This window comes from Rhodanobacter sp. OR87, assembly GCF_000473345.1.
In the GTDB taxonomy this organism is placed as follows: Bacteria; Pseudomonadota; Gammaproteobacteria; order Xanthomonadales; family Rhodanobacteraceae; genus Rhodanobacter; species Rhodanobacter denitrificans.
The window spans coordinates 1-51,432 of sequence record NZ_AXBJ01000028.1 but is presented as its reverse complement, the minus strand read 5'-3'; the positions used below and the strand labels follow the sequence as shown (position 1 = coordinate 51,432).

Here is a 51,432-nt window from a genome sequence, read left to right as displayed (position 1 = left end):
TCAAACAGGTTGCGCTCCCGCACCCGACGGGTACTTCGGTCGTGGATCAGCCCGCAGGGCATCTGGCAACGACCACAGCGCGGGTCCACGTGAGGGTCCGCTTCCAGCCGAAGTAGCAGGTCGGTCTCCGACGAGGATTGAGTCTCGATCAAACGAAACCCTATCCAAAATTGGGCAGCGTCAATAGCATCATGCATGAAGGCGGCGGCGGTTGAGCCGCTGTGGGTGTGAGAGCTTTCAGCTTATCCGCCATCCGCCGCCTTCACCCAACCCTTCGTCTGTCAACACGATCTTTCCCGCTTACCCGCGAAGAACCAAAAAAAAACCATGCGGTGCGCCGGCATGGGGTTTGGTGTGACGCGAGGAAAGCGCTTGAAGCGGTGTTATTCCTGCCGCTCCCATACTTGGCTGCGGCCGTCCAAGATCTCGTCGCTGGTGACGGTGAAATTCTATCAATTTTGACGCAACCACATCTGGGTCCGGCCATTTAGGGAGAAGCCCGTGTAACCGTGGACCATCAGTTTGGTGCCGTCTTCGATGGTCCATAGCTTCACTTTGTAGGCTTTGCCATTGTGTGGATCGATGATGCTGCCGCCGTCCCACAGATCATGATCTTGGCGAACTCCCCACATGATTGTCATGCCTTCGACTAGCTGATTCATGCGTGGACCACTGCATTTGCTGCAAATCGGATGCGGACCGTCGTCTGACTGCAGTACCTTCAGCATTTTTGCCTGCAGTTCTCCATTGTTCTCGATGATCTGCATGATCGACACAAGCTTGCCGGTTTCATCGTCGACGGACTTCCAGGTGCCAACGGGTGAGTTGCGGTCAGCTCTTGTGCCATCGGCGGTGGATGGGGTGTTCGAGTACATGGGCTTGATTGTGAAGCTAACTTGATCTCCTTCTTTCATTGTTCGGGTGGCGCTGGTAGGGGCGAGCCAGTATCGTTTGCCTGGTTGTAGAATAACTTCGAGTGTGACATCTCCGCGAATGCGTCCTGTCTGGTCCCAATAATTGATCATTAGGACGTGCTTCCCAGGTGACAGTTTCAATACATTTTCTGGCTCAGACTGGCCGAGCTTTAAGCCAGTAGAAACCGGTGCGCCATCTACAGAGTCAATGACTGTTGATGCCAAGTACTCAATAAACGACGCTTCATTATTAGAAAGGTTTGCTGCGGTTGGAGTGACTAATTGTTTTGAGCAACTGCAAAGTAGGCAAAGGGAGAATATCAGAATAGATGCCTTCATATTATTTCCTTCGGCGACGTGAACGGATAGCGCATCAATTTTCTACCTTCGAGCAGTGCCTGACGTGTCTGAGTGCTCGTATTTTCGAGCCATCAATCTTATCCCGAAGTGCAAGATGGGGAAAGGTTTTTGACTGCCGTCGCAATGTTTTGAGTTGTACACAAAAAACGCGCGCCGGAGCGCGCTTGGAGATTATCGAAGAGTGACAGTTAGGGTTGCCGTTCCCATATTTGAGTTCTGCCGACCCAGGAGAAGCCGATATAGCCACGCACATTGAGCTTCTGCCCATCGTCCATCATCGTGAGCTTCACCTTGTAGATCTTGCCGTCCTTCGGATCGAGGATCTTGCCGCCGCTCCACTCGTCGCCGTCCTGGCTGACGCCCCACATGAAGGTCATGCCCACGATCGGCTGGTTCTTGCGTTCACCCTCGCACTGGGTACACAGCGGGTGCTCGCCGTCGCGGGCCACGTCTTCCGGCGTGCGGTTCAGCAACTCGACGATCCTGGCTCGGTACTCGCCGTTGTGTTCGGTAATTTCGACGATAGACTTCGGCTGGTGAGTCTTGTCGTCGATGGTCTTCCAGGTGCCGACTGGCGTGTTGTTGGCGGCCAGCGCCGCGCCGGCGGCCAGCAGCAGGCCGAGGGCGAAGGTGAGACGAACTGCTTGCTTCATGGGTGCTCCTCCCGTACGAAAGCGTATGGCGCGAGGCTGGCGGGCTGGCGCGAAGCCGTCAAGCTGCATTGCGCCAAGTCCGGCGCTGACCTGGATCAGCGGGGCCGCGGCGGCGCGCTGGCATAATGGCGGTTCCCGCAAACGCCCCGATACCGAACCATGACCCAGGCCAACGAAGCCCTGGTCCGCCAGATCCTTGGCGGACTCATCGACACCCATACCGGCGCACCGCTGGCCGAGGCGCTGCGCGCCGTCGGCGTGGACGGCGCGCAGGTCTCGGTGGACCTGCAACTGGGCTATCCGGCCGCCGGCGCCATCGACAGCCTCGCGGCGCGCGTGCGCCAGGCGCTGGAAGCCGATCCGGCGATCGACTCGGCCACGGTTTCGATCACCAGCCGCATCCACGTGCACAAGGTGCAGGGCACGCTGGGGCCGTTGCCGAACGTGAAGAACATCATCGTGGTGGCGTCCGGCAAGGGCGGCGTGGGCAAGTCCACGGTGGCGGCGAACCTGGCGCTGGCGTTGCAGGCCGAAGGCGCGAAGGTCGGCGTGATGGACGCGGACATCTACGGTCCGAGCCAGCCGACCATGCTCGGCGTACACGGCAAGCCGGCCTCGCCGGACGGCAAGAGCATCATCCCGATGCAGGCGCACGGCATGCCGGTGATGTCGATCGGCTTCCTGGTGGAGGAAGACACGCCTATGATCTGGCGCGGCCCGATGGTCACCCAGGCGATGATGCAGCTGCTCACCGACACGCGCTGGGAGCAGCTCGACTACCTGATCGTGGATCTGCCGCCGGGCACCGGCGACATCCAGCTCACGCTGTCGCAGAAGGTGCCGGTGGCCGGCGCGGTGATCGTCACCACGCCGCAGGACATCGCCCTACTGGATGCGCGCAAGGCGCTGAAGATGTTCGAGAAGGTCGAGGTGCCGGTGCTCGGCGTGGTGGAGAACATGGCCACCCACGTCTGCTCCAACTGCGGCCACGAGGAAAACATCTTCGGCGAAGGCGGCGGCGAGCGCATGGCGACGCAATACGGCGCGGCCTATCTCGGCTCGCTGCCGCTGGACATCCGCATCCGCGAGCAGGCCGACGGCGGCAATCCCACGGTGGCGGCGATCCCCGATTCCGAGCTCGCCATGCGTTACCGCGAGATCGCCCGCAATGTGGCCGGCCGGCTGTCGCGGCAGCCGCGCAACAAGTCGCTGGGCCTGGGCAAGATCGTGGTGCAGGGCGTGCCGGCCGCATGACGGCGGCGGTGCAGCGCGTGCTGTGCCTGTGCGGCAGCCTGCGCCGGGTGTCGTCGAACCGGGCGGCGCTGGAGGCCGCGCGGCAACTGGTGCCGGCAACGCTGGAGCTGGTGCTGTACGACGGGCTCGGCCGCCTGCCGCTGTTCAATCCGGACGACGAAGCCGCTGTCGTGCCCGCGCCGGTGCGGTCGCTGCGCGAAGCGGTGGGTCGCGCCGATGCCTTGTTGATCGCCTGCCCCGAATACGCCCACGGTGTGCCCGGCGCGTTCAAGAACCTGCTGGACTGGCTGGTCGGCAGCCTGGAGTTTCCGGGCAAGCCGGTGCTGCTGCTGAACACGGCCGCGCGCGGTTCGTACCATGCGCAGCAGGCGCTGGCGGAAATCCTGCGCACCATGTCGGCCGACCTGCTGGCCGCGCAGCCGGTGCCGGTGGCGCTGCCGGGCGCCGGCTGCAGTGCGGCGCAGGTACTGGCCAGCGTGGAGCGTTGCGCGGAATTGCGCGTGGCGCTGGACATCCTGACCGACCTTCCACCCCACCCGTAGGAGCTTGCTGGCGGGCGATGCTCTTCCGGAGTCCGCAACAAAAGCATCGCCCGCCAGCGGGTCCGTACGAGCGACGGCGACCCGTTCGGCTGGCGCGGCGGCACCCCGACCATGTATTTTTGCCGCTTTACGCCCGGCCTGACCGGGTGCTGCCGCTACCGACCGGAGACCGCGTGAGCATCAAATCCGACAAGTGGATCCGCCGCATGGCCGAGAGCCACGGCATGATCGAGCCGTTCGAGCCGGGCCAGGTCAAGCTGCGCGACGGCAACAAGCTGATCTCCTACGGCACTTCCAGCTACGGCTACGACGTGCGCTGCGCGCGCGAGTTCAAGATCTTCACCAATATCAACTCCACCATCGTGGATCCGAAGGCGTTCGATCCGTCGAGCTTCGTCGATGTCGAGGCGGACGTGTGCATCATCCCGCCGAACTCGTTCGCGCTGGCGCGCACGGTCGAGTACTTCCGCATACCGCGCAAGGTGCTCACCGTCTGCCTCGGCAAGAGCACCTACGCGCGCTGCGGCATCATCGTCAACGTGACGCCGCTGGAGCCGGAGTGGGAGGGCCACGTGACGCTGGAGTTCTCCAACACCACCCCGCTGCCCGCCAAGATCTACGCCAACGAAGGCGTGGCGCAGATGCTGTTCCTCGAATCCGACGAGGAATGCGAGACCAGCTACAAGGATCGCGGCGGCAAGTACCAGGGCCAGCAGGGCGTGACCTTGCCGCGCACCTGATCGCCACCCTGAACGGGCGGCGTCCGGCGCTGCCCACGATCGCGGCCGGGCGCTACACTCCGCCGATGAACCGACACGTTTTCCAGGAGACACCGATGATCCGTTTTTCGCCCCTGCTTGCCCGTGCCGCCGCGGCCGCCATGCTGGGCAGCCTGCTGGTGCTGGCCGGCTGCCATCGCGGCAGCACCAAGGATGAGGTCAGTGCCGCCCAGGCCCAGGGCCAGTTCGACACCGTCATCAACGCCTACAAGGGCGGCCAATTCCTGCTGGATGGCGCGGTGCTGTCGGCGCTGGATGTCGGTAGCCATTTCGCCTACCTGAAAGAGCAGGGCAAGCTGCCGAAGACCGTGCTGCTGGAGCGCAGCGACGACTCGAAGGTGCGCAAGCAGCACCTCGAATACATGGCGCGCATGCAGCTCGATTACGGCTTCACCGTGTACTACGACGACGGCGGCACGCTGAAGAAGATCAACCCGGTGGATACCAAGGCACGCCGGCTGGAGGACTACCACGCGCCGGTGCAGATGAACGACGAGATGAAGGGCAAGTCCGCTGCCGGCAGCAGCTACGATCCCTCGCAGCAGCACTGATCTGCGACGGTTGTTCTTCGCAAGCCCGCGGCCAGCGCCGCGGGCTTTTCATTGGCCGTTTTCGCCACTCAAGCGGTCAGCGCGTGCCGCAGCGCCGCGATCAGCACAGCGGCGCCTTCGTCGTCGCGGGCCACGCGGACGCCATGCCCCCACACCGGCCCCGGCCACGCCGGGTCGCCTTCGACCCGCGCGATCACGTGCACGTGCAACTGGCGCACGATGTTGCCGAGCGCGCCCAGGTTGAGCTTGTCGCAGGGCGTCACGGCGCGCAGCGCGGCGGCGGCGCGGTTCGCTTCCTGCCACAGCACGGCCTGTTCGTCGCCGTGCAGGTCGGCGATCTCGACCAGGCCGGCGCGGCGCGGCACCAGGATAAGCCACGGCCAGCGCGCGTCGTCCATCAGCAACAGCTCGCACAGCGGCAGCGAGGCGACCGCGCGGGTATCCGCCGCCAGCCGGGGATCGAGGGCGAAGCCGGCCCCGCTCATGCGCCGGCCAGGTGTTTTTCGAAGAACGCCAGCGTGCGCTCGAGCGCCAGTTTCGCGCTGGCCTCGTGGTAGGGCGTGCTGCCGTCGCGGTTGAAGGCGTGGTCGGCCGGGTAGGTGAAGACTTCCATCTGCGGCAGCGCCTCGCGGTGCCTGTCCACCATTTCTGGCGTGATGCTGCGGTCCTTCTCGCCGAAGTGGAACATCACCGGCGCCCGCGGCGTCTCGTGCAGGAACGGCAGGTTGCGCGCGCCGTAGTAGCTCACCGACGGCAGGCCCAGGCGCAACGCGGCGAGCAGGGCCACTGTGCCGCCCCAGCAGTAGCCGACGGTGCCGATTTTTCCGGCCGAGGCGATCGACTCGGCGGCGCTGGCGACGTCCTCCAGCGCCCGCTCCAGCCCCAGTTCCGCGATCAGCTGCTTGCCCTTGTTCGCGCCGACCTGGTCGTAGTCCAGCTCCACGCCGCTTTCCAGATGATCGAAGAACGCCGGTGCGATCGCGGTGTAGCCGTGCGCGGCGAAGCCGTCGGCGACGCGGCGGACGTGCGCAGTGACGCCGAAGATTTCCTGGATCACCACGATGCCGCCTTTCGGCTTGCCCTGCGGCTGGGCGAGGTAGCCGCCGATGCACTGGGTGCGGGTGGTGGGGATGTTGATGTGCTGGCCCATGGCTGGCTCCTTGGCGGGGATCGCGTGAAGTCTAGCCGCGCCGGTGGCCGCGCCGCACTGCCGTATAATTCCCGGTTACTCCGCATGTTCCCGGTGACGCCCCGCATGTCCCAGACCGCCCACAAGATCGGCTTCGTCAGCCTCGGCTGCCCCAAGGCGCTGGTCGATTCCGAGCGCATCCTCACCCAGCTCAAGGTCGAGGGCTACCAGATCGTGCCCAGCTACGGTGAGGCCGACGCGGTAGTGGTGAACACCTGCGGCTTCATCGACGCGGCGGTGCAGGAGTCGCTGGACTCGATCGGCACCGCGCTCAACGAGAACGGCAAGGTGATCGTCACCGGCTGCCTGGGCAAGCGCGAGGCGCTGATCCGCGAGGCGTACCCCGACGTGCTGTCGATCAGCGGCCCGCAGGATTACGCCAGCGTGATGAGCGCGGTGCACGAGGCGCTGCCGCCCACGCACGACAAGTTCCTCGACATCGTGCCGGACACCGGTGTGAAGCTGACGCCGAAGCACTACGCGTACCTCAAGATTTCCGAAGGCTGCAACCACCGCTGCAGCTTCTGCATCATCCCCTCGATGCGCGGCAACCTGGTCTCGCGTCCGGTCGACGAGGTGCTCATTGAGGCGGAGAAGCTGGTCAAGGGCGGCGTCAAGGAACTGCTGGTGATCTCGCAGGACACCAGCGCCTACGGCGTGGACCTCAAGTACGCCGAGCGAGATTGGCGCGGCAAGGCGTACCGCACGCGCATGACCGAGCTGTGCGAAGGCCTGTCGGAACTCGGCGCGTGGACGCGGCTGCACTACGTCTACCCGTACCCGCACGTGGACGAGCTGATGCCGCTGATGGCGGCGGGGGAAATCCTGCCCTACCTCGACATCCCGTTCCAGCACGCCAGCCCGCGCATCCTGAAATTGATGAAGCGCCCCGGCAACATCGACAAGACGCTGGAGCGCATCCACAACTGGCGCAAGCTGGTGCCCGAGCTCACCATCCGCAGCACTTTCATTGTCGGCTTCCCCGGCGAGACCGAGGCCGAGTTCGAGGAACTGCTGGACTTCCTGCGCGAGGCCGAACTGGACCGCGTGGGCGCGTTCGCCTACTCGCCGGTGGATGGCGCCAAGGCCAACGAGCTGCCCGGCGCCGTTTCCGAGGAGCTGAAGGAAGACCGTCTCGAACAGTTCATGGCGGTGCAGGCGGACATCTCCGCCGCCAAGCTGCAGCGCAAGATCGGCCGCACGCTCAGGGTGCTGGTGGACGAGGCGAACGCCGACGGCGCGGTGGCCCGTTCGGCTGCCGATGCGCCCGAGATCGACGGCAGCGTGCTGATCGCCGACGGCCAGTCGCTCAAGCCGGGCCAGTTCGTCGACGTGGTGGTCGAGGCGGCCAGCGAACACGACCTGCACGCGCGCCTGGCGCATCCGCGGCTCAAGGTGGTGTAGGCGTCCATGCGCTACGTCGCGCCGGCACGCGACGCGGTCGATCCGGCGGTGTTCGGGCGGCTGCCGCTGGCGGCGTGGCGCGAGCATGCCGGACTGATCGAGGGCCGCGACTGGCCGGCGATCGACGCGCTCAACGCCTGCCGTCCGGCGGGCATGCCCGAGCGCTTCGTGGCGCAGACGCACGAACTGCTCGCCGACGGCCTGCATTACGAGCAGCGCGTCGCCGAGCGCGGCGCCATCGCCACCCGCGAGCGCAACTGGCACGACCTGTTCAACGCGCTGGTCTGGCTGCGCCGTCCCGCGATCAAGCGTGCGCTCAATGCGCGGCAGGTGGGCGAGATCGCCCGCATGGGGCCGAAGCAGCGCTCGCGCGCGCAGTACGCGCTGACCCACTTCGACGAGGCTGGCGTGGTCGTTGCCGTGCGCGACCCCGCACTGCTGGCGCTGTGGGATGCGCACGACTGGCATGGGCTGTTCTGGCGCCGGCGGCAGGCCTGGCTGGACGGCACGATCCGGCTGGAGCTGTTCGGTCATGCGCTGCTGGAGCTGGCCTTGAGTCCGGGGCGCCTGTTGGTGGGCAAGGCGCTGGTGTTCCAGTCGGACAGCGATGCCGGCCTGCCTGCGCCGTGTGCCACGGCGATCGGTTCAGGGCGCCTGCTGCTCGACCCGCTGGAGCTGCGGCCGCTGCCGCTGTCGGGTATTCCGGGCTGGCATCCGGACAATGCCGACGAAGCCTTCCACCGCAATGCCGCCTGCTATCAGCTGCGGCGCGCCGGGCGCGCGTACCCGCCGGCATCGCCGATCCCCTGAGCAGACGGCCCGCACCTTGCTCCGACCGGCGATCACGTCTATATACGTGGCATCGGCGTGGGTGAAGGGGGACGGACGGTGAACATCGCAGGGCTTCGATCGCGCCAGGGGTACCGCCATCGCTGCCTGGCGACGATCGTCGCGGGCTTGTCGATCGCGTGGACGTGTGCCGGCAGCGCGGTGGCAGCGGAGCATGGCGCCGGCCAGCCGCCATCGATCCGCTTCGGCATCCTGCCGATCGGCAGCGCCGCCGAATCGCTGGAACAGTGGCGACCGCTGCTGGACGACCTGCGCAAGCGGCTGCAACTTCCGGTGACCACCGTATCGGTGGGCAGCTACGCCAGCCTGTCCGATGCGATCGGCGCACAGCGGGTGGACATCGCCTTCCTCTCCGGCAAGCTGGCGGTCGAGGCGGTGACGCGCCAGCACATGCAGGTATTCGCCCAGTTCGTGCGCAGCGACGGCGCCAAGGGCAACGTCGCCACGCTGGTGGTGCGCGCCGACAGCCCGATCCGCAACCTCGACGAGCTGCTCTCCACGCCGGGCAGCGGCTGGCGCTACGCGCGCAGCGAACACCTGTCGGTGACCGGCTATGTCGCGCCGGAGGCCTACGTGTTCGCGCCGCGCGGCCTCAACTCGGACACCTTCTTCGGCAGCGTGCGGGTAGGCGATCACCAAAGCAATCTGCTCGCGGTGGTCAATCGCGAAGTGGACGTGGCCAGCAGCAACAATCCGGACATGGACCTGTTCCGGCGCAATTTCCCGGGCGAGGCAGGGCAGCTGCGGGTGATCTGGCACTCGCCGCTGATTCCTTCCGGGGTGCTGGTGGTCCGCGACGGCATACCCCGGTCGCTGCGGCAGAAATTGACCGCATTCCTGCTCGGCTACGGCAAGGCCGCTGGCGAAGCCGGCGTGCGCGAGCGCGCGAACCTGGCCCGCATTCCCGACCTGGGTGGCTTCGCACCGGAGGACAACCGCGTGCTGGAGCCGTTCGTGGACATGCAGTACACGCTGCTGCGACAGCAGGCCGAGCACGGCCAGTGGGTCACCCCGCAGGCCCGACAGGCCCGTCTGGCGCAGATCGAGGCCGACCACCGCCGTGCCGTGCGGCAGCTGCAGCCGCGCTAGGTGCCGGTCGGCCCCGCCAGGGGCAAGGCCTATTCGTAATCCACCGCCAGCACGGCGAACCGGGCGACCCCGCCCGGCAGCTCGGCGCTGAATTCGTCGTCGACGCGCTTCTTCAATACTGCCCGCGCCAGCGGCGAGTCGATACTGATCCAGCCGCGCCTGGCGTCGGTCTCGTCCGGGCCGACGATGCGGTAGCGGTGGAGCTCGCCGGTGGCGACGTTTTCCAGTTCGATGCAGGCGCCGAAGAACACCGCCTGGCGATCGCCCGGTGCGCCTTCGGCCACCTTCAGCGCGGGGATGCGCTTGCTGAGGTAGCGCGCGCGGCGGTCGATCTCGCCGAGCTGCTTCTTGCGGTAGGTGTATTCGGCGTTTTCCGAACGGTCGCCCTCGGCGGCGGCCGCGGCGAGCGCCTTCACCACTTCCGGGCGCAGCACGTGCCACAGCTGGTCGAGCTCGGCCTTCAGCCGCTCGAAACCCGTGCGGGTGACGATCGCGGTGGAGCCGGGCGAGGGCGGGCGCCAGCGGCTCATGCCGGGCTGGCCAGCTGGCGCCGTTGCGCGTCGATCTCGCTGCGCAACGGATGATCCGGCCAGGCGGCGGCGAGCCGTTCCAGCAGCGCCGCCGCCTCGGCGCGCTGGTCGGCGTGGGCGGCGAGCTGGCGTGCGGCCAGCAGGCCGTAGTGCGGGGCGTGCGGATCGCGCGGCCAGTGCGCGAGATAGCCGCGGCACAGCTGGATGGCGAGCCGGTTCATGCCCAGCCGGGCGGCCAGTTCGGCCAGCTCGCCGCAGGTGCGCGGGTCGTCCGGCACGAACGCGGCGTCGATGCCGGTGCATTCCTGCAGCACGCCGAGTGCGCGGCGCGATTCCTTCTGGGCGATCAGCGCGGCGATCCAGATCTGCCCGTGCACCAGCAAGTCCTCGCGCAGGCCTTGCCGCCGCAGCAGCTCGCGGTAGAGCTGGTGCACCGACGCCGGCGCAGTGCGCTCCTGCAGGCGGGCGGCCAGTTGGCGCAGCGCCGCCAGCGGGTCGTCGGCGGCGAGCCGGCGCGCCTCGTCGAGCAGGCGGTCGTCGGCGTCCTGGTGGGAAGCGGCGACGAGTTTCTCGGCCTCCGGTTCGAGGCCGAAACGCTCGTGGCGCTGGTGGATCATCGCCCCCATCAGGTGGAAGGCCAGCACGATCAGGTAGGTGTAGGCGAAGGCGAACAACGGCAGCGCCAGCAGTCGCGGCAGCAGTGCGGTGGTGACCGAGGCCAGTACGATCAGCAGGCCGAGCAGCAGGTTGATCGCTACGGGAATCAGGTAGGCGATCCCGAAACCGCCGATGACACGGACCCAGTTCAACGGGTTGATCGCCAGTGCCAGGTTGCCGTCGAATGCCAGCGACATGTCGATCGCCGGCAACACCAGGGCGGACAGGATCAATACCGGCCACAGCAGGTGCGGGAAGAACACGATGGCGACCACGCACAGCGCGACCACCAGCAGGTGGATCGCGGTGAGGCCCCAGCCGCTCGTGCTGTTGCCGTCGAAGCCGACATCCGGCGGGTCGGCATAGCCGTTGGCGGTGTGCAGCAGGCAGTCGGCGGCGTAGCGCCAGGTGGCAGCCCAGACCAGCGCACCGGCCAGCGCGCCGGTCCAGGAAGGCAGCAGGCCGACGTAGTGGATCAGCGCCAGCACCACGCAGGTGGGCAGTGCGGCGCCGCGCAACGGGTAGCCGAAGCCGGCCGCGAGGCGCTCGCCGAACGGCGTATCGGCGGGAACCACTTCAACGCGCGGCATAGGCGGCGCCTCAGCGCTTGCCGCCGAAGATGCCGCCCAGCACGCCGCGCAGGATCTGCCGGCCGAGCTGGCTGCCCGCCGTGCGTACCATCTGCTTGCCCATCGTCTCGATCATGCCCTGGCGCCGCTTGGTGCCGAACAACGCGTCGTGTACGGCGCCGCCCCAACCTGCTTCCTCGGCCTTGCCCGGCGCGCCGGTCGCCGCGGCGTCGGCGCTCGCCTTGTCGTCGGCGCGTTTGGCCAGCATCTCGGCGGCCGACTCGCGGTTGAGCGGGTTGTCGTACTTGCCGCCCACCGGCGAGCGCTGGCGGATGGTGGCGCGCTCGGCCTCGCTGATCGCGCCGATGCGGCAGCATGGCGCCGTCACCAGCACCTGCTCCACCGGCGAGGGCACGCCGCCGTTGCCCAGGGTGGAGGCCAGCGCCTCGCCGACGGCAAGCCTGGTGATCGCCTCGCTGACGTCGAGCTTCGGGTTGGCGACGAAGGTCTCCGCCGCCGCCTTGACCGCCTTCTGGTCGCGCGGCGTGAACGCGCGCAGCGCATGCTGGATGCGGTTGCCGAGCTGGCCCAGGATCACGCCGGGCACGTCGTCGGGGTTTTGCGAACAGAAGTACACGCCCACGCCCTTGGAGCGGATCAGCCGCACCACCTGTTCCACGCGCTGCAGCAGCGCCGGCGAGGCGTCGTCGAACAGCAGGTGTGCTTCGTCGAAGAAGAACACCATCTTCGGCTGGTCGAGGTCGCCCACTTCGGGCAACTGCTCGAACAGCTCGGACAAGAGCCACAGCAGGAAGGTGGAGTACAGCCGCGGCTTGAGGATCAGCTGGTCGGCGGCGAGCACGTTGATGATGCCGCGGCCGCTCATGTCCTGGCGCATCAGGTCGGCCAGCTCCAGCGCCGGCTCACCGAAGAACTGGTCGGCGCCGTCGCTCTCCAGCTTCAGCAGCGCGCGCTGGATCGCCGCGATGCTGGTGGTGCTGATCAGCCCGTACTTCGCCGAGAGCGTCTTGGCGTTGTCGGCGGCATAGGTGAGCAGGGCGCGCAGGTCGGCCAGGTCGAGCAGCAGCAGGCCCTGCTCGTCGGCGGCCTTGAACACCACCTCCAGCACGCCTTCCTGGGTGTCGTTCAGTTCCAGCACGCGGCCGAGCAGGGTCGGTCCCATCTCGCTGACGGTCGCGCGCACCGGGTGGCCGAGCTTGCCGTAGATGTCCCAGAACACCACTGGGTTCGCCTGCGCCTTCCAGTCGGCGAGCTTGAGCTTGTCCAGCCGCGCCTTGAGCTTGTCGCCCGGCTCGCCGGCAGCCATCGCCAAGCCCGCCAGGTCGCCCTTGGCGTCGGCCAGGAAGCACGGCACGCCCAGCCGCGAGAAACCTTCGGCCAGCACCATCAGCGAAACGGATTTGCCGGTGCCGGTGGCGCCGGCGATCATGCCGTGGCGGTTGCCGTAGTGCGGGTCGAGGCTGACGCTGGTGCTGTCGTTGCGGCCGATCAGGATCTCAGTCATGGCGTTCCATCCATTGCAGGTCAAGCGATTGTAACCAAGCCGGCGACGCTGTCGCGGCGCGTTGAGTCGAAGCCTTGCGCCCGCTATGGTGGGCGTTTTCCGCAGGTAGAAGTTCGTGATGCCGTCGTGTTCCGTTGTGCGTACCCTGCGTCTGGCTCCGCTGGCCGTCGCGATCAGTCTGCTGGCCGCCTGTGTCAGCACCGGCGGCGCCAGGCCGGCCACCCCGCTCGACACGCTGTACGGCGAACTCGACCAGGCCAGCAAGGGCTACGAGACCGCCCTGCAGCAATCGCGCGAAGGCGACCTGCAGGCCTCGCGGCTGACCCTGACCCACTCGCTGGATCGCCTGAAGGAGGCGTCGGCACGTTGCGGCAATACTGCCGGCTGCGATCCGCAGCGGTTCTTCTCCGCGTTCGACCACCTGCTGCGCCTGAAGGACGGCGATTTCGGCAGCGGCCAGGATCTGGACAGCGACGTCGATCCAGCGCAGGCTGCGCTGGCCACCGGCAGCACCGGTGCCGCCAGCCTGCCGCAGGCGCAGCGCAGCGTGACCCTGCTGCACGGGCAGAAGCTGTCGCAGCTGATCGCGATGAACGGGCCGGTGAAGGCGGCGCTGGAGATGTGGCTGACCCAGTGGCGCCCGCAGTTGATGGATGCCTGGGTCAACTACCAGTACCTGCGTTACCAGATGTGGCCGCAGTACCAGAAGGCGGACCTGCCCGAGGCGCTGCTGTTCGGCATCATGGCCAAGGAATCCGGCGGCAAGGTGCACGCCGTGTCACGCTCGGGTGCGTCGGGGCCGCTGCAGTTCATGTACGCCACCGGCATGCGCTTCGGCCTGGGCAGCGACAGCGGCTTCGACCTGCGCTTCGATCCCGCCGCCTCGGCGCGGGCGAACGCGAAGTACATCAACGAGCAGTTGCGCGTCTTCAACGACAACCTCGAACTCGCGCTCGGCGCCTACAACGGCGGCGAAGGGCGCATGCGCCGCACGGTCGGCGACGATACCGCGGTGAGCTTCTACGACCCGCGCATCTACGACCAGCTGTCGCAGGAAACCCGCGACTACGTGCCGGCGGTGCTCGCCGCGGCGTGGCTGTTCCAGCATCCGGACAGCTACAACCTGCGCTTCCCGAAGGTCGACGGTGCGCCCGGTACGGTCACCCTGCAGCGGCCGGCCTCGTTGTCGGAGCTGACTGTCTGCCTGGGCTCGGCCGGCGGAATGAGGGATGGCTGGTTCCGCACCCTGCGCAACCTCAACCCGCGGCTGGACCCGCAGGTGACCCAGCCGGCCGGCACGCCGCTGCAGTTGCCGAAGCTGCTGGAGCGCGCCTACGCCACGCGCTGCGTCGATGGCCCATGGCCGATCCTCGCCGGCGACCTGCACCGCGCGGTGGTGCCGGTGGTGGCGGCCCCGGTGGCGCCGGTGCCGGTGCCGAGGGGCACCCGCCGCTACACCGTTCGCCGGGGCGACACGCTGGTCAGCATCGTGCGCAAGCTGCATTGCTCCAGCGTGCAGGAAGTCGCCGAATCGAACGGGCTGAAGCATCACCGCATCAGCATCGGGCAGACCTTGAAGCTGCCGGTCTGCCGCTGATCCGCCGCCGCGCCGTACGCCTTCAGGCGACGGCGCTTTCCTGCACCCAGCTGTTGCCGTTGTGGTTGCCGGCGGTGCCGGCGCCGTGAACTTCCTTCAGTTCGCGCAGCAGTTGCATCAGCTGGCGGTGTTGCGGCTGCAGGCTGGCGTGCGGGGAGTTCTTGGTTTCGTGATAGGCCACGGCCAGCCACAGCGCGATGCCGCGCAGCGCCACTTCGGCGTTGTTCGAACACGCGCGCTCGTAACCCGCCTCGGTGCCCTGACCCCAGGGCAGGTAGCGCGCTTCCGGCGCGGTGCCGTATAGGTGGGGGAAGTCGCTGCGCGAGGCTTGCCCGATCTCGCGCAGGGTGAGCGTGCCCAGGCGCTCGCGGCTGCGCTTGGGCAGGGCGCGCACGCTGCGTTCGATGTCGCGGAACTGCCGGCCCAACCGGCGCGCGCGCATCATCACGAGGAACGGAGTGAGTATTTGCATGGGATCCCCTTCGGCGCTGGAGTTTCGCGGCACGCAGTGCGGGCGGCGAAGCCAGGAGCGTAGCGAAGCGATCGCTGCAATAGCGCCTAGGACGTCACAAAATGACGCACGGCGTCAGTTTGGGGCGATGCTCAGCGGCGTTCCAGCCGTTGCCCCAGCCGTTGGCCCACCTGCACGGCCTGCTGCGGCTGCAGGGCGTCCAGCTCGGCCGCGCCCTCGGGCAGCAGCAGGATCACGGTGGAACCCATGTTGAAGCGCGCCATCTCGGCGAAGCGTTCCAGCGTGACGTGCTGGCCGGCGAACGACTTGCGCCGGATCGACGACGCGTACGGCGGGATCACCAGGCCGTCCCACACTGTGGCCACCGAGGAGACCAGGATCGCGCCCACCATCACCACCACGAACGGGCCGCGTTCGCCCTCGAAGTGGCAGACCAGCCGCTCGTTGCGCGCGAACAGCCGCGGGATCGCCGCGACCGCGAACGGCGCAACGCTGAAGATGCGCCCGGGCACGTGCACGGTTTCCTTCAGCGTGCCTTTCAGCGGCATGTGCACGCGGTGGTAGTCGCGCGGCGACAGGTAGACGGTGACGAAGCGGCCGTTGCGGTACGGCGCGGCGGCGGTCTCGTCGCCGCCGAGCAGTTCGGCGGCGGTGTATTCCTGCCCCTTCGCCTGGAAGATGCGCCCGTCGACGATCGTGCCGGCCTGGCTGATACGGCCGTCGGCCGGCGAGAGCAGGGCGGTCGGGTCGGCATCGGCCTGGCGTGCGCCGGGCTTGAGCTTGCGCGTGAAGAACGCATTGAAATGCTGGTAGGCCAGCGGGTCGGGCTGCGCCGCCTCGGCCATGTTCACGTCGTAGTTGCGCACGATGGTGGCGATCAGCCAGTTCTTCCACGGCGCGAAGGTCCAGCGCGTGGCCCAGTAGACCACTCGCGACAGCGCGCGGTGCGGCAGGATGTACTGCAGGAATACGTTGAAAGTCATCCGCCCAGTATACGGGGTGGACACCGCTGCAGGCCTTATAATGACCGGCCAATCCACCGCACCCTGGATCGCCGTGACCGCCGAGCTCGCCACCATCATCGACTTCATCCGCTACGGTGCCAGCCGCTTTTCGGCCGCCGGGCTCACCTTCGGCCACAGCCACGACAACCCGATCGACGAGGCCACCCATCTGGTGCTGGCCAGCTTGCACCTGCCGCCGGACATCCCGCCGGCGTACGGCGCCGGCCGGCTCACCGCGGCCGAGCGCGCGAACGTGCTGGCGCTGATCGAGCGCCGCGTCAGCGAGCGCCTGCCGGTGGCCTACCTGGTCGGCGAAACCTGGTTCGCCGGGCTGAAGTTCAAGAGCGACCGCCGCGCGCTGGTGCCGCGTTCGCCGATCGCCGAGCTGATCGAGTCGGGCTTCGCGCCGTGGCTGGACGAGCGCCACATCGAGCGCGCGCTGGACCTGTGCACCGGCTCGGGCTGCATCGGCATCGCGATGGCCGAGTACAACCCCGAGTGGCGGGTCGACATCGTCGACATCAGCGACGAGGCGCTGTCGCTGGCGCGCGAGAACATCGCCTTCCAGCACGTCGAGGGCCGCGTCGAGGCGATCCGCTCCGACCTGTTCGCCGACGTGGCCGGACGCAAGTACGACCTGATCGTTTCCAATCCGCCGTACGTCACCGAAGACGAATACGCCGCGCTGCCCGGCGAGTACGCGCACGAACCGAAGCTCGGCCTGACCTCCGGCGTGGACGGCCTGGACCTGTGCCTGCGCATGCTGGACGAGGCGGCCGCCCATCTCACCGACGATGGCCTGTTGATCGTCGAGGTGGGCGAGAGCGAGCACGCGCTGGCCGCGTTGCTTCCGGAAGTGCCGTTCGTGTGGATCGAGTTCAAGGTCGGCCCGATGGGCGTGTTCGCGCTGGAGCGGCGCGACCTGGTCGAGCACGCGGCGGCGATCCGCGCGGCGGCGGCCGCGCGTCGTCCGGGCTGAGCGATGGAGCTGGTCACGGCGCGATTGCGGATCGACGCGTTGCGTCCGGCCGATGCCGAGGCACTGTTCGCCTGTCGCGCCGATCCCGCGGTGGCCCGCTACCAGGGCTGGTGTCCGGCCGACGTCGCCGCCGCTCGCGGGTTCATCGTCACACAGCCGCTGCAGCCTGCACATGGCTGGTTCCAGCGCGCGATCCGCCTGCGTGAAAACGGCCGGCTGATCGGCGACCTCGGCGTGAACCTGCCGGAGGATGCCAGGGCATCGGTCGAGTTCGGCATCAGCATCGCGCCGGCCGGGCAGGGCCGCGGCTACGCCGGCGAGGCGGTGCGTGCGCTGTTCGAGCAGGCGTTCGGCGCGTGGGGCCGGCACCGCGTCCAGGCCTCGGCCGACCCGCGCAACCTGGCCTGCGTGGCGCTGCTGCGCGCGCTGGGCATGCGCCAGGAGGCCCATCACCGCGAGAGCCTGTGGTTGCGCGGCGAATGGGTCGACGACGTGGTGTTCGCCCTGTTGGCCCGCGAGTGGCTGGCGCCCCCACCGTAGGAGCCCGCTGGCGGGCGATGCTTTTGTTCTGAATCTCCACCAGGCATCAAGACAAGAGCATCGCCCGCCAGCGGGCTCCTACCGGAGGCCACTGCCGGTATGCTTCGATCTTTAGTCCCGGATGTCCCATGTCCAGCAATTCCTTCGGCAAACTGTTCACCGTCACCACCTTCGGCGAAAGCCATGGGCCGGCGATCGGCTGCGTGATCGACGGCTGCCCGCCGGGCCTGGCGATCAGTGCCGAGGAATTCCACAGCGATCTCGATCGTCGTGCCACCGGCCGCAGCCGCTACACCTCGCAGCGGCACGAGGCGGACGAGGTGGAGATCCTCTCCGGCGTATACGAAGGCAGGACCACCGGCACGCCGATCGCGCTGTTGATCCGCAACACCGACCAGCGCAGCAAGGACTACGGCGACATCGCGTCGAGCTTCCGTCCCGGCCACGCCGACTACACCTACTGGCAGAAGTACGGCATCCGCGATCCGCGCGGTGGCGGGCGTTCCTCGGCGCGCGAGACCACCATGCGCGTGGCTGCGGCCGTGCTCGCCAAGAAGTGGCTGGCCGAGCACCACGGTGTGCGCGTGCGCGGCTACCTGGCGCAGATCGGCGAGGTCGTGCCGGATGCGTTCGACTGGGACGCGGTGGAGCAGAACCCGTTCTTCTGGCCCGATGCGGACCAGGTGCCGGCGCTGGAGACCTACATCAACGCGCTGCGCAAGTCCGGCGACTCGGTCGGTGCGCGCGTCGACGTGGTCGCCGACGGCGTGCCGCCGGGTTGGGGCGAACCGATCTACGGCAAGCTGGACGGCGACCTGGCCAGTGCGCTGATGTCGATCAACGCGGTCAAGGGCGTGGAGATCGGCGACGGCTTCGCTGCGGTCGCGCAGCGCGGCAGCGAGCATCGCGACGAGATGGGCATGGACGGCTTCGCGTCCAATCATGCCGGCGGCATCCTCGGCGGCATCAGCAGCGGCCAGCCGGTGGTCGCCTCGATCGCGCTGAAGCCGACTTCCAGCATCCTGATCCCCGGCCGCAGCGTGAACCTGGCCGGGGAACCTGTGGAAGTGGTGACCAAGGGTCGCCACGATCCCTGCGTCGGCATCCGCGCCACCCCGATCGCCGAGGCGATGGTGGCGCTGGTGCTGATCGACCATGCGCTGCGCCACCGTGCCCAGTGCGGCGACGTGGGGGCGGTGGCGCCGCGCATTCCGTGATGAATCGACTATCGCAACCGGAACCGCGCCGATGACCGACAAGCCCCGCGTCTGGGTCTCGCGCCCCACCTTCCCGGGCATCGTCGCCCGGCTCGAACCGCACCTCGAGGTGACGGTCGAGCCGGAGGAACGCAAGTTCAGTCCCTCCGAGCTGGCGGCCGGGCTGGACGTGTTCGAAGGCGAGCCGGCGCTGCACCCGGGCCTGCTCGAACTGGACAACGTGGTGCTCAGCCCGCATATCGCCAGTGCCAGCACCGAAACGCGCCGTGCGATGACCGCCCTGGCCGTGGACAATGTGCTGGCGCTGTTCGGCCATGGTCCGCAGGCCGGGCGGCCACCCACGATCCTCAATCCCAACGTGCTGGCCTGACCGCCGGCACGGCCTCCCCACCCTGAGCGAAGAACACCACCCATGAGTCAGAAGAGCAGCTACAAGGTCGCCATGGTCGGCGCCACCGGCGCGGTCGGCGAGACCGTGCTGGCGATCCTCGCCGAGCGCGAGTTCCCGGTCAGCGAGCTGGTGCCGCTGGCGAGCGAGCGTTCGGCCGGTGGCAAGGTCAAGTTCGGCGGCAAGGACGTCACCGTGCAACTGCTGGACACCTACGACTTCGCCGGCGTCGACATCGCGTTCTTCTCGGCCGGCGGCTCGGTCAGCCGCGAGCACGCGCCGCGCGCAGCGGCGGCCGGTGCGGTGGTGATCGACAACACCTCGGAGTTCCGCTACCAGGACGACATCCCGCTGGTGATCAGCGAAGTCAATCCGCATGCGATCGCGCAGTACACCACGCGCGGCATCATCGCGAACCCGAACTGTTCGACCATGCAGATGCTGGTGGCGCTGGCGCCGATCCACCGCGCGGTGCAGATCGAGCGGATCAACGTGGCCACCTACCAGTCGGTTTCCGGCGCTGGCCGCAGCGGGATGGAGGAACTGGGCCGGGAGACTGCGGCGCTGCTGAACTTCCAAAGCGTGGAGCCGGGCAAGAAATTCCCGGCCCAGATCGCGTTCAATGTGATCCCGCAGATCGACGATTTCCAGCCGAACGGCTACACCAAGGAGGAAATGAAGCTGGTGTGGGAGACCCGCAAGATCCTGGAGGACGAGTCGATCCAGGTGAACCCGACCGCAGTGCGCGTGCCGGTGTTCTATGGCCATTCCGAGGCAGTGCACATCGAGACCAGCGACAAGATCACCGCCGAACAGGCCCGCGAACTGCTGCGGCAGGCGCCGGGCGTGGTGCTGGTGGACGAGCGCAAGCCGGGCGGCTATCCGACCCCGGTGGGCGAGGCGGCCGGCACCGATGCGGTGTACGTCGGGCGCATCCGCGAGGACATCTCGCACGAGCGCGGGCTGGATCTGTGGATCGTCTCGGACAATATCCGCAAGGGCGCGGCGCTGAATGCAGTGCAGATCGCCGAATTGCTGATCGAGGATTATCTCTGACATGCGTTGGATGCCACTCATGGCGGCCGTGGGGTTTGTCACCGTGTCGGCGGCCTGGGCCGGCGACCGGGCGACATCGTTGCCGACTGCGCCCGCACCGGCAAAGTCGCTGTCGACGGTCCAGCGGCATCTGGCCGGCAGCCAGGCCGAGGTGAAACGGCTGAAGCAGGATCTGGACCGGCAGGAGTTGGACAGCCGGCGGGCCAGCGAACGGCTGAAGCAGCAGGACCAGGCCATCGCCGAGCTGCAGCGACGGCTGCACGAGTTGCAGGCCGGACCGGCCCCGGGCTCGCGTTGAAAAAGGCCGCTTCGGTGAGAACATGCCGCAGCAATGCATTGCAAGTATTCGCTGCAGCTATTGTTGATTGGCCTGCATGTAACTAAAGTGGCACCTCATTTGGGGCGGGCCGCCATGGCGGCAACGCCATGAACGAATTAGAGAGTCGCGCCAGGATCGTTCGGGGGAACATGCAATGAATCGTTCGTTGAAGTTGTCGATGCTGATCGTGCTGGCGCTGGGCAGCAGCCAGGCCATGGCGGTAGATCTCGGCCAGATCCAGGTCAAATCGGCACTGGGACAGCCGCTGCTGGCCGAGATCCCGCTGCATCCCGACAGCCCGGCGGAACTGCAGGGGCTCACCGTCCAGCTGGCGTCCAGCGAGGAATTCGCCCGCGCCGGCATCGCCGGCGGGCGTACCGCGATTCCCTTGCACTTCAGTGTGGCGAACGCCGGCGCCGGCCACCCGGTGATCCGCATCACCAGCAGTGCGCCGGTGGACGACCCCTTCCTCGACTTGCTGATCGAGGTAAACGGCAAGGCCGGCAAGAGCGTGCGCGAGTACGCCATCCTGCTCGATCCGCCGGGTGCGTCGGCGGCCGCGGCCGCGCCGACCGCACCAGCCGCGCCAGCCACCCCGGCGCCGAGCCAGCCGGCACCGCACACCCGGGCGCCGGTCACCGCGCCGGTGGCTGCCCAGCCCAAGCCGGCGGCACCCGCGCCGGCACCCGCACCGATCCAGAAACCGAAACCGGCGGCACCGGCGCTCAACAACGGCCAGTACGGCCCGGTCGAGCACGGCCAGACGCTGTCCAGCATCGCGCGCAGCGTGGCGCCGGCCGGCGTGGACGCACAGCAGATGATGCTGGCCCTGCAACAGGCCAACCCCGATGCGTTCTACCGCAACAACATCAATGCGCTGAAGAGCGGTTCGGTGCTGCGCGTGCCGACCTCGGCCGAAGCGCAGGCCATGACGATCGCCGCTGCAGTCGCCGAGGTACGTCGGCAAAACAGCGACTGGCGTGCCGGCGTGCCGGGCAAGCCGACGGTGGTGGCCGATGCCGCCACCCGCGCCAGCAGCACCGCCACGCCCGCCCGCGCGCCGGATGCCGGCGACCGGCTGGCGCTGGTGCCGGCGAAGGAAGGCAGCAGCGCGGGAACCCGTGGCGGCGGCGCGGGCGACAAGTCCAGCACCGGCCTCCGCCAGGATCTCCTGCGCACCCAGGAAAGCCTGGCCAGCCTGCAGCAGCAGAGCGCCGACCTGAAAGGCCGCCTGAAGGATCTGGCGGACATCAACAGCAAGAACGAGCGTCTGCTGTCACTGAAGGACAACGAGATCGCCGAGCTGCAGGCCAAGCTGGCCGCCGCACGCAAGGCTGCCGGCATGCCGCCGGCCGCGACGCCGGTGGCCGCCGCCAGCAGCGCGAAGACTACGCCCGTCGCGGCCGCCGCGCCCACGGAAAAACTGGAAACCGCCACAGCCATGGCCAGCACCGCCGCCGGCGTGAGCGCGGCGCCAGTGGCGGCCGGTTCGACCGCGGCAAGCACGCCGGTGGCTGCCTCCAGCCTGGCCGGCGCACCAGCCCACGGCGCGTCCGTGGTGACCACGCCGATCGCGACACCGGCGCCGGCCAAGCCGGTTGAGAAGCCGGCAGCGATGCATCCGGCCAGCGTGCCGGCGACGCTCGAGCAACCGTGGTACATGCAGACCTGGGCCTGGGCGGCCGCGGCCGGCGCCGTCGTGCTGCTGATCCTGCTGGCCATGCTGGGACGTCGGCGCAAGCCGGCAGCCGACGCGCCGAAGGCCGCGTCGTCGTTGGCCGATCGCTTCGGTTCGGCGCCTGCCGCCGGTCAGGACTTGCCGGGCGACGACGTCGACCAGGACGAGCTGCTCGACCAGTTGGCCGAACACCCCGACGACATCGGCCTGCACCTGGAACTGGTCACCCTGTATTACTCGCGCCGCGACGTCGAGCATTTCGAAGCGGCGGCCGAGGCGATGCACGCCCACATCACCGATCCGCAGCAGGACGAGTGGCAGGACGTGCTGCACATGGGCGAGGACCTGGTGCCGGGCCACCCGCTGTTCGACCATCACGCCGAATCGGCAGTGCCTGACGACGCCGAGGCGCGCGGCGGGTTCAACATCGACGACTATGCCGACAAGGCCGACGCGCCAACGGTGGTTTCCTCGATGCCGCCGCCGCTGCCGCCGGGCGCGTCCAAGCCCGTCAGCGAGTACAACTTCAATTTCGATCTGACCCGGGCTGTCGTCGAACCGCCGGCCCGCCCGGCGCAGGCCGCGGACGACGCCACCGTGGCCGCCCCGCTGGCGGCGAGCCGGCCGTCGGCGCCCGCCGAGCCCGTGTCGAGCTGGCACTTCGACGAAGAAGACAGCACGCCGCTCGCGGCCGATGGCGGCCACGACCTGGGCGAGTTCAACGATGACCCGGTGGACACCAAGCTCGACCTGGCCCGTGCCTACATCGACATGGGCGACGCCGAAGGCGCCCGCGCCATGCTCGGCGAGGTGGTCAAGGAAGGCAGCCAGATGCAGAAGGACACCGCCAAGCGCCTGCTCGACAGCCTGCACTGAGTCACGGCGCGCTTCCCGCGGGACAAATCGGGCCGGCCCTTGCCGGCCCGATGCCGTTGCGGCCTGCTAATCTTTCTGCTTTCCGCGGACCCCTGCACGACTCCATGCGCATTGCCCTGGGCATCGAATACGACGGTACCGATTTCAGCGGCTGGCAGCGCCTGAAGGCTGACGTCAGCGTGCAGGGCGTGCTGGAGGAAGCGTTGTCGAAGGTGGCCGACCATCCGGTCGAGGTCAGCTGCGCGGGACGCACCGATGCCGGTGTGCATGGGCGCTGCCAGGTCGTGCACTTCGACACCGAGGCGCGCCGCGACATGCGCGGCTGGGTGCTGGGCAGCTGTTCCAACCTGCCGGCCAGCGTGGCGGTGCTGTGGGCGCAGCCGGTGCCGGACAGTTTCCACGCGCGCTACGCGGCGCGCAGCCGGCGCTACCGCTACCACATCCTCAACCGGCCGGTGCGCGCGGCGCTGGATGCGCGCTACGTCACCTGGGAGCGCCTGCCGCTGGATGCCGAGCGCATGCACGCCGCCGTCCAGGCGCTGCTCGGCGAGCACGACTTCAGCGCGTTCCGCGCCTTGTCCTGCCAGGCCGCGCATCCGCGCCGCAGCGTGCTCGCGGTGAGCGTGCGGCGCGAGGGTGAGCAGCTGTTCGTCGACATCGAGGCGAATGCATTCCTGCACCACATGGTGCGCAACATCGTCGGCTCGCTGCTGCCGATTGGCCGCGGCGAGCAACCGGTCGAATGGATGGCCGAACTGCTGGCCGGCTGCGACCGCCAGGTGGCCGGGCCGACCGCACCGTCTTCCGGGCTGACCTTCATCGGCCCGCGCTACGAGGCGCACTGGGGCCTGCCGCCAGACGTCTGCCTGCCGGGAGCCGGCCGGTGACCCGCATCAAGTGCTGCGGCATGACTCGGGTGGGCGACGCGCTGCTCGCCGCGCGGCTCGGCGCGGACGCGATCGGGCTGGTGTTCACCGCGCGCAGTCGGAGGCAGGTGACGCTGGCGCGGGCACGCGAGATCGTGGCGGCGCTGCCGCCGTTTGTGGCCAGCGTGGCCTTGTTCATGGACGACGAGCCCGGCCTGGTGCGGCAGGTGCTCGATGAAGTGCGACCCACGCTGCTGCAGTTCCACGGCAACGAGAGCGATGCCTGGTGCGCGCAATTTGGCCGTCCGTTCCTGAAGGCCATCGCAATGGGCGAGGGCGTGGCGGCGTTGCCGTGGCTGCGGGAGTACCCGCAGGCCGCAGGCGTGTTGCTGGACGGCCATGCGGCCAGCGAGGCCGGCGGCAGCGGCAGGACGTTCGACTGGTCGCTGCTGCCGCGCGATCCGGTGCAGCCGCTGGTCCTCGCCGGCGGCCTGCATGCCGGCAACGTGGGCGAGGCCGTGCGCACGGCGCGCCCATGGGCGGTGGACGTGGCCAGCGGGGTGGAGTCGGCACCGGGGATCAAGGACCCGGCCCGGCTGGCAGCCTTCATCCGCGCGGTGCGCGCGGCAGACGCGGCGTGAGCGGCGCGCCGGTTGCCATCGAGGAATGCCGCGATGGCGACGGTGCGCCCGCGCTTGCCGACCTGGTCGGCCATGCGCGCCCGCTGGTGATCCGCGGCCTGTGCCGCGACTGGCCGATGGTGGCCTGGGCGCGGCAGTCGGACGACGCATTCGCGCGGGAGCTGGCGCGGCGGGACAACGGCAGCGAGGTCGATGCGCTGCTGCTGCCTGCGGGCGAGGGCGGGGTGATCGGCTACAACGCGGCGTTCGACGGCTTCAACTACACGCATCACCGCGTCTCGATCGGCCAGGGCCTGCAACGGCTGGCGCAGTACAGCCGTCAGCCGGAGGCGCCGGGGCTGGCCATGCAGAGCGCGTTGATCGGCGCCTGCCTGCCGGGGTTGCTGGACGACCACGCGCTGCCGTTCCTTGATCCCAGCATCCAGCCGCGCATCTGGATCGGCAACCGGGTCACCACGCCGGCGCATTTCGACGAGTACCACAACGTCGCCTGCGTGGTGTGCGGCGTGCGGCGCTTCACCCTGTTCGCGCCGGAGCAGGCGCGCAACCTGTACGTGGGGCCGCTGGATTTCGCACCCACCGGCGCGGCGATCGGCATTGCCCGGCTCGACCGTCCCGACGACCCGCGCTATCCCGGCCTGAAGCTGGCGCTGGCTGCGGCGCAGGTGGCGGAGCTGCATCCCGGCGACGCGATCTACATTCCGCCGCTGTGGTGGCATCACGTGGAATCGCTGCAGCGGATCAACGCGCTGGTGAACTACTGGTGGAAGCCGGTGCTTGCCGATGGCCATGCGCCGGACACGGCGCTGGGCTGTCTGATGCACTGCATCCTCGCCTTCCGCTCGCTGCCGCCGGCGGAACGGGCGGCGTGGAGGGAGCTGCTGGGCTACTACGTGTTTGGCGACGAGGATCCCGCCGCACACTTGCCCGCCGGCCGGCGCGGCATCCTCGGCCCGCTCACGCCCGGCCAACTGGCCGAGTTCAGGGCCTCCATCCGCCGCTATCTGTGACCCCGTTCGGCCGGGCTTGCCGCTAAGATGGCTGCTTGCCGCAGTGCGGCATGCCCTTCCCCGAGTGACGAAATGAGCCAGATCGTGGACTACAACGCTTACCCCGACGCGCACGGCCGCTTCGGCAACTACGGCGGCAGCTACGTTGCCGAGACCCTGATGGCGCCGCTGGCCGAGCTGACCGAAGCCTACCTGCGCCTGCGCGAGGATCCGGCCTTCATCGCCGAGCTCGACCGCGACCTCAAGCACTACGTCGGCCGGCCCAGTCCGATCTACCACGCCGAGCGGCTGTCGCAGCACGTCGGCGGCGCGCGCATCCTGTTCAAGCGCGAGGACCTCAACCATACCGGCGCACACAAGATCAACAACACGGTCGGCCAGGCGCTGGTCGCGCGCAACATGGGCAAGACCCGCATCATCGCCGAGACCGGCGCCGGCCAGCACGGCGTGGCCAGCGCCACGGTGGCGGCGCGGCTGGGCCTGAAGTGCGTGGTCTACATGGGCGCGGTGGATATCGAGCGGCAGAAGATCAACGTCTATCGCATGAAGCTGCTCGGTGCCGAGGTGGTGCCGGTGACCTCCGGCTCGAAGACGCTGAAGGACGCGCTGAACGAGGCGATGCGCGACTGGGTCACCAACGTCGCCGACACCTTCTACATCATCGGCACCGTGGCCGGCCCGCACCCGTATCCGCTGATGGTGCGCGACTTCAACGCGATCGTGGGGCGCGAGGCGCGCGCGCAGATGCTCGAAGAGTACGGTCGCCTGCCGGACGTGCTGACCGCCTGCGTCGGCGGCGGCTCCAACGCGATCGGCCTGTTCCATGCCTTCCTCAACGACGCTGGCGTGCGCATCGTCGGCGCCGAGGCGGCGGGCGAGGGCATCACCACCGGCCATCACGCCGCGTCGCTGGCGGCCGGCCGGCCCGGCGTGCTGCACGGCAACCGCACCTATGTGCTGTGCGACGACAACGGCCAGATCACCGAGACGCACTCGATCTCGGCTGGCCTGGACTATCCCGGCGTCGGCCCCGAGCACGCGTTCCTGAAGGATACCGGTCGCGCCGAGTACGTCGGCATCACCGACGACGAGGCGCTGGCCGCGTTCCACCTGCTGGCGCGCACCGAAGGCATCCTGGCCGCGCTGGAATCCAGCCACGCGGTGGCGCAGGCGGTCAAGCTGGCGCGCGAGTTGCCGAAGGACGGCATCGTGCTGTGCAACCTGTCCGGCCGCGGCGACAAAGACGTGCACACCATCGCGGCGCGCGAAGGAGTCGAGGTATGAGCCGCATCGACCGCCGCTTCGCCGCACTGAAAGCCGCCAACCGCACCGGCCTGATTCCGTTCGTCACCGCGGGCGATCCGTCGCCTGAGCACATGGTGGCGCTGATGCATGCGCTGGTCGACGCCGGCGCCGACCTGATCGAGCTGGGCGTGCCATTCTCCGACCCGATGGCGGACGGCCCGGTGATCCAGCACGCCAGCGAGCGCGCGATCGCCAAGGGCATCGGCCTGGCCGACGTGCTGGGCTGGGTCGCCGCATTCCGCCAGCACGATGCGGACACGCCGATCGTGTTGATGGGTTACCTCAATCCCATCGAGACGCACGGCTACGCGCGCTTCGCCGGAGAGGCCGTGCAGGCCGGGGTCGACGGTGTGCTGCTGGTCGATTGCCCGCTGGAGGAGTCCGCCGTGCTGCAGCCGCTGCGCGACGCTGGGCTGCAACGGATCCTGCTTGCCGCACCGACCACCGAACCCTCGCGTATGGCGCAGCTGTGCGGTTCGGCCGAGGGTTTCCTGTACTATGTCTCGTTCGCAGGCATCACCGGTGCGGCACACTTGAGCACCGGTGACATCGCCGCCCGCGTGGCCGATGTCCGTGCCCGGGCGAAGGCGCCGGTGGCGGTCGGTTTCGGCATCCGCGATGCGGCGAGCGCGAAGGCGATCGCCGGTTTTGCCGATGCGGTGGTGATCGGCAGCGCACTGGTGGATCGGCTGGCCGGGGCGACGGACGCCGGGGAAATCACCCGGCGCACGCAGGCGTTCCTGGCACCGATCCGCGCCGCGCTGGATGCCCATTGAGGGCACGCACCGCCGGATGGTGGCGCACTCACGAATAGTCAGGGTGATGCAATGAATTGGCTGCAGAAAATCATGAACCCGCGCACCCGCCCGCACGCCACCAACGGCGGCAAGGGCTCGGTGCCCGAGGGCGTGTGGGAGAAGTGCGGCGGCTGCGGCACGGTGCTGTACAAGCCGGAGCTGGAGCGCAACCTGATGGTCTGCCCCAAGTGCGGCCATCACCATTACATCAGTGCACGCGCGCGGCTCGATGCGCTGCTCGACGAAAGTTCGGCGCAGGAACTGTGGGCCGGCCTGGAGCCGACCGACCCGCTGAAGTTCCGCGACTCGAAGAAGTACCGCGACCGCATCGTCGCCACCCAGAAGAAGATCGGCGAGAAGGATGCGATGGTCGTGATGAGCGGCCGGCTCAAGGGCCGCCCGCTGGTGGCGGCGGCATTCGAGTTCGCCTACATGGGCGGCTCGATGGGTTCGGTGGTCGGCGAGAAGTTCGCTCGCGCCGCCGAGCGCGCGCTGGCCGACCGCAGCGCGCTGGTGTGCTTCTCCGCCACCGGCGGCGCGCGCATGCAGGAGGCGCTGTTCTCGCTGATGCAGATGGCCAAGACCTCGGCCGCGCTGGCACGCCTGCGCGACGCCGGTGTGCCGTACATCAGCGTGCTGACCAACCCGACCACCGGCGGCGTCTCCGCCAGCCTGGCGATGCTGGGCGACATCAACATCGGCGAACCGAAGGCGCTGATCGGCTTCGCCGGCCCGCGCGTGATCGAGCAGACCGTGCGCGAAACCCTGCCGGAAGGCTTCCAGCGTTCGGAGTTCCTGCTGGACCACGGCGCGATCGACCTGATCGTCGACCGCCGCGAGATGCGCGACAAGCTGGCCGACCTGCTCGGCATCCTGATGAAGGCGCCGCGCGCGGCCTGAGCGGGTGCTCTGTCGGCGATGATGCGATGCCGCCTGCGGGCGGCATCGTCGTTAGCGCTGGCGGGTTTTCCACAGCGGCTGTGGAAGCGTTCGGGCAAAGCCTGTGGACAAGCCGCTTTCGCCGTTGATCCATCAAGCACTTGCTACGCGCTGGTCACGAGTTGCGCATGACGGCGCCGCATGCGGCACCGGTTTTCCACAGCGATTGTGGAGCGCGGGCGGCAAAGCCTGTGGACAAGTGTGCTATCTGCTTGAGCGCAAAGGCGGGGCCGACGGCGTGCGCAGGTTCTGCGCAGTGCCGTACTCAGCCGAGCAACGATGCCAGCCATAGCGACGCGCTGCCGAGGCCGCCGCCGATGACGATGGCGGCCAGCACGTCGCTGGGGTAGTGCAAGCCGAGGATCACCCGCGAGACGGCGACCAGTGCGGTGAAGCCCAGCAGCAGCGGTGCCAGCGGCGGATACCAGGCCAGCGCCACAGTGCTGAAACCCACCGCCTGCAAGGTATGCCCGGACGGAAAACTGAACTCGTCCAGCGGCGGCACGTGTGCGATCACGCCGGGGCAGGCGCGATACGGGCGCGGGCGGCGCGTCCAGCGCTTGAGCAGGCGATACAGCAGCAGCGCGGCGAGCCCGGTGGCTGCCATGTGCGCTGCTGCGGCGATGCCGCGCGGGCCGCCGAGCATGGCCAGCGCGGCCATCAGTGCGTACCAGAACACGCCGTCACCGAGCCGGCTGACCGCGCCGAAGAAGGCTCCCACCACGCGGCGGGCGCCCCAGTGGTTGGCGATCACGCAGACGCGGCGGTCCAGCGCGAAACGCGGTCCGGGCAGAAGCTCAGAGGCGGGCAGCGATGGAGGCGTGTTCATGCAGGTTCTCCTCGGCCATGTCGCGCAGCAGGGATTCGAAATCGCGGATCACCGCTTCCGGCGAGAGTCCCGCCACGCCGGCATGCGCCGCGCGCCCCATGTGCCGGATCAGTGCCGGGTTGCTAGCCAGTCTCACCGAGGCATCGATGAAGGCCGCCTCGTCGCCCGAGGCGATGCGGCAGCCGTTGACGCCGTCGACGAGGTGCTCGCGCGCGGCACCCTCGGCATACGCCACCACCGGCAGGCCGGCGGCCAGGGCCTCGATGATCACGTTGCCGAAGGTTTCGCTGAGGCTGGGGAACGGGAACAGGTCGGCGCTGGCATAGTGCCGCGCCAGCGCTTCGCCGCCTTGCACGCCGGCGAAGATGAAGTCCGGATGGGCGGCCTGCAGTGCGCCGCGGGCCGGACCGTCGCCGACCCACACGTAGCGCGCCTGCGGCACCTGCCGCTGGATCGCGCGAAAAGCCCGCACCGCCAGCTCGAGATTCTTTTCCGGCGCGATGCGCCCGACGTACAGCACCACCGGCGTGGCGGCGTCCACGCCCCAGTCGGCGCGCAAAGCCATGTCGCGCCGGTTCGGGTGGAACAGCTGCGTATCCACGGCGCGGCGCAGCAAGCGTGCGTTGGTGATGCCCATGGCGTGCAATTCCTGTGCGAGCGCATCGGTCGGCACCAGCGTGGCGATGGCGCGCTGGTGGAAACGACGCAGGTAGCCGCGTACCAGCGGCGTGAGCAGGCCCACGCCGTAATGGCTGGCGTAGCTGTCGAAGCGGGTGTGGAAACCGCTGCTGAGCGGAATGCCCAACTGCCTGGCGGCACGCATGGCCGACCAGCCGAGCGGCCCTTCGGTGGCTACGTACACCGCATCGGGACGCTGCCGCGACCAGTGCCGGCGCAGGGTGTGGCCGGCGGGCAGACCGAAGCGCAGGCCGGGGTAACGCGGCAGCGCGCCGCCGCGTAATTCGAGCACGTCGATGCCGGCTTCGTCGCCGTGCGGCTGCGGCTGGCGCGGGCGGATCAGGTCGATGTTGTGGCCACGGGCGGCGAGCCCGGCGGCGAGACTGTGCACGGTCAGCGCGACGCCGTTGATTTCCGGTGGGTAGGTTTCGCTGACGATGCCGATGCGCATGACGATGTCCGTGCTGGCTGGACGCAGCTTCGCCGTTTCGCGTTGCGGCGGCGTGGCGGGCGCATGACGTGGCAGTGACGCATCGGTGCCTTGCGGGCGCCGCAGCGCTTACACTGGGGGGCATCCTTCACCGCTGGAGGCCGACGATGAAACGCATCCTGCTCGCCCTGGCCCTGGCCGGACTGACCGGCGCCGCGCTGGCCGCCGATGCCCCCGCCGGCCTGCCGGTCACACCAGCTCCCGCCGGCGCCGAGGTCTACCTCATCTCGCCGAAGGACGGCGCCACCGTGGGCCAGGACGTCACCGTGCGCTTCGGCCTCAAGGGCATGGGCGTGGCGCCGGCCGGCGTGGCCAAGGAGCACACCGGCCATCACCACTTGCTGGTCGACGTGAAGGAACTGCCGCCCGCCGGCCAGCCGATTCCGAAGGACGAGCAGCACATCCATTTCGGCGGCGGCCAGACCGAGACCACGTTGAAGCTGAAGCCCGGTACCCACACCCTGCAGCTGGAACTGGGCGACCAGAACCATGTGCCGTTCGAGCCGGCCGTGGTGTCGAGGAAGATCACCATCCACGTCAAGTGAGTTTCGGGCGGCGCCGGCTTGCTTCCCGCGCTCAGTGCCCGAAGTAGACCGCGACGCCCAGATTGGCCTGCCAGTCGGGCGCCGCACCGTCCAGCCGATGGTCGAAGCCGGCGTCGAGCTGCACGCGTGGGGTGATCATCCATGCCAGTCCGGCACCGGCAACCGTGCCGCTGCCCTGATCCGGCGTGTGCAGCCGCGCGGCTTCGATATACAGCATCAGCGTGCTGTCCAGCGTGTAGTTGTCGCTGGCTGCCACGGTGGTGCTGTCAGCGCCGCCACTGCGCACATCCTGCAGATACAGACCCAGCGAGTTGCTCCCGCTTGCCTGCAGGTTGAACTGTGCGCCGAGCAGGTATTGGCGCCGGTCGCTGCGGAATGCCTTCGCGCCATCGGTGAATTCCACGCTGCCCAGCAGGCCCCAGCCGAAGGCCGGGTTCGAGGACGGCAGTGCCAGTTTCAGCCCGAGTGTCGTGTCGCCATGTCCATGACTGCGATCACCGCTGCCGGCACCGTCCTGCCGCAACGAGTTCCATGGCGAGCTGCCCAGTTGCAGTTCCAGCGGGCCGCCGATGCCGATGCGCAGCAGGCTGTCGGCGCTGTACTGCGAGATGGAGATGCCGTCTTGTCGATCACGGCTCCAGTCCGGCAATCCCTGTTCAATGGTGATGTCGCCCATGCCGAGCGCGACGGGCGTGAAGCCGTAGCCAGGGCGGTCGTAGCCCGGATTGCCGGCCATGGCGGACAGGGCGAGGCCCGACATGAGCGTGGCGAGTATGGTCGGGGCAATGCGCCGACGTAGCTGTGGGCTGCGGCAGCGGCGAGTATCCCGGTATCGGCTAAAATCCATCACTTCGCTCCGCATCCGTTGAGTTCCCATGACCGTCCGCACCCGCTTCGCCCCCAGCCCCACCGGTTTCCTGCACATCGGCGGGGCGCGCACCGCGCTGTATTGCTGGCTGGAGGCGCGTCGCCGCGGCGGCGAGTTCATCCTGCGCATCGAGGACACCGACCGCGAGCGTTCCACCGAGGAAGCCGTGCAGGCGATCCTCGACGCGATGCACTGGCTCGACCTCGACGCCGACGAGGGTCCGTTTTACCAGACCCAGCGGCTGGCGCGGTACAGGCAGGTCGCCGACGAACTGGTCGCCGCCGGCAAGGCGTACTACGCCTACGAGAGCAAGGAAGAGATCGAGGCGATGCGCGAGGCGGCGATGAAGGTGGGCGAAAAACCGCGTTACAACGGCTACTACCGCGACCGCAACGAACCTTTCCGCGACGACCCGAATCGGGTGATCCGCTTCCGCAACCCCACCGAGGGCTCGGTGGTGTTCGAGGACAAGGTGAAGGGCCGCATCGAGATCGCCAACAGCGAGTTGGACGACCTGGTGATCTTCCGCTCCGACGGCTGGCCCACCTACAACTTCGCGGTGGTGGTCGACGATATCGACATGGGCATCACCGAGGTGATCCGCGGCGACGACCACGTCAACAACACGCCGCGCCAGATCAACATCTACCAGGCGCTGGGCGCCGCGGTGCCGGAGTTCGCGCACCTGCCGATGATCTTGGACAAGGAAGGCAAGAAGCTGTCCAAGCGCACCAACTCGGTCAGCGTGATGGAGTACCGCGCCGCGGGCTTCCTGCCGCACGCGATCCTGAACTACCTGGTGCGCCTGGGCTGGTCGCACGGCGACCAGGAGATCTTCTCGCGCGGGGAGATGATCGCGCTGTTCGACATCGCCGACGTCAACAAGGCCGCTTCGCGCTTCGACACCGAGAAGCTGGCCTGGCTCAACCAGCACTACCTGAAAACCGACGAACCGCAGTCGCTGGCCGCCGAGTTCGCGTGGCACCTGCAGCGCGCCGGGATCGACGCGTCGCGCGGCCCGGCGCCGGTCGACGTGATCGTGGCGCTACGCGACCGCGTGCACACGCTGAAGGAAATGGCCGAGCGCGCGAAGATCTGGTACGGCCCGATCGTCGAATGGGACGACAAGGCGGTCGCCAAGCACCTGAAGAACGACAGTGCGGTCGCCGTGCTGGAGGCGGCGAAGGCGCTGCTCGCCGAGGTCGAATGGCAACCCGCTCCGATCCACCAGGTGATCGAACAGGTCGCCGCGCAGCTGGCACTCGGTATGGGCAAGGTCGCCCAGCCGCTGCGCGTGGCGATGACCGGCACCCAGGTCTCGCCCTCGATCGAGCACACGATCTACCTGGCCGGCCGCGACGAGGCGCTCACGCGCATCGACGCCGCGATCGCCATGGCGCGGGAATGAGCTTCCCGCCATGCCGATGACGCACTGACCCGGCATGGACGAGCTGCTGGCCAAGGCCACCCATGGTGTCGATCCCGACGCGCCGGGTGCGTTCTGGCAGGTCTTCTTCAACCTGTTGAACATGCTGCCGTGGGCAGCCATGTTCTGGTGGAGCCTGCTGTTCGTCGCGGTGGGCGCGCTGCTCGGCTGGTGGCGCGGCCGCCTGTTCGAAGGGATCGTGTGGGCATGGCTGCTGGGGCCGATCGGCTGGATCGTGCTGCTGCTGCGAACCCGCCGCAAACCGCCGCGTCGGCCGCCGCCTTTGCCGCGCTGAAGCCTTGCTGCCGCTGCGACGGGCGCAGTGTATGATCCAGCACGAGGTGAAACGCTTGAGCCACGACGCCGCCCGCAACCCGCATCCGAGCCACCCGCATCATCACGACGCGAAAGGTTTCGTGCGTGCCGTGGAACATGCCAGCGAGGAGCGCGGCTTGCGCCTGACTCCGCTGCGCAAGGAAGTGCTGGAGCTGATCGCGGCCGCGCACAAGCCGGTCAAGGCCTATGACCTGCTCGACCAGTTGCGCGAGAAGCACGGCAATGCGGCGCCGCCGACCGTCTATCGCGCACTCGACTTTCTGCTCGAGAACGGTTTCATCCACAAGCTGGAATCGATCAACGCGTTCGTCTCCTGCCACCACCCGGCCGAGGCGCACCAGGTGCCGTTCCTGATCTGCGATACCTGCTCCAATGCGCAGGAGGTCTGCGACGAGCGGGTTGCCGAGCTGATCGAGGCGCAGGCGAAGGCGTTCGGCTTCCGCCCGCAGGCGCAGACGCTGGAAGTCCATGGCACCTGCCGACATTGCCGCAAGAGCTGACCCGCGTTGCCGGGTATGGCGTTCGGCAGTGTTATAATGTAACATCCAGCCCGACTGGATACTGAGCCGCCACGTCTGGCGGCGCCGGGCACGACGATGGATTCCGAGCAGGCGAACAAAACCCGCTGGTGGCACGCCGCCGATCGCGTCGGCGCGATGGCTTCCTTCCTGTGCGCGATCCATTGCGCGCTGCTGCCCTTCGTGCTCGCGCTGCTGCCGCTGGTAGGGCTGGAATTCCTGGCCGATCATCGCTTCGAGCGGGCTTTCGTGCTGGGTGCCTGCGTGCTGGCCTCGCTTGTACTGATTCGGGGGTATCGCCGGCACCAGCGCTCGCTGCCGTTGCGGCTGGCCGTGCCGGGTCTGGCCCTGCTGCTGCTCGGCGTCACCTACATCGACGGTCCTGCGCCGATTCTGCACAGCGTGCTGGTGACCTGCGGCGGTCTGCTGCTGGCGGGCGCGCATTTCGCCAACCTGCGGCTGGACAGCCGCAACCATGCCCTCCATGTGCACGGCCCGCAGTGCGCGCACTGAACGCAGTGATTGTGTAACGGCGCCAGCCGTTCCTAGCATGCACGCATGAATACCGCCCACGCCGATCGGCACGCGCACGCTCACGACGGTGACCACGGCCACGCGCACGACCCGACCGCCGCGTCCGGCAGCCGCGGTCGCAAGCTGCTGTTGGCGTTCGGCCTGACCGCTGCGATGATGGCGGTCGAGGTGGCCGGCGGCGCGTGGTCCGGTTCGCTGGCCTTGCTGGCCGATGCCGGACACATGGTGGTCGACGCGTTGGCCCTGCTGCTGGCGATCGTCGGTGCGCGGGTGGCCATCCGGCCGGCCGATGCGCGGCGCAGTTACGGCTATGGCCGGATGGAGGTGCTGGCGGGATTCGTCAATGCGCTGGGCCAGTTCGTGCTGGTCGGCTGGATCGTCTACGAGGCCGGCGTACGGCTGCTGCATCCCGGCGAGATCCTCTCGGGAATCATGTTGGTGGTGGCGATTGCGGGCCTGCTGGTGAATGCGCTGGTGCTGCGTACCCTGCACGGGCATGCGCATGACGACGTCAACCTGGCCGGCGCCAGCCTGCACGTGCTGGGCGACCTGCTCGGTTCGCTGGCGGCGGTGCTGGCGGCGCTGGCGATCCGCTGGTTCGGCTGGCTGTGGGCCGACCCGGTGCTGTCGCTGCTGATCTCGCTGCTGATCCTGGGCAGCGCGTGGCGGCTGCTGCGGGTGTCGGCGCACATCCTGCTGGAGGGCGTGCCCGACGGCATGGACAGCGCGCTGGTGGAGGCGTCGCTGCGCACCGCCGATCCCGGTATCCGCGACATCCACCACCTGCACGTGTGGCAGCTGGCCTCGGGCTCGCGCATGGCCACCGTGCATGCCGAGCTGGCCGAGTGTGCCGATGGAGCGCAGGCTTTGCAGGCGATCAAGCGGATGCTGCTGGAGCGTTTCGGCATCCAGCACGTGACCGTGCAGATCGACCCCGGCAGTTGTCTGGACGCGAGCGAAGACTGCGCCGGACACGGTCATCGCTGACTATCCCGTGCGGCGCCGAACACTGCTATGATGGCAGGCCGTTCATCCAATAAATCAAGGAGTTCCCCATGGGCAAGGGCGATCGCAAGACTCGTCGCGGCAAGACCTATCGCGGCAGCTACGGCAATACCCGGGCGCACGGCGTGCTGCCGGCCGTGGTGGGCGCCAAGCCGACCGTGACCAAGCCGGCTGTCGCCAAGAAGGCCGCGCCGAAGAAGAAGTCGGCCTGAGCCGCTTCGCCACGCACAAAAAAACCCGCTGCGGCGGGTTTTTTTGTGCGTGGATCGCTGCGCCGCGGGCGGCTGCGGGTCAGAAGCGATACTGCACGCCCAGCGACCAGAGTCGGCGCGGCTCCAGCTGCAGGCCGTTGACGCGTTGCCACACCGGCAACTGGACGAACGCGAATGCATCCAGCCGCGGACTGAGCTTCACGCTGATGCCCGGGCTGAGATAGGCAAAGGTGGCGCCGCTGTTGGGGCGGTCGGATTGCTGGCCGTTTTCGCGCCGCTCGCCGTGGATATTCAGCTGCAGCTGCGGCGTGATGCGTCCGGCGTCGAGATAGCGCACGCCGAAGTCGATGTTGAGCGAATTGCCGGGGCGGAAGCCGTCCCGCGCGTCCAGCGGAACCTGCGCCATGGCTTGGCCGAAGTAGGCCAGCGAGTCAGTGAGCAGGCCGAACTTGTAGACGCCGAACAACGCGTCGGTGGTGCCGGTGCCCAGTTGCAGGCCGCGGTCGAGCGGCTGGCCGGCCTGCGGCCCGGCTGCGAAGCGCTGGGTGAAGCGGCCGGTGGGCAGCTTCACGCCGAATTGCATGCCGAGGCCGGCGTCGTCGCTGAACCCCTGGTAGCGCACGAGCAGGCGCAGGTCGCCAATGCCGCGCGTGTCGGAGGTGGAAATGTCGGTGTCGCCGTCGGCAATGGTCTGGTGGTGACGGTCGGTATACGGCAACTGTGCCGAGATACCCCAGTAGCGCGAGAAGTTGTAGCTCGCGCCGAGCAGGGTGGTGCGGTTGATGGTCTTGCGCTGAACCTCTTCGTCAGCGGGGTACTGGAACGCACTGCGGCTGACGGTGTCGGTGCCGTGCATCAGTCGCGACTGGTCGAAATAATCCTCGCGTACGCTGAGGTGCAGGCCGCGGCTGGTGGCATAGTCCTGGCTTGACCAGTCCGAGTTGAGCGAGCAGCCGCAGGTGGAGCAGGCACCGGCCAAGGCCGGGGCCAGCGCGCCTGCGAGCAGCACCGTGGCGGCGAGGCGCCGGTGACGTGTGCGCGGGTACGACGACCGGGAGCCGCCATGCGGCAGGTGCTGGTTCGGATGTTTCAGGCATACTCCCGATGGGTTTGCTTCGACTTCGCCATTGTCCCACCGCGATGACGCTGCCGGTTGCGGCGTGACGTCACAACCAGCCGATTCGCGGTCGGACGCGGGTTGGATGAGGCGTCGTGCGGACAGGTTCCCACGAGGCCGCACCGCGCAGGATGGCTCGCCCTCCAGCCGGCCTGGGCCGTCACATGCGGCGGTGGCGGCGTGCGTGCGGACCAACCTGAATGGTGGCCCGGCATGCACTGATCGCCCGGTTTGCCGCAGCACCGCATGCCATGTATGATGCGCACCATTGTGTTAATGCGTTAGTACATTATGAAGCGTCGATCACGCGATCCCGAAACCCCCGTCGAGTCGGCCGAGCAGAGCCTGTACGAGGCGCTGCTGTCGCTGAAGAACGTCGAGGAGATGGCGGCCTTTCTGGGCGACCTGTGCACCCCGGCGGAACTGGAGGTGCTGGTGGACCGCTGGCGGGTGGTGCCGTTCCTGCTCGATGGCGTGCCGTACCGCGAGATTCACGAGCGCACCGCGGTCAGCATTACCACGATCGGGCGGGTGGCGCGCTATCTCAACCAGGGCAACGGCGGCTACCTGGCGGCCGCCGCCCGCGCGGCGCGGCGGCAGGCACAGACCACGAGGAAGAAGGCATGAAGCCGCGCGACCGTTTGCGCATCGCGATGCAGAAATCCGGACGGCTCACCGAGCCGGCGCTGGATCTGCTGGCCCGCTGCGGGCTTACCTTCCGGCAGAGCCGCGACAAGTTGTTCTGCTTCGGCGAGGGCGAGCCGGTGGACCTGCTGCTGGTGCGCGACGACGACATCCCCGGCCTGATCGCGCAGGGCGTGTGCGACCTCGGCATCGTCGGGCGCAACGTGCTCAGCGAATTCCGGCTGACCGGCGGACGCGAGGCCGAGCCGCTGGCCGAGCTGCGCCCGCTCGGCTTCGGCCGTTGCCGGCTGTCGATCGCGGTGCCGCAGGAGCTGGATTACCGCGAGCCGCGGCAGTTGCACGGGCGGCGCATCGCCACCTCGTATCCCGGCCTGCTCGGCGAGTGGCTGCGCACGCAGGGCGTCGATGCCGGCGTGGTGACCCTCGCCGGTTCGGTCGAGATCGCGCCGAAGCTGGGCACCGCCGATGCGATCTGCGACCTGGTGCAGAGCGGCGGCACGCTGGTGGCGAACCAGTTGCGCGAAGCCGACGTGCTGTTGCACAGCGAGGCGGTGCTGGCCGGCCCGCTGGCGCTGCCGGCGGACGAACGCGGCGACCTGCTGGAGCTGCTGCTGAAGCGGCTGGACGGGGTGATCCAGGTGCGCGAGTCGCGCCTGCTGCTGCTGCAGACCTCGCGCCACACGCTGGAGGCGGTGACCCGGCTGCTGCCGGGCGGTCCGCAGCCGACCCTGCTGCCGGTGGCCGGCCAGCCGGATCAATTGATGTTGCAGGCGCTGTGTGCCGGCGAGGTGAGCTGGCGGCAGCTGGAAGAGATCAAGAAGGCCGGGGCGCGCGAGATGTTCGTGCTGCCGGTGGAGAAGATGCTGGCATGAATCAGGTTGGCAAGAAGGGCAGGTTCGCATGAAACGTCTGGACTGGAACGGCCTGGATGAAGCGGCGCGCCGCGAGGCGCTGGCGCGCCCCGCGCAGTCGCGTGCCGATGAACTGCGCCGCGGCGTCGAGCGGATCGTCGCCGTCGTGCGCGAACGCGGCGACGCGGCGCTGCGCGAACTCAGCGCGAAATACGACCACTGCGCGCTGGAGGCGATCGCGGTGGACGAGGCCGAATTCGCTGCGGCCGAGGCTTCCCTCGATCCGGCCCTGAAGGCGGCGATCCGCGAAGCGGCGGCGCGCATCGAGGCGTTCCATCGCGCGGCGGCGCTGCAGCCGGTGGCGGTGGATACCGCACCCGGCGTGCGGGTGGAACGCATGCTGCGGCCGATCGGCCGGGTCGGCCTGTACGTGCCTGCCGGCAGCGCGCCGTTGCCGTCCACCGCCCTGATGCTGGGCGTGCCGGCGCATATCGCCGGTTGCCGCGAGGTGGTGCTGTGTTCGCCGGCGCGCGCCGACGGCCGTTGCGACGAGGCGGTGCTGTATGCCGCACGCCTCACCGGCGTGCACCGGGTGTTCAAGCTGGGCGGCGCGCAGGCGATCGCGGCGATGGCCTACGGTACCGCCAGCGTGCCGAAGTGCGACAAGCTGTTCGGCCCCGGCAATGTCTGGGTGACCGAGGCGAAGCTGCAGGTGTCGTCCGATCCGGATGGCGCCGCGATCGACATGCCGGCCGGCCCGTCCGAAGTGCTGGTGATCGCCGATGCCGGGGCGAATCCGGTGTTCGTCGCCGCCGACCTGCTGTCGCAGGCTGAGCACGGACCGGATTCGCAGGTGATCCTGCTGAGCCCGTCCGCCGACCTGCTGGACCAGGCAGCCGCCGAGGTCGAACGCCAGTGCGCCGAATTGCCGCGTGGTGCGATCGTCCGCCAGGCGCTGGCGCAGAGCCGGCTGATCGCGGTCGATTCGCTGGCGCAGGCGGTGGAAGTGAGCAATCGCTACGCGCCCGAGCACCTGATCCTGCAGGTGGCCGCGCCACGCGCGCTGCTCGGCGGCGTCGAGAGTGCCGGCTCGGTTTTCCTCGGCCAGTGGGCGCCCGAATCGGTGGGCGACTACTGCAGCGGCAGCAACCACGTGCTGCCGACCTACGGTTACGCGCGCAGCTACAGCGGCGTGTCGGTGGCCAGCTACCAGAAGCAGATCAGCGTGCAGGAAGTCAGCGCGGACGGCCTGCGCCACATCGGCCCGTGCACCGCCACGCTGGCGGCGGCGGAGCAACTGGAAGCGCACCGCCGCGCGGTGACGCTGCGCCTGGAGGCGCTGGCATGAGCGTGCTCGATCTGGCGCGGCCGGAGATCCGCGCGATGCAGCCGTATTCCTCGGCGCGGATGGAGGCCAGCGGCGGCGAGGTCCTGCTCAACGCGAACGAATCGGCGTGGGCGCCGGTCGGCGACGACGGCCTCGGCTGCAACCGCTACCCCGAGCCGCAGCCGGCAGCACTGGTCGAGGCGCTGGCCACGCTCTACGGCGTGCGGCGCGAACAGTTGCTGGTCGGCCGCGGCAGCGACGAGGCGATCGACCTGCTGGTGCGCGCGTTCTGCCGCGCCGGCCGCGACGCGGTCCTGATCCAGCCACCGACCTTCGGCATGTACGCGGTATGCGCGCGGGTGCAGGACGCGGGCATCGTCGAGGTGCCGCTGGCGGCGGATGCCACGCTGGATGTGGACGCGGTGCTGGCCGCGCTGACCCCGGCGGTGAAGCTGGTCTTCGTCTGCACGCCGAACAATCCCACCGGCCAGCCGGTGCCGCGCACCGAGCTCGAGCGGCTGGTGCAGGCGCTGGCCGGCCGTGCGCTGTTGGTGGTGGATGAGGCCTATGTGGAGTTCGCCGACGAAGGCAGCGTGGCCGACCTGATCGACCGCTACGACAACCTCGCCGTGCTGCGCACCCTGTCCAAGGCCTGGGCGCTGGCCGGCGTGCGCATCGGCAGCCTGCTGGCGAGCGCCGGCGTGATCGCCCTGCTGCGCCGGATCATGGCGCCGTACCCGCTGCCGCTGCCGAGCGTGGATGCGGCGCTGCTGGCGCTGTCTGGCTGGGGGCAGGCGAACGCGCGCGAACACCTCGCCGTGGTGCGTGCGGAGCGCACGCGCATGTGCGAGGCCTTGCGCTGGTTGCGCAACGTGCGTGAGGTGTTGCCGTCGCAGGCGAATTTCCTCGCCGTGCGCTTCGACGATGCCGCCGGTGCCTACCAGCGCCTGCTCGCCGCCGGCATCGTGGTGCGCGACGTGCGCCGCTACCCGAACCTCGGCGACGCGCTGCGCATCACCATCGGCACGCCCGCGGAGAACGAACGGGTGCTGGCCGTCCTGCAGGAAACCAGCCCGTGAGCCGCAAGATCCTCTTTGTCGATCGCGACGGCTGCCTGATCGAGGAGCCGGCCGACGAGCAGATCGACAGCTATGAGAAGCTGGCCCTGCTGCCCGGCGTGATCGCCGCGCTGCAACGCTTCGTCGCCGCCGGCTACGAGCTGGTGATGGTGAGCAACCAGGACGGCCTGGGTACCGACGGTTTTCCGGAGCCGCATTTCAGCGGGCCGCACGAACTGCTGCTGCGCATCCTCGCCTCGCAGGGCATCGCCTTCCGCGAGGTGCTGATCGACCGCAGCCTCCCGCACGAGGGCCTGGACACGCGCAAGCCCGGCGTCGGCATGCTGCGCCACTACCTGGCCGACGACGGTTGGAGCCGCGTGGCGTCGGCGATGGTGGGCGACCGCGAGACCGACCTGCAGTTCGCCGCGAACATGGGCGTGCGCGGCCTCCGCGTCGGCCCGCAGGGCGTGGGTTGGGAGGAACTGGCGCACCAGTTGCTGGATGCGCCGCGCGTCGCCACGGTGGTGCGCAACACCCGGGAAACCCGCATCACGGTCAGCGTGGACCTGGACCAGGTGGCCGAACCGCAGGCGCATACCGGACTGGGCTTCTTCGACCACATGCTGGAGCAGATCGGCAAGCACGGCGGCTTCGCGCTGCAGCTCGACTGCGACGGCGACACCCACATCGATGAACACCACACCATCGAGGACTGCGCGCTGGCGCTGGGCCAGGCGTTGAAACAGGCGCTGGGCGACAAGCGCGGCATCGGCCGCTACGGCTTCACCCTGCCGATGGACGAGGCGCAGGCCAGCGCCGCGCTGGACCTGTCCGGCCGGCCGTACTTCGTGTTCGAGGGCAGCTTCCCGCGCGAGCGGGTGGGCGAGGTGCCGACCGAACTGGTGCCGCATTTCTTCCGCTCGCTGTGCGAGACGCTGGGCGCGAACCTGCACCTCGCCGTGCGCGGCGACAACGCGCACCACATGGTCGAGGCCTGCTTCAAGGTGGTGGCGCGCACGCTGCGCCAGGCGATCGCCCGCTCCGGCAGCGAACTGCCCAGTACCAAGGGAAGCTTGTAATGTGGCGATCAATGCACATCGGCGCAGGAGCGCACCCTGTGCGCGATAGCTCTTCGCCACGCGATGGAAAGCATCGCGCACAGAGTGCGCTCCTGCGTGCGAGGTACGTGTGATGGTGGTCCTTGTCGACGCCGGCGGCACCAATATCGGCTCGGTACGCTATGCGCTGCAGCGCCTCGGCGCGGATGCCGCGCTTACTGCGGACGCGGCGGCGATCCGCGCCGCCGACAAGGTGATCCTGCCCGGCGTGGGCGCCGCCGGCCCCGGCATGGCGCGGTTGCGCGAGCTGGGCCTGGTCGACGTGCTGCGTTCGCTGGAACAGCCCGTGCTCGGCGTGTGCCTGGGCATGCAATTGCTGTGCGCGCATTCGGAAGAGGGCGATACCGGGTGCCTGGGGCTGATTCCCGCACCGGTACGCCGCTTCGTCGAAACGCCGGGCCTGCGCGTGCCGCACATGGGCTGGAATGGCTTGTCGGTCCAGCGGGAACATCCGTTGCTGGCCGGCCTGGACGACGGCGAGCAGGCCTACTTCGTGCACAGCTATGCGGCGCCGGTCGGCGACTGGACCCTGGCCACGGCCGACTATGGCGGCGCGTTCTCGGCGGTGATCGCGCATGGCAACTTCCATGGCATGCAATTCCACCCCGAGCGCTCCGCCGCCGTCGGCGCGAGGCTGCTGAAGAACTTCCTCGAACTATGAACTTCGACGTGATTCCCGCGATCGACCTGCGTGGCGGCCAAGTGGTGCGCCTGAAGCAGGGCGACTACGCGCAGCAGACCACCTATGCCGCCGATCCGCGTGCGCTGGCGCGGCGCTATGCCGAGGCAGGTGCGCGCTGGCTGCACATGGTCGACCTGGATGGCGCGCGCTCGGGCAGCCTCGCCAATCTCGCCGTGATCCAGGCGATCACGGCCGATGGCATGCAGATCCAGGCCGGCGGCGGCGTACGCGGCGAAGACGACCTGCGCCGGCTGTTCGACGCCGGCGTGCAGCGCGTGGTGCTGGGCAGCGTGGCGATCCGCGATCCCGAACTCGTGGCCGGCTGGCTGGGCAGGTACGGCGCCGAACGGCTGACCCTCGCGCTCGATACGCGCCGCCTCGGTGGCCGCTGGAGCCTGCCCAGCGCCGGCTGGACCGAAATCGAGGCGCGCACGCTGGACGAATTGGCGCCGTGGTACGCCGCGCGCGGTGCGCGCCACCTGCTGTGCACCGACATCGACCGCGACGGCATGCTGGCCGGCTTCAACCTCGATCTCTATCGCCACCTCGTCGCCACGGTGCCGTCGCTGGCCGTGCAGGCTTCCGGCGGCGTGCGCTCGCTGGACGACATCCGCGCCGCGCGCGAAGCCGGCGCGTGGGGCGTGATCCTCGGCCGCGCGCTGCTGGAAGGGCGCTTCACCGTCGAGGAGGCCCTCGCATGCTGAGCCGCCGCATCATTCCCTGCCTCGACGTGCGCGACGGCCAGGTGGTCAAGGGCGTGCGCTTTCGCGACCACGTGGTGATGGGTGGCATCGTCGATCTCGCGCTGCGCTACCGCGACGAAGGCGCCGACGAGCTGGTGTTCTACGACATCACCGCCAGCCCGGAAGGGCGCAGCGTGGATCGCGGCTGGGTGGAGAAGGTCGCGCGGGTGATCGACATCCCGTTTTGCGTGGCCGGCGGCATCCGCTCGGTCGACGAGGCGCGCGCGGTGCTGCATGCGGGCGCCGACAAGATCTCGGTGAACTCGCCGGCGCTGGCGCGTCCCGCGCTGGTCGACGAACTGGCCGCCGCGTTCGGCGTGCAGTGCGTGGTGGTCGGCATCGACTCGCTGCGCGATGCCGACGGCGAGTGGCGCGTGCGCCAGTACAGCGGCGATCCTGCGAAGACGCGGGCATTGCCGCGCCGCACGCTGGACTGGATAACCGAGGCGCAGCAACGCGGCGCCGGCGAGATCGTGCTCAACTGCATGGACAGCGACGGCGTGCGCCGCGGCTACGATCTGGAGCAGCTCTCCGCCGCCCGCGCGATCTGCCACGTACCGCTGGTCGCCTCCGGCGGCGCCGGCGAACCGCCGCATTTCCGCGATGCCTTCGTCGAAGCCGACGTGGACGGCGCGCTGGCGGCCAGCGTGTTCCACTCCGGCGCGATCGCGATACCCGGGCTCAAGCGTTACTTGCGTGCGCAGGGCGTGATGGTGAGAAGCGAGTGAAGAGGAGTGAGGAGTGAGAGGATGCGTTTGCTGGGACCGTTCGTGCCGAGCGTGGCTTGCATCAGCACGCGGAATCGAAGCATCCAGGCGGCGCCCTTCGACTTCGGCGCCGCGCGCCTGCGCTCAGGATGAACGGCGTGGTGAAGCGAACTTCAACACCGCTCAGCATGTTTTCTCTTCACTCCTCACTCCTCAATTTCCCCGGAGTAATCGATGAGCGATGCCAATGCTGATCTTTCTCGCCTCGACTGGACCAAGGGCGGCGGCCTGCTGCCGGCGATCGTGCAGCACTGGCTGAGCGGCGAAGTGCTGATGCTCGGCTACATGAACGCCGAAGCGCTGGCACGGACGCAGGCCAGCGGGCAGGTGACGTTCTTCAGCCGCAGCAAACAGCGGCTGTGGACCAAAGGCGAAAGCTCCGGCCGCGTGCTCGCGCTGAAGTCGATCCGCGTCGACTGCGATGCCGACACCTTGTTGGTCCAGGCCGAGCCGCATGGCCCGACCTGCCACACCGGCACCTCCAGCTGCTTCGGCGACAGCGCCGAGGTGCGTCCGCCGCTGGGCTTTCTTGCCGAACTCGACGCGCTGGTCGCGCAGCGTCATGCCGAGCGGCCGGAGGGCAGCTACACCACGAAACTGTTCAACGGCGGCATCCGCCGCATGGCGCAGAAAGTGGGCGAGGAGGGCGTCGAGACGGCGCTGGCAGCGGTGGCGCAGGGCGACGAGGAATTGCTCGGCGAGGCGGCGGACCTGCTGTTTCATCTCACCGTGGCGTTGCGTGCGCGTGGTCTGTCGCTGACGGACGTGGCGGGCGTGTTGGCCGCCCGGCACCGTGCTGGATAGCGCCGGCGAACGCCCCGGCCGCGTTCAATCCGCCAGCCGTGCAACCACCAGGTCCAGCAGCGCCCGCAGGCGTGCCAGCCGCCGCATGTCGCGGTGATAGCCGAGCCACGTTTCCCGCGGCGGCGGCGGTTCGCCCAGCTCGATGCGTCGCAGGCCGGCCATCGCATCGCCCAGCGGGCGCGGCAACACCGCGACGCCTGAACCCTGGACGCACATCTGCGCCTGCACCGCACGCGCGTTGCTGCGGAAGGCCACGCGCGCGTTCGGCAGCATGCGTTGCAGCCATGCGACGTCGGGCATGCCGCTGAACGCGCTGTCCATGGTGATCAGCGCCGCGCCTTCGCCATCGCCCGCGCGCGGCGGCGGATAGTCGGTGGCTGCATAGACGCCGTAGGGCATGTGCAGCAACTTGCGCGAGACGATGTCCGGTTCGTCGAACGGCTTGATGCGGAATGCCAGGTCGGCTTCGCGGCGCGAAAGGCTGAGGAAGCGCGTGTCGGTCAGCAACTCGATGGTGACGCGGGGATATTCCCTGGCGAATTCGGCGATGACCGGCGTCAGCACATGTTCGGCGAACCAGTCGGACGCGGTGATCCGCAGCATGCCGTCGAGGTGCCGCTCCTGGCCGGCGAGCTGGCGCTGGAACGCAAGCGCTTCGTCCTCGATGCGCTCGGCGTGACTGAGTACCGCCGCACCTTCGTCGGTGAGCACGAAGCCCGCCGGGGTGCGCTGGAACAGCTTGTGCCCCACGGCATGTTCCAGTGCCTGCAGCCGTCGCCCCATGGTCGGCTGGGTTTGTCCCAGCTTGCGCGCGGCGGCACCGAGCGTGCCTTCGCGCGCGACGGCGAGGAAGACACGCAGATCGCTCCATTCCATCGCGACACCTCGTTGCGCCGGTCGAACCGCCAGCATGAAAACGCCGACGGGGCTCCATGCAATTATGCATGGAGTTCGTACGTTTATTTTGATTTTCAGACGAAATTGACTGGCGTAGCTTGGCGACCACTTCCTCCGACGCCGAGTACGACATGACTACTGCTGCCTCCATGCAAGCCGCCGTTCTTGAAAATCACGGTGCCCCGTTTCGCCTGGCCTCGATTGCCCGGCCGGTGCCGCAGGCGGGCCAGGTGCTGGTGCGGATCCTGGCCAGCGGCGTCAACCCGCTGGATCTGAAGATCCGCAGCGGCGCCGCCGAGCATGCCCGGCATCCGCTGCCGGCGATCCTCGGCATCGACATGGCCGGGGTGGTCGCTGCGCTGGGTGCGGGTGTTACCGGGTTCCGGCCGGGCGACGAGGTTTATGGCATGACCGGCGGCGTCGGTGGCGTGCAAGGCTCGCTGGCCGAATATGCCGCGGTGGACGCCAGCCTGCTGGCGCTCAAGCCCGCGCACTTCAGCATGCGCGAGGCCGCCTCGCTGCCGCTGGTTTTCATCACCGCATGGGAAGGGCTGGTGGATCGTGCCCGGGTGGGCGCGGGGCAGACCGTGCTGGTGCAGGGCGGTGCCGGCGGCGTCGGCAGCATGGCGATCCAGATTGCGCGCGCTTGCGGCGCGACGGTTTTCGCGACCGATGCCGCTGCGCGCGCCGCCATCAGCCGGCAACTGGGCGCCGCGCCGATCGACCATGAGCGGATGCCGGTCGAGGACTATGTGGCCGCGCATACCGCCGGTCGCGGTTTCGACGTGGTGTACGACACCGCCGGCGGCGCGAGCCTGGATGCATCGTTCAAGGCGGTGTCGCGCTTCGGCCACGTGGTCAGCTCGCTGGGATGGGGCAGCCACGCGCTGGCGCCGCTGTCGTTTCGTGCCGCGAGCTATTCCGGCGTGTTCACCTTGCTGCCGTTGCTGACCGGCGAAGGCAAGCCGCATCACGGCGAGATCCTGCGCGAAGCCACGCGCCTGGCCGAAGCCGGGATGATCAAGCCGCTGCTGGACGCGCGCCAGTTCGCGCTGGGCGCGGTCGACGACGCCTACGCACTGATCGAGCAGCGGCAGGCGCAGGGCAAGGTCGTTATCAGCATCGGCAACTGAAGCCCTTGCGGGTCGCCGATGGCCAAGCCATCAAGTTGCACATCCCGATTGCCGGCGCACTCATGCGATCGGCCATCCCGTTTCGAACTTGCGCAGGAGAAATACCATGATGAACTGGCTGGAATACCGCACGGAACTGATGGGCCGCATCGGCGAGCTCGGCAAGCTGGGCCCCGACACGCTGGCCGGTTACCAGACGCTTTCCCGGGCGGGCCAGAAGACCGGGCATCTGGATGCCAGGACTCGCGAGCTGATTGCCCTGGCCGTCGCGGTGAGCATTCGTTGCGATGGCTGCATCACCGTGCACACGGGCGAGGCGCTGAAGCACGGCGCGAGGCGCGAGGAAATCGCCGAAGCGCTGGGTGTCGCCGTGGCGCTCAACGCGGGTGCCGCCATGGTCTATTCCGCCCGGGTGATGGACGCCGTGAGCGCCCATGGTGTCCCGGCGTCGGCGCCATGAACGCCACCACGCTGGCGCAGCCCCGTAGGGCATTTCCCCTGTCGGCGACCGTCTTGCCTTGGCGTCCCCGGCATCGACCGGGTCAGTGCGCCGATGCCGAGCCGGCCGGTGCGGGCGCCGCCGGCCTGAACGGGAGCGCCGGCCCGGGCGAGACGCCCTTGCGCCACAGGGCGAGTTGCCCGGTGATGCCGCTGCCGATGTCGATCTGCGGCTCGGAAGGCGTGAGTTTGTCCTGCCGCTCCCACCGGCTGATCTCGCCGCTGGCCCGCTTGAACGCATCCGCGAAATTGTCGGTGCGGTTCAGCGCGTCGACCAGCCAGGCCTTGCCGAAGTAGGTGATGTCCGAGTCGCTGCCGCAGCCGAACGAGCTGCGGTCGGCGCGGGCGGCGGTGAGCACCAGCGTGCCGGGGCCGCGCAGCGGCGGCACGAAGCCGCCGGAGTAGCAGGCGTTGATCACCACCACCTTCCACTTGAACGGGTGCATCGCCAGGATGCCGGCCAGGTCGCTGGCGCCGAGCTGGTCCAGCGGCAGCGGGTCCATGTCGAGCAGCAGGTCGTGGTCTTCGCTGCCGTGGCTGGTGAGGTACAGCAGGAGGATGTCCTGGTCCGGCTGCATCACCGTGCCCAGGCCGTCGAGCGCGGTTTCCAGGTTGCTCCAGCTGGCCAGCGGTCGGGTGCTCAGGCTGGCCGGGTTGTTCTCCAGCACCAGGCTGTGCGCGCTGGCGCCGAAGCGTTGCGCGAACAGGCGGGCGGCGTACTCGGCCTCGTTGCGGAACACGTCCTCGCTGCCGTCGCCGGCGAACGCCAGCAGGTACAGGTTCGGCTTGCCGGGTATGCGCGGGCCGAGTTCGGACAGCGCTTCGCGCATCATCCGCGGCTGCGCGTACAGCACCTGTTCCGGGGTGGGAGCCTGCTCGGGCCACGCGTCGACAGCGGCATCGCCATCCGGCGCGGGGTCCGCGGCCATGCGGTTGGCTACGGCGGCGGAGGGCGATGGTGCCGCCTCCTGGCGGCCGGGCCACCAGGTCGCCAGCAGCACCCCGGCGGCGAACGCGAGCAGGATAGTCAGGATGCTGCGCATGGCGGGCTCGCGCGGCGGGTTCATGGCGTGATCGCCTCGAAATCGCGATAGACCGGATGGCGTGGCGAATCGGGCAGCACCTGCGGCGCGCGCACCAGCCAGCCGGTGTGGAAGCCGGCGGCCTGCGCGGCGTCGAGTTCCTCGGCGATGTCGGACAGGAACAGCAGGTGGCGAGGCTGCTCGCCGATCGCCTCGGCGATGCGCCGGTAGGATCCGGCTTCGCGCTTCGGCCCGGTCTCGGTGTCGAAATAGCCGGCGAACAGCGCGCTGAGGTCGCCAGCCTCGCTGTGCCGGAAGAACAGTTTCTGCGCCGGCACCGAGCCGGACGAGTAGACATACAGCCGCAGCCCGTCGGCGCGCCAGTCGCGCAGCCGCGCGGCCACTTCCGGGTAGACGTGGGCGCGATAGTCGCCGGCCTCGTAGCCGTCCTTCCAGATCATGCCCTGCAGCGCCTTCAGCGCGGTGGACTTGCGATCCTGGTCGATCCACTTGAGCAGCAGTTCGATGATGTCCTGGCGACTGGCTTCCACCAGGCCGGCTTCCCGGGCCGCCTCGTGCAGCCAGTGCTGGACTTCGGGCGTGTCGCCATGAGTCGCGACGAACGCCGGCAGCCGCTTGCGCGCGTACGGGAAAAGCACGTCGCGGACGAAATCGATCGAGCTGGTGGTGCCCTCGATGTCGGTGACGATGGCGCGGATTTCGATCATGGATGCGGGATCCGGTGGGCGGGTAAGGACATTGCCCGCGAACGGGCGCCTACGCGGCAGGGGTCATGCGCGGGAAGCGCGAGGCGATGTCGTCGCCGGTGAAGTTGGCGACCCAGCCTTCCTTGTTGGTGAACAGCCGGATCGCCACGAAGTATGGCGCCTCGCTCATGTCGAACCAATGGCGGGTGCCGTCGGGTACGCCGATCAGGTCGCCCTGTTCGCACAGGATGTCGTAGACCCTGCCGCCGAGATGCAGGGTGAATTGGCCGGCGCCGGCCACGAAGAAGCGCACCTCGTCTTCGCTGTGGGTGTGCTCGCTGAGGAACTTCTGGCGCAGCGCGGCGCGGTCGGGATGATCCGGCGTGAGGCTGACCACGTCCACGGCCTGGTAGCCTTCCTCACCCATCAGTCGGTCGATGTCGCCGCGATAGGCGGCGATCACTTCGTCCTGGCTGGCGCCAGGCACGATCGGTTGGCTCGCCTGCCATTGTTCAAAGCGCACGCCGACCTTGCCCAGTTCGGCGGCGATCGCGGCGTGCTCGTCGATCTCCGCCAGCGGCGATTGCGGTCGGGTTTCGTCGAAGATGCGCAGTCGGCTCATGATGCCCTCAGCTTTTTCAGGTCAAGTTCGCAGCCGAGCAGGAACTCCAGCGCCTCCAGGTGGCGCCGGGTCTCGGCCATGTCGCGGCCCCAGGTGTAGATGCCGTGGCCGTCGATCAGGTAGGCGTGCAGCGGCTTGCCCGCGTCCAGCCAGGCAGCGACCCGGGCCACCAGTTCGGGCATGTGCTGGGTGTTCGGGAACACCGGGATTTCCAGCGTGCTTTCATGGGTGTGGCAGCCGCTGATCGCCTTCTGCAGTTCCCAGCCCTGCAGGCGAACCACGCCGTCGGCGGCGAACAGTCGTGACGCCACGCTTTGCGTGCGCGAGTGGGTGTGCAGCACCGCGTTCATCTCCGGCCAGCGCCGGTAGACCTGGGTGTGCAGCGCCGTTTCGGCACTCGGCCGGGCGTCGGTGCCGACCGGCTCGCCGTCCAGGTCGATCAACATGATGTCGTCGCGCCCGAGCTTGCCCTTGTGCCGGCCCGAGATGGTGATCGCCGCGTGACTGGCGTCGACCCGCATCGAGAAGTTGCTGCTGGTCGCCGGTGTCCAGCCCATTGCCGACAGCTCGCGTGCGGCCTCGGCAATGGCGTCAGCGCGCTGTTCGAACACACTGGCGGGGATCGCGGCTGGCAGGGTCTGGCTCATGTGGTTTGGACGTCCAAATGGGCATGGACTATACCATGTGCCGGCCCGCGACCATGCTGGAATGAGAGCCATTCTCGCTAGTCAGGAAAAGTTTGGATCGCGGGCGTAACATCGGTGCGGATCCGGTGCAGGGTGTGCCGGACAGATTCCGACGGAGGCTTGCCCATGTCGAAAGAACAAGATCTCGAATCGCGTCGCCGGTTCCTCAAAGTGGCCGCCGGCACCACGGCGGCAGCTGTGGTCATCGGCAGCCTGCCGCGCTTTGCACGGGCGGCGGATCTGCCGCCGGTGAGCGAGTCGGATCCGACCGCGAAGGCGCTGGGTTACGTGGAAGATGCCACGAAGACCGCCAATGCAAAGCACAAGGCCGGTGACAATTGCACCAACTGCCAGTTCTACAGTGGTGGTCCGAGCGGTCGCGGACCGTGTCAGCTGTTCCCGGGCAAGTCGGTGAATGCGAAGGGCTGGTGCGTGTCGCATACGCCGAAGAAAGCCTGATCGCACCAGGCAAGCGGGTTGCATCGAAAGGCCGGCTCATCGCCTAATGCCAGTCAGTTAAGACAGACTGGCATTTTTCGTGGGGTATTTGTGGGGTCGGCGTTTGACTTCACGGGGACAAGATCGTTGTCGTCGTGCGGGCAACAGATAGATGTGGGCTTGCTGTCGGAGGCGGGCGAGTCGTTTGGGAAAGGCGCCGGGTGTTTCCAGCGGGGCGTATCGCAACTCGGCCACGATGGCGCGCGTGAACCCCTGGAAGCTGAGCCGGGTCGGTGGCACGCCCAGCTCACCAGCGGTTTGGTG

Annotated in this window: 57 protein-coding genes and 1 pseudogene; 40 read left to right on the top strand and 18 right to left on the bottom strand. The window is 68.5% G+C overall.

Annotated elements, in window-relative coordinates; translation table 11 throughout:
* Positions 1-452 precede the first annotated feature (452 nt).
* Both RHOOR87_RS20855 and RHOOR87_RS0116725 read right to left on the bottom strand, forming a co-directional pair.
* On the bottom strand, positions 453-1,253 hold the full coding sequence (locus tag RHOOR87_RS20855; protein ID WP_231381825.1) for a DUF2147 domain-containing protein: 801 nt from the start codon (positions 1,251-1,253) through the stop codon (positions 453-455).
* 209 nt (positions 1,254-1,462) lie between these two features.
* The gene (locus tag RHOOR87_RS0116725; protein ID WP_007512920.1) at positions 1,463-1,927 is read right to left on the bottom strand and encodes a DUF2147 domain-containing protein; all 465 of its coding nucleotides are present in this window, start codon (positions 1,925-1,927) and stop codon (positions 1,463-1,465) included.
* Between the two features lie 159 nt (positions 1,928-2,086).
* Between RHOOR87_RS0116725 and apbC the strand changes: the two genes are divergently transcribed.
* From apbC to RHOOR87_RS0116705, 4 genes are all read left to right on the top strand, one after another.
* Positions 2,087-3,181, top strand: a complete 1,095-nt coding sequence (gene apbC / locus RHOOR87_RS0116720; RefSeq protein ID WP_027485675.1) for an iron-sulfur cluster carrier protein ApbC — start codon at positions 2,087-2,089, stop codon at positions 3,179-3,181.
* Positions 3,178-3,723, top strand: coding sequence for an NADPH-dependent FMN reductase (locus tag RHOOR87_RS0116715; RefSeq protein ID WP_027485674.1), 546 nt, complete (start codon positions 3,178-3,180; stop codon positions 3,721-3,723). Before apbC ends, RHOOR87_RS0116715 begins: the two co-directional genes overlap by 4 nt.
* A gap of 173 nt (positions 3,724-3,896) precedes the next feature.
* Positions 3,897-4,463, top strand: coding sequence for a dCTP deaminase (gene dcd, locus RHOOR87_RS0116710; protein WP_007512923.1), 567 nt, complete (start codon positions 3,897-3,899; stop codon positions 4,461-4,463).
* 95 nt (positions 4,464-4,558) lie between these two features.
* The gene (locus tag RHOOR87_RS0116705; protein ID WP_007512925.1) at positions 4,559-5,053 is read left to right on the top strand and encodes a hypothetical protein; all 495 of its coding nucleotides are present in this window, start codon (positions 4,559-4,561) and stop codon (positions 5,051-5,053) included.
* A gap of 68 nt (positions 5,054-5,121) precedes the next feature.
* Here the strand turns inward: RHOOR87_RS0116705 and RHOOR87_RS0116700 are convergent, their stop codons facing one another.
* Complete coding sequence (locus RHOOR87_RS0116700; protein WP_027485673.1) at positions 5,122-5,538, bottom strand: HIT family protein; 417 nt, start codon at positions 5,536-5,538, stop codon at positions 5,122-5,124.
* Positions 5,535-6,203, bottom strand: coding sequence for a dienelactone hydrolase family protein (locus tag RHOOR87_RS0116695; protein WP_027485672.1), 669 nt, complete (start codon positions 6,201-6,203; stop codon positions 5,535-5,537). The genes RHOOR87_RS0116700 and RHOOR87_RS0116695 overlap by 4 nt, the downstream gene beginning before the upstream one ends.
* 105 nt (positions 6,204-6,308) lie before the next feature.
* Here RHOOR87_RS0116695 and rimO point away from each other — a divergent pair, with 105 nt between their 5' ends.
* The 3 genes from rimO (at position 6,309) to phnD (ending at position 9,584) form a co-directional block, all read left to right on the top strand.
* Positions 6,309-7,646 carry a 30S ribosomal protein S12 methylthiotransferase RimO gene (gene rimO, locus RHOOR87_RS0116690; RefSeq protein ID WP_027485671.1) on the top strand — a complete coding sequence of 446 codons (1,338 nt, stop codon included), beginning with the start codon at positions 6,309-6,311 and terminating at the stop codon, positions 7,644-7,646.
* 6 nt (positions 7,647-7,652) lie between these two features.
* Entirely contained in the window at positions 7,653-8,456 is an 804-nt protein-coding gene (locus RHOOR87_RS0116685; RefSeq protein WP_027485670.1) for a DUF3025 domain-containing protein, read from the top strand.
* 78 nt (positions 8,457-8,534) lie between these two features.
* Positions 8,535-9,584, top strand: coding sequence for a phosphate/phosphite/phosphonate ABC transporter substrate-binding protein (gene phnD / locus RHOOR87_RS0116680; protein WP_027485669.1), 1,050 nt, complete (start codon positions 8,535-8,537; stop codon positions 9,582-9,584).
* A gap of 29 nt (positions 9,585-9,613) precedes the next feature.
* Here the strand turns inward: phnD and greB are convergent, their stop codons facing one another.
* Genes greB through RHOOR87_RS0116665 form a run of 3 tightly spaced genes read right to left on the bottom strand, consistent with a single transcriptional unit; the run spans position 9,614 to position 12,865 of the window.
* Entirely contained in the window at positions 9,614-10,114 is a 501-nt protein-coding gene (gene greB, locus RHOOR87_RS0116675) for a transcription elongation factor GreB (protein ID WP_027485668.1), read from the bottom strand.
* The gene (locus RHOOR87_RS0116670; RefSeq protein ID WP_027485667.1) at positions 10,111-11,361 is read right to left on the bottom strand and encodes a hypothetical protein; all 1,251 of its coding nucleotides are present in this window, start codon (positions 11,359-11,361) and stop codon (positions 10,111-10,113) included. The genes greB and RHOOR87_RS0116670 overlap by 4 nt, the downstream gene beginning before the upstream one ends.
* 10 nt (positions 11,362-11,371) lie before the next feature.
* Positions 11,372-12,865: a helicase HerA-like domain-containing protein gene (locus RHOOR87_RS0116665; RefSeq protein WP_015447315.1), complete on the bottom strand. Its 1,494-nt coding sequence runs from the start codon at positions 12,863-12,865 to the stop codon at positions 11,372-11,374.
* Between the two features lie 118 nt (positions 12,866-12,983).
* On the opposite strand from RHOOR87_RS0116665, the gene RHOOR87_RS0116660 reads away from it, so the two are divergent.
* The gene (locus RHOOR87_RS0116660; RefSeq protein ID WP_027485666.1) at positions 12,984-14,462 is read left to right on the top strand and encodes a transglycosylase SLT domain-containing protein; all 1,479 of its coding nucleotides are present in this window, start codon (positions 12,984-12,986) and stop codon (positions 14,460-14,462) included.
* Positions 14,463-14,484: 22 nt separating this feature from the next.
* Here the strand turns inward: RHOOR87_RS0116660 and RHOOR87_RS19375 are convergent, their stop codons facing one another.
* Both RHOOR87_RS19375 and asd read right to left on the bottom strand, forming a co-directional pair.
* Positions 14,485-14,934: a hypothetical protein gene (locus RHOOR87_RS19375; protein ID WP_015447317.1), complete on the bottom strand. Its 450-nt coding sequence runs from the start codon at positions 14,932-14,934 to the stop codon at positions 14,485-14,487.
* A 131-nt stretch (positions 14,935-15,065) separates the two neighbouring features.
* Positions 15,066-15,917 (bottom strand): archaetidylserine decarboxylase, encoded by an 852-nt coding sequence (asd, locus tag RHOOR87_RS0116650; protein ID WP_027485665.1) that lies wholly within the window; start codon positions 15,915-15,917, stop codon positions 15,066-15,068.
* 40 nt (positions 15,918-15,957) lie between these two features.
* On the opposite strand from asd, the gene prmB reads away from it, so the two are divergent.
* The 13 genes and pseudogenes from prmB (at position 15,958) to accD (ending at position 28,510) form a co-directional block, all read left to right on the top strand.
* Entirely contained in the window at positions 15,958-16,917 is a 960-nt protein-coding gene (gene prmB, locus RHOOR87_RS0116645) for a 50S ribosomal protein L3 N(5)-glutamine methyltransferase (protein WP_196806993.1), read from the top strand.
* Between the two features lie 3 nt (positions 16,918-16,920).
* Entirely contained in the window at positions 16,921-17,457 is a 537-nt protein-coding gene (locus RHOOR87_RS0116640; RefSeq protein ID WP_027485663.1) for a GNAT family protein, read from the top strand.
* Positions 17,458-17,585: 128 nt separating this feature from the next.
* Entirely contained in the window at positions 17,586-18,674 is a 1,089-nt protein-coding gene (gene aroC, locus RHOOR87_RS0116635; RefSeq protein ID WP_027485662.1) for a chorismate synthase, read from the top strand.
* Between the two features lie 154 nt (positions 18,675-18,828).
* Positions 18,829-19,044 (top strand): annotated as a pseudogene (locus RHOOR87_RS20850) (NAD(P)-dependent oxidoreductase); the annotation flags it as partial.
* A gap of 42 nt (positions 19,045-19,086) precedes the next feature.
* Positions 19,087-20,118 (top strand): aspartate-semialdehyde dehydrogenase, encoded by a 1,032-nt coding sequence (locus RHOOR87_RS0116625; protein ID WP_027485660.1) that lies wholly within the window; start codon positions 19,087-19,089, stop codon positions 20,116-20,118.
* A gap of 19 nt (positions 20,119-20,137) precedes the next feature.
* Positions 20,138-20,416, top strand: a complete 279-nt coding sequence (locus RHOOR87_RS0116620; RefSeq protein WP_015447324.1) for a hypothetical protein — start codon at positions 20,138-20,140, stop codon at positions 20,414-20,416.
* Between the two features lie 175 nt (positions 20,417-20,591).
* A complete protein-coding gene (locus tag RHOOR87_RS0116615; protein ID WP_027485659.1) occupies positions 20,592-22,991 on the top strand; it encodes a FimV/HubP family polar landmark protein in 2,400 nt (799 codons plus the stop codon).
* A gap of 104 nt (positions 22,992-23,095) precedes the next feature.
* Positions 23,096-23,878: a tRNA pseudouridine(38-40) synthase TruA gene (truA, locus tag RHOOR87_RS0116610; RefSeq protein ID WP_027485658.1), complete on the top strand. Its 783-nt coding sequence runs from the start codon at positions 23,096-23,098 to the stop codon at positions 23,876-23,878.
* Positions 23,875-24,498, top strand: coding sequence for a phosphoribosylanthranilate isomerase (locus RHOOR87_RS0116605; RefSeq protein ID WP_027485657.1), 624 nt, complete (start codon positions 23,875-23,877; stop codon positions 24,496-24,498). Before truA ends, RHOOR87_RS0116605 begins: the two co-directional genes overlap by 4 nt.
* Positions 24,495-25,508: a cupin-like domain-containing protein gene (locus tag RHOOR87_RS0116600; protein ID WP_027485656.1), complete on the top strand. Its 1,014-nt coding sequence runs from the start codon at positions 24,495-24,497 to the stop codon at positions 25,506-25,508. The genes RHOOR87_RS0116605 and RHOOR87_RS0116600 overlap by 4 nt, the downstream gene beginning before the upstream one ends.
* Before the next feature lie 72 nt (positions 25,509-25,580).
* Positions 25,581-26,792 (top strand): tryptophan synthase subunit beta, encoded by a 1,212-nt coding sequence (gene trpB / locus RHOOR87_RS0116595; protein ID WP_027485655.1) that lies wholly within the window; start codon positions 25,581-25,583, stop codon positions 26,790-26,792.
* Entirely contained in the window at positions 26,789-27,589 is an 801-nt protein-coding gene (gene trpA / locus RHOOR87_RS0116590; protein ID WP_027485654.1) for a tryptophan synthase subunit alpha, read from the top strand. Before trpB ends, trpA begins: the two co-directional genes overlap by 4 nt.
* A 51-nt stretch (positions 27,590-27,640) precedes the next feature.
* On the top strand, positions 27,641-28,510 hold the full coding sequence (accD, locus tag RHOOR87_RS0116585) for an acetyl-CoA carboxylase, carboxyltransferase subunit beta (protein ID WP_007512971.1): 870 nt from the start codon (positions 27,641-27,643) through the stop codon (positions 28,508-28,510).
* 304 nt (positions 28,511-28,814) lie between these two features.
* Here the strand turns inward: accD and RHOOR87_RS0116580 are convergent, their stop codons facing one another.
* Positions 28,815-29,378, bottom strand: coding sequence for a phosphatase PAP2 family protein (locus RHOOR87_RS0116580; protein ID WP_007512972.1), 564 nt, complete (start codon positions 29,376-29,378; stop codon positions 28,815-28,817).
* A complete protein-coding gene (locus tag RHOOR87_RS0116575; protein ID WP_043795786.1) occupies positions 29,347-30,507 on the bottom strand; it encodes a glycosyltransferase family 1 protein in 1,161 nt (386 codons plus the stop codon). Before RHOOR87_RS0116575 ends, RHOOR87_RS0116580 begins: the two co-directional genes overlap by 32 nt.
* A 146-nt stretch (positions 30,508-30,653) precedes the next feature.
* Between RHOOR87_RS0116575 and RHOOR87_RS0116570 the strand changes: the two genes are divergently transcribed.
* Entirely contained in the window at positions 30,654-31,091 is a 438-nt protein-coding gene (locus tag RHOOR87_RS0116570) for a DUF4399 domain-containing protein (RefSeq protein ID WP_007512975.1), read from the top strand.
* A 31-nt stretch (positions 31,092-31,122) separates the two neighbouring features.
* On the opposite strand, the gene RHOOR87_RS0116565 is transcribed toward RHOOR87_RS0116570, so the two are convergent.
* Positions 31,123-31,851, bottom strand: coding sequence for a transporter (locus tag RHOOR87_RS0116565; RefSeq protein ID WP_027485652.1), 729 nt, complete (start codon positions 31,849-31,851; stop codon positions 31,123-31,125).
* A gap of 115 nt (positions 31,852-31,966) precedes the next feature.
* On the opposite strand from RHOOR87_RS0116565, the gene gltX reads away from it, so the two are divergent.
* From gltX to RHOOR87_RS20040, 6 genes are all read left to right on the top strand, one after another.
* The gene (gltX, locus tag RHOOR87_RS0116560) at positions 31,967-33,367 is read left to right on the top strand and encodes a glutamate--tRNA ligase (RefSeq protein WP_027485651.1); all 1,401 of its coding nucleotides are present in this window, start codon (positions 31,967-31,969) and stop codon (positions 33,365-33,367) included.
* Positions 33,368-33,401: 34 nt separating this feature from the next.
* Complete coding sequence (locus RHOOR87_RS0116555; RefSeq protein WP_007512982.1) at positions 33,402-33,680, top strand: hypothetical protein; 279 nt, start codon at positions 33,402-33,404, stop codon at positions 33,678-33,680.
* Between the two features lie 31 nt (positions 33,681-33,711).
* Complete coding sequence (locus RHOOR87_RS0116550; protein ID WP_015447335.1) at positions 33,712-34,221, top strand: transcriptional repressor; 510 nt, start codon at positions 33,712-33,714, stop codon at positions 34,219-34,221.
* 96 nt (positions 34,222-34,317) lie between these two features.
* The gene (locus RHOOR87_RS0116545; RefSeq protein ID WP_007512987.1) at positions 34,318-34,752 is read left to right on the top strand and encodes a MerC domain-containing protein; all 435 of its coding nucleotides are present in this window, start codon (positions 34,318-34,320) and stop codon (positions 34,750-34,752) included.
* Between the two features lie 45 nt (positions 34,753-34,797).
* Positions 34,798-35,760 (top strand): cation diffusion facilitator family transporter, encoded by a 963-nt coding sequence (locus RHOOR87_RS0116540; protein WP_027485649.1) that lies wholly within the window; start codon positions 34,798-34,800, stop codon positions 35,758-35,760.
* 68 nt (positions 35,761-35,828) lie between these two features.
* Positions 35,829-35,990, top strand: a complete 162-nt coding sequence (locus RHOOR87_RS20040; protein WP_007512991.1) for a 30S ribosomal protein THX — start codon at positions 35,829-35,831, stop codon at positions 35,988-35,990.
* Positions 35,991-36,069: 79 nt separating this feature from the next.
* Here RHOOR87_RS20040 and RHOOR87_RS0116530 read toward each other — a convergent pair whose 3' ends face one another.
* Positions 36,070-36,999: a transporter gene (locus tag RHOOR87_RS0116530; protein WP_231381824.1), complete on the bottom strand. Its 930-nt coding sequence runs from the start codon at positions 36,997-36,999 to the stop codon at positions 36,070-36,072.
* Positions 37,000-37,398: 399 nt separating this feature from the next.
* Here RHOOR87_RS0116530 and RHOOR87_RS0116525 point away from each other — a divergent pair, with 399 nt between their 5' ends.
* The 9 genes from RHOOR87_RS0116525 (at position 37,399) to hisIE (ending at position 45,105) form a co-directional block, all read left to right on the top strand.
* Positions 37,399-37,734 (top strand): YerC/YecD family TrpR-related protein, encoded by a 336-nt coding sequence (locus RHOOR87_RS0116525; RefSeq protein ID WP_007512995.1) that lies wholly within the window; start codon positions 37,399-37,401, stop codon positions 37,732-37,734.
* A complete protein-coding gene (gene hisG / locus RHOOR87_RS0116520) occupies positions 37,731-38,624 on the top strand; it encodes an ATP phosphoribosyltransferase (protein WP_007512996.1) in 894 nt (297 codons plus the stop codon). Before RHOOR87_RS0116525 ends, hisG begins: the two co-directional genes overlap by 4 nt.
* A 28-nt stretch (positions 38,625-38,652) precedes the next feature.
* On the top strand, positions 38,653-39,951 hold the full coding sequence (hisD, locus tag RHOOR87_RS0116515; protein ID WP_007512998.1) for a histidinol dehydrogenase: 1,299 nt from the start codon (positions 38,653-38,655) through the stop codon (positions 39,949-39,951).
* The gene (hisC, locus tag RHOOR87_RS0116510) at positions 39,948-41,009 is read left to right on the top strand and encodes a histidinol-phosphate transaminase (RefSeq protein ID WP_027485648.1); all 1,062 of its coding nucleotides are present in this window, start codon (positions 39,948-39,950) and stop codon (positions 41,007-41,009) included. Before hisD ends, hisC begins: the two co-directional genes overlap by 4 nt.
* Positions 41,006-42,070: a bifunctional histidinol-phosphatase/imidazoleglycerol-phosphate dehydratase HisB gene (gene hisB, locus RHOOR87_RS0116505; protein WP_027485647.1), complete on the top strand. Its 1,065-nt coding sequence runs from the start codon at positions 41,006-41,008 to the stop codon at positions 42,068-42,070. Before hisC ends, hisB begins: the two co-directional genes overlap by 4 nt.
* A 109-nt stretch (positions 42,071-42,179) precedes the next feature.
* Positions 42,180-42,770, top strand: coding sequence for an imidazole glycerol phosphate synthase subunit HisH (gene hisH, locus RHOOR87_RS0116500; RefSeq protein ID WP_027485646.1), 591 nt, complete (start codon positions 42,180-42,182; stop codon positions 42,768-42,770).
* Positions 42,767-43,495 (top strand): 1-(5-phosphoribosyl)-5-[(5-phosphoribosylamino)methylideneamino]imidazole-4-carboxamide isomerase, encoded by a 729-nt coding sequence (gene hisA, locus RHOOR87_RS0116495; protein WP_007513006.1) that lies wholly within the window; start codon positions 42,767-42,769, stop codon positions 43,493-43,495. The genes hisH and hisA overlap by 4 nt, the downstream gene beginning before the upstream one ends.
* Positions 43,489-44,262 (top strand): imidazole glycerol phosphate synthase subunit HisF, encoded by a 774-nt coding sequence (gene hisF, locus RHOOR87_RS0116490; RefSeq protein ID WP_027485645.1) that lies wholly within the window; start codon positions 43,489-43,491, stop codon positions 44,260-44,262. Before hisA ends, hisF begins: the two co-directional genes overlap by 7 nt.
* Before the next feature lie 213 nt (positions 44,263-44,475).
* On the top strand, positions 44,476-45,105 hold the full coding sequence (gene hisIE, locus RHOOR87_RS0116485) for a bifunctional phosphoribosyl-AMP cyclohydrolase/phosphoribosyl-ATP diphosphatase HisIE (RefSeq protein ID WP_027485644.1): 630 nt from the start codon (positions 44,476-44,478) through the stop codon (positions 45,103-45,105).
* 24 nt (positions 45,106-45,129) lie between these two features.
* Here the strand turns inward: hisIE and RHOOR87_RS0116480 are convergent, their stop codons facing one another.
* Positions 45,130-45,981, bottom strand: a complete 852-nt coding sequence (locus RHOOR87_RS0116480) for a LysR family transcriptional regulator (protein ID WP_027485643.1) — start codon at positions 45,979-45,981, stop codon at positions 45,130-45,132.
* 152 nt (positions 45,982-46,133) lie between these two features.
* On the opposite strand from RHOOR87_RS0116480, the gene RHOOR87_RS0116475 reads away from it, so the two are divergent.
* Both RHOOR87_RS0116475 and RHOOR87_RS0116470 read left to right on the top strand, forming a co-directional pair.
* Entirely contained in the window at positions 46,134-47,135 is a 1,002-nt protein-coding gene (locus tag RHOOR87_RS0116475; RefSeq protein ID WP_027485642.1) for a zinc-dependent alcohol dehydrogenase family protein, read from the top strand.
* A 106-nt stretch (positions 47,136-47,241) separates the two neighbouring features.
* On the top strand, positions 47,242-47,595 hold the full coding sequence (locus RHOOR87_RS0116470) for a carboxymuconolactone decarboxylase family protein (RefSeq protein WP_027485641.1): 354 nt from the start codon (positions 47,242-47,244) through the stop codon (positions 47,593-47,595).
* 82 nt (positions 47,596-47,677) lie between these two features.
* Here the strand turns inward: RHOOR87_RS0116470 and RHOOR87_RS0116465 are convergent, their stop codons facing one another.
* From RHOOR87_RS0116465 to RHOOR87_RS0116450, 4 genes are read right to left on the bottom strand one after another with little or no spacing between them, the layout of a single operon-like run.
* A complete protein-coding gene (locus RHOOR87_RS0116465) occupies positions 47,678-48,676 on the bottom strand; it encodes a C13 family peptidase (RefSeq protein ID WP_043795796.1) in 999 nt (332 codons plus the stop codon).
* A gap of 20 nt (positions 48,677-48,696) precedes the next feature.
* Positions 48,697-49,383 (bottom strand): acireductone synthase, encoded by a 687-nt coding sequence (gene mtnC, locus RHOOR87_RS0116460; protein ID WP_027485639.1) that lies wholly within the window; start codon positions 49,381-49,383, stop codon positions 48,697-48,699.
* Positions 49,384-49,432: 49 nt separating this feature from the next.
* Positions 49,433-49,984 (bottom strand): acireductone dioxygenase, encoded by a 552-nt coding sequence (locus RHOOR87_RS0116455; RefSeq protein ID WP_027485638.1) that lies wholly within the window; start codon positions 49,982-49,984, stop codon positions 49,433-49,435.
* Positions 49,981-50,631 (bottom strand): methylthioribulose 1-phosphate dehydratase, encoded by a 651-nt coding sequence (locus RHOOR87_RS0116450; RefSeq protein ID WP_027485637.1) that lies wholly within the window; start codon positions 50,629-50,631, stop codon positions 49,981-49,983. The genes RHOOR87_RS0116455 and RHOOR87_RS0116450 overlap by 4 nt, the downstream gene beginning before the upstream one ends.
* Positions 50,632-50,796: 165 nt before the next feature.
* On the opposite strand from RHOOR87_RS0116450, the gene RHOOR87_RS0116445 reads away from it, so the two are divergent.
* Positions 50,797-51,129 (top strand): high-potential iron-sulfur protein, encoded by a 333-nt coding sequence (locus RHOOR87_RS0116445; RefSeq protein WP_027485636.1) that lies wholly within the window; start codon positions 50,797-50,799, stop codon positions 51,127-51,129.
* Positions 51,130-51,432 lie beyond the last annotated feature (303 nt).

Coding starts and splice junctions, on each gene's coding strand:
- RHOOR87_RS20855 (WP_231381825.1), bottom strand. CDS start 1,253: ATGAAGGCATCTATTCTGATATTCTCCCTTTGCCTACTTTGCAGTTGC.
- RHOOR87_RS0116725 (WP_007512920.1), bottom strand. CDS start 1,927: ATGAAGCAAGCAGTTCGTCTCACCTTCGCCCTCGGCCTGCTGCTGGCC.
- apbC (WP_027485675.1), top strand. CDS start 2,087: ATGACCCAGGCCAACGAAGCCCTGGTCCGCCAGATCCTTGGCGGACTC.
- RHOOR87_RS0116715 (WP_027485674.1), top strand. CDS start 3,178: ATGACGGCGGCGGTGCAGCGCGTGCTGTGCCTGTGCGGCAGCCTGCGC.
- RHOOR87_RS0116705 (WP_007512925.1), top strand. CDS start 4,559: ATGATCCGTTTTTCGCCCCTGCTTGCCCGTGCCGCCGCGGCCGCCATG.
- RHOOR87_RS0116700 (WP_027485673.1), bottom strand. CDS start 5,538: ATGAGCGGGGCCGGCTTCGCCCTCGATCCCCGGCTGGCGGCGGATACC.
- RHOOR87_RS0116695 (WP_027485672.1), bottom strand. CDS start 6,203: ATGGGCCAGCACATCAACATCCCCACCACCCGCACCCAGTGCATCGGC.
- rimO (WP_027485671.1), top strand. CDS start 6,309: ATGTCCCAGACCGCCCACAAGATCGGCTTCGTCAGCCTCGGCTGCCCC.
- RHOOR87_RS0116685 (WP_027485670.1), top strand. CDS start 7,653: ATGCGCTACGTCGCGCCGGCACGCGACGCGGTCGATCCGGCGGTGTTC.
- greB (WP_027485668.1), bottom strand. CDS start 10,114: ATGAGCCGCTGGCGCCCGCCCTCGCCCGGCTCCACCGCGATCGTCACC.
- RHOOR87_RS0116670 (WP_027485667.1), bottom strand. CDS start 11,361: ATGCCGCGCGTTGAAGTGGTTCCCGCCGATACGCCGTTCGGCGAGCGC.
- RHOOR87_RS0116665 (WP_015447315.1), bottom strand. CDS start 12,865: ATGACTGAGATCCTGATCGGCCGCAACGACAGCACCAGCGTCAGCCTC.
- RHOOR87_RS0116660 (WP_027485666.1), top strand. CDS start 12,984: ATGCCGTCGTGTTCCGTTGTGCGTACCCTGCGTCTGGCTCCGCTGGCC.
- RHOOR87_RS19375 (WP_015447317.1), bottom strand. CDS start 14,934: ATGCAAATACTCACTCCGTTCCTCGTGATGATGCGCGCGCGCCGGTTG.
- asd (WP_027485665.1), bottom strand. CDS start 15,917: ATGACTTTCAACGTATTCCTGCAGTACATCCTGCCGCACCGCGCGCTG.
- prmB (WP_196806993.1), top strand. CDS start 15,958: ATGACCGGCCAATCCACCGCACCCTGGATCGCCGTGACCGCCGAGCTC.
- RHOOR87_RS0116640 (WP_027485663.1), top strand. CDS start 16,921: ATGGAGCTGGTCACGGCGCGATTGCGGATCGACGCGTTGCGTCCGGCC.
- aroC (WP_027485662.1), top strand. CDS start 17,586: ATGTCCAGCAATTCCTTCGGCAAACTGTTCACCGTCACCACCTTCGGC.
- RHOOR87_RS0116625 (WP_027485660.1), top strand. CDS start 19,087: ATGAGTCAGAAGAGCAGCTACAAGGTCGCCATGGTCGGCGCCACCGGC.
- RHOOR87_RS0116620 (WP_015447324.1), top strand. CDS start 20,138: ATGGCGGCCGTGGGGTTTGTCACCGTGTCGGCGGCCTGGGCCGGCGAC.
- RHOOR87_RS0116615 (WP_027485659.1), top strand. CDS start 20,592: ATGAATCGTTCGTTGAAGTTGTCGATGCTGATCGTGCTGGCGCTGGGC.
- truA (WP_027485658.1), top strand. CDS start 23,096: ATGCGCATTGCCCTGGGCATCGAATACGACGGTACCGATTTCAGCGGC.
- trpB (WP_027485655.1), top strand. CDS start 25,581: ATGAGCCAGATCGTGGACTACAACGCTTACCCCGACGCGCACGGCCGC.
- trpA (WP_027485654.1), top strand. CDS start 26,789: ATGAGCCGCATCGACCGCCGCTTCGCCGCACTGAAAGCCGCCAACCGC.
- accD (WP_007512971.1), top strand. CDS start 27,641: ATGAATTGGCTGCAGAAAATCATGAACCCGCGCACCCGCCCGCACGCC.
- RHOOR87_RS0116580 (WP_007512972.1), bottom strand. CDS start 29,378: ATGAACACGCCTCCATCGCTGCCCGCCTCTGAGCTTCTGCCCGGACCG.
- RHOOR87_RS0116575 (WP_043795786.1), bottom strand. CDS start 30,507: ATGCGCATCGGCATCGTCAGCGAAACCTACCCACCGGAAATCAACGGC.
- RHOOR87_RS0116570 (WP_007512975.1), top strand. CDS start 30,654: ATGAAACGCATCCTGCTCGCCCTGGCCCTGGCCGGACTGACCGGCGCC.
- RHOOR87_RS0116565 (WP_027485652.1), bottom strand. CDS start 31,851: ATGTCGGGCCTCGCCCTGTCCGCCATGGCCGGCAATCCGGGCTACGAC.
- gltX (WP_027485651.1), top strand. CDS start 31,967: ATGACCGTCCGCACCCGCTTCGCCCCCAGCCCCACCGGTTTCCTGCAC.
- RHOOR87_RS0116555 (WP_007512982.1), top strand. CDS start 33,402: ATGGACGAGCTGCTGGCCAAGGCCACCCATGGTGTCGATCCCGACGCG.
- RHOOR87_RS0116550 (WP_015447335.1), top strand. CDS start 33,712: ATGATCCAGCACGAGGTGAAACGCTTGAGCCACGACGCCGCCCGCAAC.
- RHOOR87_RS0116545 (WP_007512987.1), top strand. CDS start 34,318: ATGGATTCCGAGCAGGCGAACAAAACCCGCTGGTGGCACGCCGCCGAT.
- RHOOR87_RS0116540 (WP_027485649.1), top strand. CDS start 34,798: ATGAATACCGCCCACGCCGATCGGCACGCGCACGCTCACGACGGTGAC.
- RHOOR87_RS20040 (WP_007512991.1), top strand. CDS start 35,829: ATGGGCAAGGGCGATCGCAAGACTCGTCGCGGCAAGACCTATCGCGGC.
- RHOOR87_RS0116525 (WP_007512995.1), top strand. CDS start 37,399: ATGAAGCGTCGATCACGCGATCCCGAAACCCCCGTCGAGTCGGCCGAG.
- hisG (WP_007512996.1), top strand. CDS start 37,731: ATGAAGCCGCGCGACCGTTTGCGCATCGCGATGCAGAAATCCGGACGG.
- hisD (WP_007512998.1), top strand. CDS start 38,653: ATGAAACGTCTGGACTGGAACGGCCTGGATGAAGCGGCGCGCCGCGAG.
- hisC (WP_027485648.1), top strand. CDS start 39,948: ATGAGCGTGCTCGATCTGGCGCGGCCGGAGATCCGCGCGATGCAGCCG.
- hisA (WP_007513006.1), top strand. CDS start 42,767: ATGAACTTCGACGTGATTCCCGCGATCGACCTGCGTGGCGGCCAAGTG.
- hisF (WP_027485645.1), top strand. CDS start 43,489: ATGCTGAGCCGCCGCATCATTCCCTGCCTCGACGTGCGCGACGGCCAG.
- hisIE (WP_027485644.1), top strand. CDS start 44,476: ATGAGCGATGCCAATGCTGATCTTTCTCGCCTCGACTGGACCAAGGGC.
- RHOOR87_RS0116480 (WP_027485643.1), bottom strand. CDS start 45,981: ATGGAATGGAGCGATCTGCGTGTCTTCCTCGCCGTCGCGCGCGAAGGC.
- RHOOR87_RS0116475 (WP_027485642.1), top strand. CDS start 46,134: ATGACTACTGCTGCCTCCATGCAAGCCGCCGTTCTTGAAAATCACGGT.
- RHOOR87_RS0116470 (WP_027485641.1), top strand. CDS start 47,242: ATGATGAACTGGCTGGAATACCGCACGGAACTGATGGGCCGCATCGGC.
- RHOOR87_RS0116465 (WP_043795796.1), bottom strand. CDS start 48,676: ATGCGCAGCATCCTGACTATCCTGCTCGCGTTCGCCGCCGGGGTGCTG.
- mtnC (WP_027485639.1), bottom strand. CDS start 49,383: ATGATCGAAATCCGCGCCATCGTCACCGACATCGAGGGCACCACCAGC.
- RHOOR87_RS0116455 (WP_027485638.1), bottom strand. CDS start 49,984: ATGAGCCGACTGCGCATCTTCGACGAAACCCGACCGCAATCGCCGCTG.
- RHOOR87_RS0116450 (WP_027485637.1), bottom strand. CDS start 50,631: ATGAGCCAGACCCTGCCAGCCGCGATCCCCGCCAGTGTGTTCGAACAG.
- RHOOR87_RS0116445 (WP_027485636.1), top strand. CDS start 50,797: ATGTCGAAAGAACAAGATCTCGAATCGCGTCGCCGGTTCCTCAAAGTG.